We start from the raw sequence: 57671 nt of genomic DNA on the forward strand, positions 1-57671 counted from the left end.
TGCCGTAGGTGCCAACCGGCATGAAGATCGGCGTTTCGACCACGCCGTGATTCAGCGTGAGACGGCCGCGGCGCGCCTGGCCGTCGGTGGTGAGCAATTCGAACTTGAGCCCGTTCTCGGGCGGGGTGGCGTGACCTTCGGTCATCGATGAGACTCCGCTGCAACCGGAGAACAGTCCGGCGCAAAAGTGTGGTTGAGGAATTCAGTCTTGCCGCGTCAGCAGCATCGCGTCGCCGTAGCTGAAGAAGCGGTAGCGCTGCTCGATCGCGTGACGGTACGCGTCGCGGATCGTGTCCATTCCGGCAAAAGCCGAGACGAGCATCATCAGCGTCGACTTCGGCAGGTGGAAGTTGGTCACGAGCCGGTCGACCACGCGGAAGGCGTAGCCCGGCGTGATGAAGATATCCGTTTCGGCCTGGGTGGCCGCGAGCGGGCGGCCGGCCTCGGCGGCGTCGCGGGCGGCGGCTTCGAGCGCGCGCATGGACGTCGTGCCGACCGCGATCACGCGGTTGCCGCGCGCCTTGACGGCGGCGATCCGGTCCACGAGCGTCTGCGGCAGGTCGTACCACTCGCTGTGCATCGTGTGCTCGGCGATATTTTCCACGCGCACCGGCTGAAACGTGCCCGCGCCGACGTGCAGCGTGAGCGTCGCGCGCTCGACGCCGCGTGCGTCCAGCTCGGCGAACAGCGCTTCGTCGAAGTGCAGGCCCGCGGTCGGCGCGGCCACGGCGCCCGGATTGGCCGCGTAGACGGTCTGGTAGCGGGTTTCGTCGTAGGCGTCGGCGTCGTGCTCGATATACGGCGGCAGCGGCAGACGGCCGTATTGCTCGATGAGCGTCAGGCAATCGGCGGGGAAATGCAGCGTGTAGAACGGCTCGACACGCTCGCCCACGGTGACGTCGAACGCGTCCGCCAGACGGATCGTGCCGCCTTCCGGCGGGCTCTTGCTGGCGCGGATCTGCGCCAGCGCGGTGGTTGCGCCCGTCAGCCGTTCCACCAGCACCTCGACGCGGCCGCCGCTGGCCTTCTGGCCGAAGAAGCGCGCCTTGAGCACTTTGGTATCGTTGAAGACGAGCAGGTCGCCGGCGTCGAGCAGGGCCGGCAGTTCGGCGAAACGGCGGTCGGTGAAACGGGCGGGCGCGGCGTGGTTGTCCACCTCGAGCAGACGGCTCGCACTGCGCTCGGTGAGCGCGCTCTGCGCGATCAGCTCGGGCGGCAGATTAAAATCGAAATCGGAAAGCGTGAACATGGGCGTGAAGAAAGGCACGAACGCGGCAAAAGCGCGCCGAACAAACCTCATATTGTACTTGCGAAGAGATTAGATGCCCTTGTCCGACCGCCGCGTCACCTCGACCGATCCGCTGTCCGTGGAGGACGGCGAGGCGCCGCACGCCGTCGCGCCGGCGCGCAAGCGGGCCAAGGCGGAGCCGAAGGCCAAGGCCGACGAGAAGCCGAAGACCGTCGTCAAGACCGCGGACAAGCTCGCCAAGCTCGGCCTGAAGTCCGACATCGACCTCGTGCTGCACCTGCCGATGCGCTACGAGGACGAAACCTCGCTCACGCCCGTCGGCGAACTGATTCCCGGCGACAACGCGCAGACCGAAGGCGTCGTGTTCGACAACGAGATCGCCTACCGTCCGCGCCGCCAGTTGCTCGTGAAAATCCACGACGACGCCGGCGACGAACTCACGCTGCGCTTCCTCAACTTCTACGGCTCGCAGGTCAAGCAGATGGCCATCGGCGTGCGTCTGCGGGTGCGTGGCGACGTGCGCGGCGGCTTCTTCGGCATGGAGATGGTGCATCCCACGGTGCGCCCGGTGGATGAAGACACGCCGCTGCCGCAGGCGCTGACGCCGGTGTATCCGTCGACGGCGGGCATCTCGCAGGGCTATTTGCGCAAGGCCATCGATTCCGCGCTCGGGCGCGTGTCGCTGCCGGAACTGCTGCCGGAGCCGATTGCGCGCGCGCATCTCGCGCCGCTCAACGTGCCCGGCCTGCTCGATGCCGTGAAGACGCTGCATCACCCGCGCGCGGATTCCGACGAGACCGCGCTGATCGACGGCACCCATCCCGCCTGGACCCGCATCAAGTTCGAGGAACTGCTCGCGCAGCAACTGTCGCTCAAGCGCGCGCACGAGGAACGCCGCCGCCGCTCCGCGCCCGCCATGCCGCGCCGCGCGCCCGCCGACGCAGCGTCGCTCGTCACGCGCCTGTTGCAGGCGCTGCCGTTTGCGCTGACCGGCGCGCAGCAGCGCGTGGTCGCGGAAATCGCCACGGAGCTGACCCTGCCGCATCCGATGCAGCGTCTCCTGCAGGGCGATGTCGGCAGCGGCAAGACGATCGTCGCGGCGCTCGCGGCGGCGCAGGCCATCGACGCCGGTTATCAGGCCGCGCTCATGGCGCCCACCGAAATCCTCGCGGAGCAGCACGCGCGCAAGCTGCGCGGCTGGCTGGAGCCACTCGGCGTGTCGGTCGCGTGGCTCGCTGGCAGTCTCAAGGCGAAGGACAAACGCGCGGCACTCGAAGCGGCGGCGCTCGGCACGGCGCAACTGGTGATCGGCACGCACGCGATCATCCAGGACGCGGTGGAATTCGCGCGGCTCGGGCTCGTGATCGTCGACGAACAGCATCGCTTCGGCGTGGCGCAGCGGCTCGCATTGCGCGCCAAGGCGCAGAACGCGGCCGACGGCGCGCGCGACTTCCAGCCGCACCAGCTGATGATGTCCGCCACGCCGATCCCGCGCACGCTCGCGATGACCTATTACGCGGACCTCGACGTCTCCACCATCGACGAACTGCCGCCCGGCCGCACGCCGATCCTGACCAGGATCGTGTCCGATAGCCGTCGCGACGAGATCATCGGCCGGGTGCGCGAAGCGGCGCTGACCGGACGGCAGGTGTACTGGGTCTGTCCGCTGATCGAGGAAAGCGAGACCTTGCAGTTGCAGACCGCCGTCGAAACCTTCGAGACGCTGGTGGCCGCGCTGCCGGAACTGCGCGTGGGACTTGTGCATGGCCGGCTCGCGCCCGCCGAGAAAGCGGCGGTGATGGACGCGTTCGCGCGCAATGAAGTGCAGTTGCTGGTCGCGACGACGGTGATCGAAGTGGGCGTCGACGTGCCGAATGCGTCGCTGATGGTGATCGAGCACGCGGAGCGCTTCGGGCTGGCGCAGTTGCATCAGCTGCGCGGGCGCGTCGGCCGGGGCAGCACCGCGTCCGTGTGCGTGCTGATGTACGCCAATCCGCTCTCGCAGACCGCCCGCGCGCGCCTCGCGACGATGCGCGAAACCACCGACGGCTTCGAGATCGCGCGGCGCGACCTTGAGATTCGCGGGCCGGGTGAGTTCCTCGGCGCGCGGCAGTCGGGCGAGGCGATGCTGCGTTTCGCGAGCCTGGAGAACGACGGCTGGCTGATCGAACCCGCCCGTGAGGCCGCCGACGCGATGCTCGCGACCTTCCCCGATGCCGTCACGCGCCATCTCGCCCGCTGGCTCGGCGTGCGCGAACAGTATCTGAAGGCGTGATTTTTAAGACATGAACGTGAACTCGCCGGCGCCATGTCGGTCCCTATTTAGCCGCATCTGAGCGGCGAACCAGCAAAGGTTGTCGAATCGGCGCCGGCAGGTGTATAACTCAAACCTATTGAATCAATGTCTTCCATTGGCCCCCAATGACGCTCACTGAACTGAAGTACATCGTCGCGGTCGCGCGCGAACGGCATTTTGGCCGCGCGGCAGAGGCGTGCTTCGTCAGCCAGCCGACGCTGTCGGTGGCAATCAAGAAGCTCGAAGACGAACTGAATGTGCAGATCTTCGAGCGCGGCACGAGCGAAGTCAGCGTGACGCCCATCGGCGAGCAGATCGTGACGCAGGCGCAGCGCGTGCTCGAACAGACGCTCGCCATCAAGGAAATCGCCAAGCAGGGCAAGGATCCGCTGGTCGGGCCGCTGCGCCTGGGCGTGATCTACACCATCGGGCCGTATCTGTTGCCGACGCTGGTCAAGCAGATGATCAAGGCGGTTCCGCAAATGCCGCTGATGCTCCAGGAAAACTACACGCTCAAGCTGATCGAGCTCCTGAAGCAGGGCGAAATCGATGTCGCGATCATGGCGCTGCCGTTCCCTGAGACCGGCCTCATGGTGCGCGCGCTGTACGACGAGCCGTTCGTGGTCGCCATGCCGTCGGGTCACGCGTGGGAAAACCGCGCGAAGATCGATGCCGACGATCTCAAGCAGGAAACCATGCTGCTGCTGGGCAGCGGCCATTGTTTCCGCGATCACGTGCTCGGCGTGTGTCCGGAGCTGATGCGCTTCTCGCAGAACGCCGACGGCATCCAGAAGACCTTCGAGGGATCCTCGCTGGAAACCATCCGCCATATGGTGGCGAGCGGCGTGGGCATCACGGTGCTGCCGCGCATGTCGGTGAGCGAGGTCAAGCCGCATGCGCCGGGCATCGACTCGGGGCTGCTGAGCTACGTACCCTTCGACGAACCCGTGCCCGACCGCCGCGTCGTGCTGGCCTGGCGCAAGAGCTTTACGCGGCTGCCGGCCATCGACGCCATTTCCGACGCCATCGCGGCGTGCGACCTGCCCGGCGTGAGGAAGCTCGACATGCCGGTGGCGGTCAACTAGGCCGCAGACGCCTGCTGCCTCTGACGCGCCGCGTTCCGAAAGGACGCGGCGCGTTGTCATTGGGGCGGCCGAACTGCGCCTATCAGATAGATAAAATTAATCAACTTATAAATATCGATAGCATTCGATAAGCTCCTTCCATCGGTCCCCAACAACGGTGGACGCCCGAACCGGAGGAAGTTGATGCCCCGCACATTCACCTTCAACGCGCGCTTCGAGTCCTGGCGCCGCGTTGCAGTCAGCGTACTCGCCGACTTCGCCCGCGCCGCTGCCTGAGTCAGAGCCCGGCCGACCGATCCCATTCGAACCACGATAAGGAACACCACGATGACGACCCAACGACTCACGACCGCCGCAGGCGCGCCCGTCGGCGACAACCAGAATGCGCAGACCGCCGGTCCGCGCGGTCCGGTGACGCTGCAGGACTTCTGGCTCGTCGAAAAGCTCGCGCACTTCGACCGCGAAGTGATTCCCGAGCGCCGCGTGCATGCGAAGGGTTCGGGCGCGTTCGGCACGTTCCGCGTGACGCACGACATCTCGCGCTATACGAAGGCGAAAGTGTTCTCGGATGTCGGCAAGGAAACGCCGGTCTTCATGCGCTTCTCGACGGTTGCCGGCGAACGCGGCGCGGCGGACGCCGAGCGCGACGTACGCGGCTTCTCGATCAAGTTCTATACCGAGGAAGGCAACTGGGACGTGGTCGGCAACAACACGCCGGTGTTCTTCATCCGCGATCCGCTCAAGTTCCCCGACTTCATCCATACGCAGAAGCGCGACCCGTACACCAACATGCGCAGCAACGTGGCCGCGTGGGACTTCTGGTCGCGTCATCCGGAGTCGCTGCATCAGGTGACGATCCTCATGAGCGACCGCGGCATTCCGAAGAACTATCGCCAGATGCATGGCTTCGGGTCGCACACGTTCTCCTTCATCAACGCGGACGGCGAGCGCTTCTACGTCAAGTTCCACTTCAAGTCGCAGCAGCCGATCGAGAACTACACTGACGCGCAAGCCGCGGCCGTGATCGCGCAGGATCGCGAGAGCGCGCAGCGCGATCTGGTGCAGAGCATCGATGAAGGCCGTTTCCCGCGCTGGAATTTCCGCATCCAGGTGATGACGGAAAAGCAGGCGGCCGAATCGCGCATGAATCCGTTCGACATCACCAAGGTGTGGCCGCACAAGGACTATCCGCTGATCGATGTCGGCACGCTCGAGCTGAACCGCAACGCGCAGAACTACTTCGCGGACGTGGAGCAGGCGGCCTTCACGCCGGCCAATGTGGTGCCGGGGATCGGCTTCTCGCCTGACCGGCTGTTGCAGGGGCGTCTGTTTTCGTACGGCGATGCGCAGCGTTATCGCCTCGGCATCAATCATCATCAGGTGCCGGTGAATGCGCCGCGCGCGCCGGTTGGCCAGTCGTTTCATCGCGATGGCGCGATGCGCACCGACGGCAACCTCGGCGGCCGCGTGAACTACGAGCCGAACCGCTATGGCGAATTCGCGCAGGATGTCGCGGCGAACGAGCCGCCGCTCGCGGGCGGCACGGTGTACCGCTACGACCATCGGCAGGACGATGACTACTACAGCCAGCCGGCGGCGCTGTTCGCCCTCTTCGATGACGCGCAGCGCGAACGCTTCTTCGGCAACATCGCGCGGCACATTCATGGCGTGCCGAACGATATCGTCACGCGCCAGATCGAGCATTTCCGCCGTATCGATCCGGCATACGCGGAGGGTGTCGTCGCCGCGCTGGCGCAACTCGGTCAGACCCTCGATGTGACGGACGAAGCCGCCGTCTGACAGCGGTAGTTAGCAATACCGGGAGAACTCATCATGTCTCAAGCGTTGAACCACATCGCCCAGGCGGTCGATCACATCGAAGCCGTCAGCGTGAACGCCTCGCGCGGCGTGCGTGTCGCGCTGGCGTTCGGGATGGTCGCGGCGGCGTATGGCGTCGTCGTGGCAAGCGGGATTGCCGCAGCATGAGAAGGCGGGAAGCGCATCACGCGTCATGAAGCGCTCCCCATTTCTACGCTAAACTGTCGAGCGCTCGCGACGCCGGGTAATCAGGCCGATGCCCGGAGTCCGCACCGTTCGAACCACGCTCTCACGGAGTCATCATGGCGAAGAAAGGCACTGCACCTGCCGTCAACATCGGCATCAGCGACAAGGACCGCAAGAAGATTGCCGACGGCCTGTCCCGTCTGCTGGCCGATACCTACACGCTGTACCTGAAAACCCATAACTTCCACTGGAACGTCACGGGTCCGATGTTCAACACGCTGCACCTGATGTTCGAAACGCAATACAACGAACTCGCGCTGGCCGTCGATTCGATCGCGGAACGCATCCGTGCGCTGGGCGTGCATGCGCCGGGCAGCTACAAGGACTTCGCGAAGCTGTCGTCGATTCCGGAAGCGGATGGCGTGCCGGCGGCGGAAGAGATGATCCGCCAGCTGGTGGAAGGCCAGGAAGCGGTGGTGCGCACGGCGCGCGAGATCTTCCCGGCAACGGAAGCCGCCAACGACGAGCCGACCGCCGACCTGCTCACGCAACGCATGCAGACGCACGAAAAGACCGCGTGGATGCTGCGCGCGATGCTCGCCTGAGCGTCGAAGCACGCTTCGACATCACGCAAACCCCGCTCTCGTGCGGGGTTTGTGCTTTTGGAGGGGTTCGAACGCGCTGCTCTAAAATAGCCGCATCGCGCTTGCCGTATCTCCTGTCCCGACTTCCGCCATGTTCGCCCGACTTCCGCTCTTCATGCGCCTCGTGCGCCTCGACAAGCCCATCGGCAGCCTGCTGCTGCTGTGGCCGACGCTCAACGCGCTGTGGATCGCATCGGACGGCAAGCCGCAGCCGATGCTCCTCGTCATCTTCATCGTCGGTACGATCCTGATGCGCTCGGCGGGCTGCGCAATCAACGACTATGCCGACCGCGACTTCGACCGCCACGTGAAGCGCACTGCCGAGCGTCCAATCACGTCGGGCAAGGTCAAGGCGTGGGAAGCGGTGGCGCTGGCGGCGGCGCTCGCGCTCGTCGCCTTCCTGCTAATCCTGCCGCTCAATACGCTCACCAAGGAACTGTCGGTGTTCGCGCTGTTCGTCGCGGGCAGCTATCCGTTCACCAAGCGGTTCTTCGCGATTCCGCAGGCATATCTCGGCATCGCGTTCGGCTTCGGCATTCCGATGGCCTTTGCCGCCGTGCAGAACACCGTGCCGATGCTCGCGTGGATCATGCTCGCCGCCAACGTGTTCTGGTCGGTGGCCTACGACACCGAATACGCGATGGTCGATCGCGACGACGACATCAAGATCGGCATCCGCACCTCCGCGCTCACCTTCGGCCGCTTCGATGTGGCCGCGGTCATGCTGTGCTATGCGGCCACGCTGGCGATCCATGTGGGCATCGGCGTGGCGCTCGGCTTCGGCTGGCTCTACTGGCTCGGCTGGCTGGCGGCGGCGGCCTGCGCCGTCTATCACTACGGCCTGATCCGCAACCGCGAGCGCATGGCGTGCTTCGCGGCGTTCAAGCACAACAACTGGCTCGGCGGGATGTTGTTCGCGGGCATCGCGCTGCATTACGCGATGACGTAAATGAAAAACGGCAGCCTCGGCTGCCGTTGTCACATCGGGCGGATTGAAGCGTGCAGCCTCAGGCCGCGCCCAGTTCGTCGCCCATTTCCTTCGCACGCGCCTCGGCGGCCAGCGCGCCGCGCACGATCGCTTCCTTCACGCCCTGCGCGTCGAACGACGCGAGCGCCGCCGCCGTCGTGCCGCCCTTCGAGGTCACGCGTTCGCGCAGCACGCTTGCCGATTCCCCTGATTGCGCCGCCAGTTGCGCCGCGCCCGTGAAGGTGGCGACGGCGAGCGTGCGGCCTTGTTCATCGTCGAGGCCGAGGCGGCGCGCTGCTTCCTGCATCGCTTCGATGAAATAGAACACGTAGGCCGGGCCGCTGCCCGAGATCGCGGTGACGGCGTCGAGCTGCGCTTCGTCGTCGAACCAGACCGCCGTGCCGACCGCTTCGAGCACTTGTGAGGCCAGCGCCTTCGCGGCCTCGCTCACGCCCGGCAGCGCGGCCAGACCCGTGACGCCCATGCCGATCAGCGCGGGCGTGTTCGGCATCGTGCGCACGATCTGCGTGTAGCCGTTGAGCCAGCGCGACAGGTCCGTCGCCCGGATGCCTGCGGCGATGCTGATGACGGTTTGCTTCGACAGATGCGGCGCGAGCGCTTCACCCACGCTCTTGAGGACTTGCGGCTTCACGGCGAGCACGATGGCGTCGAAGCCGGCGAGCTGCCCGTCGATGGCGGCGCCGGTCGCCACGCCAAACTGCTTCGCGGTGCGCGCGCGGGCTTCGTCGTTGATGTCGATGGCAAAGATGTCGGCGGGCGCCGTGCCGCGCTTGATCAGTCCGCCGATGAGCGCCGCGGCCATGTTGCCGCCGCCGATGAATGCGATTTTCATGATGAGGAAAGAGTCAGTGAGGGGTGGTGCGCCTGCCGAAGATCGCGGTGCCGATGCGCACCATGGTCGCGCCTTCGAGCACGGCGGCTTCGAGATCGGCGGACATGCCCATCGAGAGCGTGTCGAGCGCGAGGCCGTCGGCGCGCAAGGCGGCCATCAGTTCGCGCAAACGCGCGAGCGGCCGGCGTTGCGCGTCGAGTGTTGCGGCGGCTTCGGGAATCGCCATCAGGCCACGCAGCCGCAGGCCGGGCAGCGCGGCGACCGCATGCGCGAGCGCGGCGGCCTCGTGCGGCTCGACACCGCTCTTCGAGGCTTCGCCGCTGACGTTCACCTGGATGCAGACATTGAGCGCGGCCGTGCCTTCGGGACGTTGCGCGGAGAGGCGCTCGGCAATCTTCAGACGGTCGACGGAATGCACCCAGTCGAACTGCTCGGCGACCACCCGCGTCTTGTTCGATTGCAGCGGCCCGATGAAATGCCATTCGATGTCGCGGCGCAGATCCGCGAGTTCCGCGATCTTGCCGATGCCTTCCTGCACGTAGTTCTCGCCGAAGGCGCGCTGGCCGGCTTCGAAGGCGGCGCGCACGTCGGCGGCAGGGAAGGTCTTGGTGACGGCGAGCAGCGCGACCGACGAGGCATCGCGCGCTGCGTCATGCGCGGCCTGGGCGATGCGCTGCCGGACTTCTTCGAGATGTTGAGCGATGGACATGCTTGAAAACGGCCTTGAGAGGGCTTGACGAGCGACGCGTCATTATACGAACGGCTCATCCGTAGATCAGATGCTCCACCAGCTGGATCCAGTGCGTGACGGGCGTGGACGTGCCGCTCTGCAGATGCGCGATGCAGCCGACATTCGCCGACACGATCAGCTGCGGCTCGAGCTTTTCGAGCCGGTCGAGCTTCTGGTTGCGCAGCGTATAGGAGAGCTTCGGCTGCAGCACCGAGTAGGTCCCCGCCGATCCGCAGCACAGATGAGCGTCGGCGGGCAGGCGCACGTCGAGCCCGAGCGAGGTCAGCAATTGCTCGACATGCCCGCGGATCTGCTGGCCATGCTGCAACGTGCAAGGCGGATGAAACGCCACCGTATGCACGCTGCGCCGCCGCGCCAGCGCGACGAGTTCTTCCTCGTAGATCGGCAGGATCTCGGCCAGGTCGCGCGTCATGTCGACGATGCGCCGCGCCTTCTCCGCGTACTTCGGATCGTGGCGCAGCAGGTGCGCATATTCCTTCACCGTCGCGCCGCAACCGGAGGCGTTCATGATGATCGCCTCGACGCCGTCTTCCACGTACGGCCACCACGCGTCGATGTTGTTGCGCACGTCGTCGAGCGCGTCGTCGTTGTAGCCCAGATGCAGGCGAATCGCGCCGCAGCAGCCCGCATTGGGCGCGGTCACGATCTCGATGCCCAGTGCATCGAACACGCGCGCCGTGGCCGTGTTCACGTTCGGCATCATCGCGGGCTGCACGCAGCCGGACAGCATCAGCATCTTGCGTTCGTGCTTGCGCGTGGGCGCGGCGAGCGGCCGCTCGGGCACCGGAATCTTCGCGCGCAGCGAGCGCGGCAGCAGCCCGCGGAACTGCTGGCCCAGCTTCATGGCCGGCGTGAACAGCGTGCTGTTGGGCAGGAAGCTCGCGAGCAGGCGCCGTTGCAAGCGCTGCCGAACGGGCCGCTCGACTTTCTCCTCCACCACCTTGCGGCCAATCTCGACCAGCCGCCCGTACTGCACGCCCGACGGGCACGTGCTTTCGCAGTTGCGGCACGTGAGGCAGCGGTCCAGATGCAGTTGCGTGCTGCGCGTGACCGGCGCGCCTTCGAACATCTGCTTCATCAGATAGATGCGCCCGCGCGGTCCGTCGAGTTCGTCGCCGAGCACTTGATAGGTCGGACAGGTCGCCGTGCAGAAGCCGCAATGCACGCACTTGCGCAGGATGGCGTCGGCTTCGTCGCCGTCAGCGGTGCCGCGGATGAATTCGGCGAGATTGGTTTGCATCGTTCAGTTCCGGTTCGGCCAGCGATGCGTCTAGAAATCGGGATACAGACGCGCGCGATTGAAGATGCGCGCCGGATCGAAAGCCGCCTTCAGCCCGCGATGAATCTTCATCAGCGGCGCGGGCAGCGGCGTGAACACACCCGCGTTGCGGTCATAAGCGGAGCCCGCCCGAAAGATCGTGGCATGGCCGCCGGCCTGCTTGGCGCTGATGCGCACGGTTTGCGGATCGGTGTCGGTGATCCACCAGCGCTGCGCGCCGCCCCATTCCATCAGCTGCGCGCCCGGCAGGTGCAGCGGCTCCGCGATCGACGGCAACGCGAGCCGCCACAGCGCCGAACGCGGCTCGATCACCGCGAAGAACGGATCCGTCTGCTCGCGCATGCCGATCCAGAAGCGGTCCGCTTCGACCGCGTCGACCACTTCGCCGCCGAGCGCGGTGCGGGCGGTCTTCACGGCCGCTTCCGCGCCGGCGAGACGCAGCGCGAGCGTGCCGTCGCGCCATGCGCTGCCGCAGATCGGCAGCGCATGGCCGCCCCATTCGTTGAGCTTGCGCACGCCGTCGGTGGCGTGCATGTCGAACTTGAGCGTGGCTTCGGCAACGGGGCGCGGCAATACCTTGATGGAGAGTTCGAGGATCAGGCCGAGCGTGCCGAGCGAACCGGCGAGAAGCCGCGCGACGTCGTAGCCCGCGACGTTCTTGACCACCTGACCGCCGAAGCGCAGTGCCTGGCCGTGGCCGTTCATCACGACGGCGCCCAGCACGAAGTCGCGCGGTGCGCCGGTCCAGGCGCGGCGCGGGCCGGCAAGTCCCGCGGCGATGCAGCCGCCGAGCGTTGCATTGCGGCCGAAGTGGGGGGGTTCGAACGGCAGCATCTGGCCGTGTTCGCGCAGCGCCGTTTCGATCTCGACGAGCGGCGTCCCGGCGCGCGCGGTGATGACGAGTTCAGCCGGATCGTAGGCGATGATGCCGCGATACGCGCGCGAGTCGAGGATCTCTCCCTGGAGCGTCTGGCCGTACCAGTCCTTCGTGCCGCCGCCGCGGATGCGCAGCGGCGTGCCATTGGCGGTGGCCCGGGCGATCCGTTCCGACCAGCCGGCGACGATGTCGTCCTGTTCCATGAGTGTTCCGTCTGAGCGTCGATGTCGTGATTCGACTTGTCTGATTCAGTGTGCTGACTTCTGACGGCTGTCCGGTCGATTGTACCGGCCGCTTAACGCCGCCGCACTCGGAGAAACATGGATAGCGGAACGCGCGCCGCACACGCGGCGCGCGGGAGAGTGGATGCCGGCGCTTCAGAAGCGCTCGAGTTCGGGATGCGGCAGCAGGCCGCCGCGCACGTGCATCTTGCCGTACTCGGCGCAGCGCGTGCGCGTCGGGATGCCCTTGTCGGGATTGAGCAGGCCGGGCGGGTCGAAGGCGCGCTTCACGGCGAAGAAGGCGTCGCGCTCTTCGGGCGAAAACTGCACGCACATCGAATTGATCTTCTCGATGCCCACGCCATGTTCGCCCGTCACCGTGCCGCCCAGCTCGACGCAGCATTCGAGAATGTCGGAGCCGAAGGCCTCGGCGCGATGCCATTCGTCGAGGTCGTTGCCGTTGAAGAGAATCAGCGGATGCATGTTGCCGTCGCCGGCGTGGAACACGTTGATGCAGCGCAGCGCGTACTTCTTCTCCATCTCCTCGATGCGTCTCAGCAAGGGCCCGATGGAGCGGCGCGGCACGGTGCCGTCCATGCAGTAGTAGTCGGGCGAGATGCGGCCCGCGGCCGGGAACGCGTTCTTGCGGCCCGACCAGAACTTGAGCCGTTCGGCTTCGGAGCGCGAGATCTGGATGCGCGAGGCGCCGTGTTCGCGCAGCACGGCCGTCATGCGCACGATTTCCTCGGCGACTTCGTCGTGCGTGCCGTCGGACTCGCACAGCAGGATGGCGGCGGCGTCGAGGTCGTAGCCCGCGTTGACGAACTGCTCGACGGCGCGCGTCGCGGGTTTGTCCATCATTTCAAGGCCGGCCGGGATGATGCCGGCGGCGATGATCGCCGCGACCGCATCGCCGCCTTTCACGACATCATCGAAGCTGGCCATGATGACCTGCGCGGTCTGCGGCTTCGGAATCAGCTTGACCGTGATCTCGGTAACGATCGCGAACATGCCTTCGCTGCCGATCAGCACCGCGAGCAGATCGAGGCCCGGCGCGTCCGGCCCGAGCGAGCCGAACTCGACGACATCGCCGTCCATGGTCACGGCGCGCACGCGCAGCACGTTATGCACGGTCAGGCCGTATTTCAGGCAATGCACGCCGCCGGAATTCTCGGACACGTTGCCGCCGATGGTGCAGGCGATCTGCGACGACGGATCCGGCGCGTAGTAGAGCCCGTAAGGCGCGGCGGCTTCGGAGATGGCGAGATTGCGCACGCCCGGCTGGACCGTGGCGGTGCGCGCATACGGATCCACTTCGACGATCTTGCGAAAGCGCGCCAGCGACAGCACGATGCCGTGGCGGATCGGCATGGCGCCGCCGGAGAGGCCGGTGCCCGCGCCGCGCGGCACGATCGGAATGGCGAGGCGGTTGCAGATCTGCACTACGCGCTGCACCTGCGCTTCGGTTTCTGGCAGCGCGACGGCGAGCGGCAGGCGCCGGTAGGCGGCGAGGCCGTCGCATTCGTACGCGGCGGTGTCCTCGTCGCGGAACAGCAGGCAATGCGTGGGGAGCACGGCCATCAGCGCCTGCACCACTTCACGCTGACGCGCGGCGAGTTGGTCTTCGGTGAGCTCGGGCGCGTCTTCGTGCGGCAGATCCGGCGCCACGTGCCCGGGCTTGAGCTCGTCGGGGGCGTTCATGTCTCCTCCTTGTGATGCCTGCGCTGTGAGTGCGCTTTCGTGAGCGCCGTTTGGCGTGCGCTCAGGTCATCCGTGCATCTTGCGCGACTTCGTCAGCCTTCGAAAGTGAAGATTTTCCCCGGATTCATCAGGTTTTTGGGATCGAGCGCCTGTTTGATCGCACGCATCACGCCGATGGCTTCCGCGCCGTGTTCCTCCAGCATGAAGCCCATCTTGTGCAGCCCGACGCCGTGCTCGCCGGTGCAGGTGCCGCCCATCTTCAGCGCGCGGCCGACGATCCGGTGGTTGATGCGTTCGGCTTCCTCCAGTTCTTCGGGCTTGTCCGGGTCGAGCAGCATCGCGACGTGGAAGTTGCCGTCGCCGACGTGGCCGACGATCGGGCACGGCAAGGTCGAGGCGATCAGGTCCTGTTCGGTTTCGTCGACGCATTCGGCGAGACGGGAGATGGGCACGCAGACGTCGGTGGTGACGGCGCGGCAGCCCGGCTTGAGTTGCAGCATCGCGAAGTAGGCGCTGTGGCGGGCGTTCCAGAGCCGGCTGCGGTCCTCGGGGCGCGTTGCCCATTCGAAGTCTTCGCCGCCATGTTCCGCGACGATGTCCTGCACGGTGCGCGCCTGTTCCTGCACGCCGGATTCGGTGCCGTGGAACTCGAAGAACAGCATCGGGGCTTCGCGCAAGGTCAGGTTCGAGTGACGGTTGATGGCGCGCACGGCGAGCGTGTCGACGAATTCGACGCGGGCAATCGGCACGCCCATCTGGATGGTCTCGATGACGGCGCGCACGGCATTGCCGATCGACGGAAACGCGCACACGGCGGCCGAGATGGCTTCGGGCTGCGGATAGAGCCGCACGGTGATTTCGGTGATCACGCCGAGCGTGCCTTCGGAGCCGACGAAAAGTCGCGTGAGGTCGTATCCAGCAGACGATTTGCGGGCGCGCGTGCCGGTCTTGACGACGCGGCCGTCCGCGGTGACGACCGTGAGGCCGAGGACGTTCTCGCGCATCGTGCCGTAGCGGACGGCGTTGGTGCCGGAGGCGCGCGTCGCGGTCATGCCGCCGATGCTGGCGTCCGCGCCGGGATCGATCGGAAAGAACAGGCCGGTGTCGCGCAATGCTTCGTTCAACTGCTTGCGCGAGATGCCGGGCTGGACCGTGACGGTGAGGTCTTCGGCGTTGATGGAGACGACCTGGTTCATCTCGGACAGGTCGATGCTGACGCCGCCCTGGACCGCGAGCAAATGGCCTTCGAGCGACGAGCCGTTGCCGTAGGGGATGACCGGCACGTCGTGCTGCGCGCAGAGTTTGACGATGGACTGAACTTCCTCGGTGCTGCGCGCGAAGACGACGGCGTCGGGGAGTTGCGGATCGAACGGCGATTCGTCGCGGCCGTGATGTTCGCGCACGGCCTGGGCGATGGAGACGCGTTCGGCGAATTGCTGTTGCAGGGCGTCGAGCAGCGCGGCGGGGAAGGGGCGCTTCTGGAAGACGTGGGGTTCGTTGGGATGGTTCACGGGCGGGGTCTCCGGGCGGCGTGCGTTGTCGTGCGGTAGGTTCGGTGTGTCTCCGGCGCGCTGGGTACGGACGTTGCGTTTTTCGCTTTTTTCGCTCGACGGTCCGATGCGGCCGGCAGGGCTCTGCGCGGATGGCCGTGCTATTCGGTGCGGCCATGCGCCCTGTTTGTTTCATTTTACGCTTTTGGGGCGCGGCTCGACGGGGCGGGCTGGAGGTCCGGGAGCGCGCCCTTGCGTGCCTATAATGGGCCGGCAGGTTTTCGGGGCTTCAGGAGCAGATGATGGGAAATCGTTTGAGCAAGATCGCGACGCGCACCGGTGACGACGGCACCACGGGTCTGGGCGATGGCCGCCGTGTGTCGAAGGACGATGCGCGCATTGCGGCGATCGGCGACATCGACGAACTGAATTCGACGCTCGGCGTTCTGCTGTGCGAGCCGATGCCCACCGACGTGCGCGATGCGCTGACGCGGATCCAGAACGATTTGTTCGATCTTGGAGGCGAGCTGTCCATTCCGGGGCACGCGATGATCGAGGAGGCGCATCTGGCGCAACTCGATGGGTGGCTCGCCGAGTACAACGCCACGCTGCCGCCGTTGAAGGAATTCATTTTGCCGGGCGGGTCGCGGGCGGCGGCGGTGGCGCATGTCGCGCGGACCGTGTGCCGGCGGGCGGAACGGGCGATCGTCGCGTTGGGGCGGGTGGAAAGCGCGGGGGTGAATGACGCGCCGAGACGGTATGTGAACCGGTTGTCGGATTTGTTGTTCGTGCTGGCGAGGGTGATGAATCGGGTGGATGGTGGGACGGATGTGTTGTGGAAGAGGGAGCACAATCCACGCGACTAGCCCGTCGCCGCCTTAATCCAGACTGTCTGGACGCTGAATTTGGCGGTTCCTCCGGCCAAATGCGACCTATATTGAAAGCTTCGTAGGGTTCGGCGGGGGAGGCGACATGGGTTCCAAAAAGGGGAATGCCGTGCAGCCGCCGCGCTCGGCGTCACTTTGGGGTCGCGTCTGGACCTGGCTCGGCCTGCCGGGCAATCAGAAGACCCTGCGCTTTCTCGGCGCCGGAGTTGCCGCAGCGATTGCGCTGCTTGCCAGCGCGGGGTTCATCGGGCGCAACGATCATGCGTCGGGCCGCAACGACGCTCCTGCGGCCGCTGCTCCCGCAGCGCCCGTTCAGCACACTTCATCCGAAAGTCAGGCGGCGCCGAGTCAGAACGCGATGGCGGGAAGCGGCGGCGTTGCGGCCAATGTTCTGGGAACGGGCAATCAGGTCACGATAGGCGGCACACGGCCATGAAGCCGATCGGGTCATGGCTCGCGGTGGGCTGCCTCGGATTGTTCGCAGGACTTGCGGAAGACGCCCGGGCCGCGGAAGAGCAGACTTCGCCCGGGCAGGTCGCCCGTGCGGGGCCCGGGGGCGTGGCCCTGAACATTCTCGGCGACCGCAACATCGTCACCATCAATCCCGCCGATCCGCAAGTGAGAGTGATCGTCGCGCGCCTGGTGACATCCAGTGCGCAGACCAGGAAACGGCAGCGCGGCCAGGACGAAGCCATCGCCGAACTCGGACGGCAGGTCGACGACGTCCGGCAGGCCGTCGCCGCTGTGGTCGCGGCCGCGCGTCAACCGGCCGCCGACAAGGCCAGTCGCGATGCGGCCGATCTGCTCGCCATCGGCGATACCGGACCGGCTCAGGCGTTGCTGCGCCAGCAGGAGTTTGCCGCGTTGAAGGCGGCGGAGCTCGACGGCGCCAACAGCGCGGCGCAGCGGGAGCGCGCGGCGACACTGGCTATCGATCAGGGCGCGCTGGCGTCGCTGTCGGACACCCAGACGGCGATCGCGGCCTACGAGCGCGCGGTGCGCTACGAACCCGACAATCCGTGGAATCTGTTCAGGCTCGGCGATCTGCTGATGATCTCCGGCCATACCCAGGAGGCGCTGGCCACGTTCGAGAAGGCGCGAACACTCGCCGGACAGCAGCGTGCGTTGAGGGGCCGTCCAGGCGGCTACGAACATGCGATGGCGGCGAGCTTGCTGCGCTCCGGCGATGCGCTCGTCGTACTTGGAAAGCCCGATGCAGCGCTTGTCCGTTATCGGGAAGGACTGGATGTTTCGAGTCCGTATGCCGATGCCGGCGCCGACATGACCGGGATGTTGCGCGCCCGCGCGGCGCTGTATCAACGCGTGGGTGACCTGTACGTTCTGAGACGGGAATGGGCCAAGGCGCTGCGTGAATATCAGAATTCGGTCGAAGTCAGGGAGCGGCTGCTCAAAGGCCGGCCGACGGATGCGGTCATCGCACTCGGTTTGTCGTCGACCTGGCAAAAGATTGGCGACGCGTACGTTCAGCAACTCAACCATGAAAAAGCGCTGACGGCATTCGAGCAGGCGCGGCGGGTCGCACTTCCTCCGTCCGACGCCGACAGGCCACTCTGGAGCAGCAACGAAGCCAAGATTCTGCAGCGGATGGGCAACGCTCAGATTGGGCAAAGAAAGCGTGTCGAGGCGCAGGAAAACTATGCTCAGGCGTTGACGATTCGCCGGGCGCTCGTCGCGCAGGACCCGAAGAATCTCGAATGGAAGGACGACCTCGCGTACACCTGCATGCGCATGGGCAATCTCCAGTTCGGCAACCGGGAGTTCAAGAGTGCACTATCGAGTTATCAGGAGGCGCTCGCCATCTCGCTTGAACTCGTCAAGCAGGATGAATCGAATCTCGAATGGAAACGCGCAGCCGCGCTCAGTCAGAGAAAAGTAGGATTCGCACACGAAGCGAACGGTAACAGCGCACTCGCACAGGGGTCGTTGACCGATTCGATGCACGGCTCAGAGGCACTGCTTCGAAGCGATCCGACCAATGCCGAATGGCGCACCGACCTCGCCATCACACTTTTGCGGCTCGGTACGATCACCGGGCAGACGGCGGAGCAGCGGGCGGTCTGGCTGCGCCGGAGCCAGGACATCTTCGAGGGATTGCGCTCGAAGGGCGAACTCGCGGGCGAGGACGAGCAGTATGCCGCTGCGGCTGCGCGCGAGCTCGACCAGGTCCGCGATAAACGCTAAACCCTCCGCCCTTAATTCCCCCCACCCCGAGCCACCCGACGCAGCTTGACCGATTCCGCCAGCCCCTCAAGCACCCCAACACTCTCGTCCCACCCGATGCACGCATCGGTGACGCTCTGCCCGTAAGTCAGCTCGCACCCTTCCTTCAGATCCTGCCGCCCGGCGACCAGATGCGATTCCACCATCACGCCGACGATCCGTTCATCGCCCGCTGCCAGCTGACGCCCGATGTCCGCGCACACCGGAATCTGGTTCTCATGCTTCTTCGAGCTGTTCGCGTGGCTCGCATCGACCATCAGACGCGCCGCCAGACCGGCCTTGCCGATGTCGCTGCAGGCGGCATCGACGCTCGCCGCGTCGTAGTTTGGCGTCTTGCCGCCGCGCAGGATGATGTGGCAGTCCTCGTTGCCGGCGGTGGAGACGATCGCCGAATGACCGCCCTTCGTCACCGACAGGAAATGGTGCGGCTGCGACGCCGCCTTGATTGCATCGACGGCGATCTTCACATTGCCGTCCGTGCCGTTCTTGAAGCCCACCGGGCAGGACAGCCCCGAAGCCAGCTCGCGATGCACTTGCGATTCCGTGGTCCGCGCGCCGATCGCGCCCCAGGAAATCAGGTCCGCGATGTACTGCGGGCTGATCATGTCGAGGTATTCCGTGCCGGCGGGCAGCCCGAGCTCGTTGATGTGCATCAGCAGCTCGCGCGCGGCGCGCAGGCCGTCGTTGATCTTGAAGCTGTTGTCCATGTACGGGTCGTTGATGAGCCCCTTCCAGCCCACCGTCGTGCGCGGTTTCTCAAAATACACGCGCATGACGATTTCCAGTTCGCCCGCGAAGCGCTTGCGCTGCTCGATGAGGCGTCCGGCGTACTCGATCGCCGCCTTCGGATCATGAATGGAGCACGGCCCGATGATGACGATCAACCGGTCATCCATGCCGTGGAGAATGCGGTGCATCGACTGCCGCGCGTTGTAGATGAGTTCGGAAACCGGTTCGGCGCAGGGGAATTCGCGGATCAGATGCGCGGGCGGGGTCAGCTCTTTCAATTCACGGATGCGGACGTCATCGGTATTGTGCGGGGGCATTTCGTTTCTCCAACAGGACAGTTCCAGCGCTATTCGGCAAGGCGGCAAGGCGAAAAAAAAACCGCCAGACTCGCTGGCGGTTTTTCGGGAATTTGGTTTGTTCAACCGGTACTCACCCCTCTCCATCCGCCAGCGGCTTGAGATGCCAAAAGAAATAAAAATAAAACTTGGCGGACATGGCGGAATCAGGACGGGCGAAAGTGTGGTGTCTGCGTTTATAACCTCTGAGACGCGAAGCTGGCAAGCCTGAATGCGGAAGAACGCGGAAAATCCGCATCATTATCAGTCGGAGCGCATGTTTCGAGCTTGACCTAAGCGGAATTCCCGCACGTTCTTCGCAAAATCAGACGGTGCCGCCGACGGTCATCTTCTCGATGCGCAGCGTCGGCTGGCCGACGCCCACCGGCACGCTCTGGCCTTCCTTGCCGCACACGCCGACGCCGCTGTCGAGCGACATGTCGTTGCCGATCATCGTCACGTACTTGAGCGATTCCGGGCCGCTGCCGATCAGCGTCGCGCCCTTCACCGGATACGTGACCTTGCCGTTCTCGATCATGTACGCCTCGGAGGCCGAGAACACGAACTTGCCGTTGGTGATGTCGACCTGGCCGCCGCCGAAATTCACCGCGTACAGCCCGTTCTTCACGGACCCGATGATCTCCTGCGGATCCTTGTCGCCGTTGAGCATGTAGGTGTTGGTCATGCGCGGCATCGGCAGCGCGGCGTAGGATTCGCGGCGCGCGTTGCCGGTCACGGGCATCTTCATCAGGCGCGCGTTGAGCGAGTCCTGAATGTAGCCCTTGAGGATGCCGTCCTCGATCAGCGTCGTGCACTGGGTCGGATTGCCTTCGTCGTCGATGTTGAGCGAGCCGCGCCGGTTCGGCAGCGTGCCGTCGTCGACCACGGTGACGCCCTTCGCCGCAACCTGTTCGCCGATCCGTCCCGCAAACGCCGACGAGCCCTTGCGGTTGAAGTCGCCTTCCAGGCCATGGCCGATCGCCTCGTGCAGCAGTACGCCCGGCCAGCCCGGTCCGAGCACGACGGTCATCGCGCCGGCCGGAGCGGGGCGCGCTTCCAGGTTCACGAGCGCGGCATGCACGGCGTCATCGACGTATTTTTGCAGCACGGCGTCCGTGAAATAGCCGTAGTCGAAGCGTCCGCCGCCGCCGCCCGTGCCGATCTCGCGGCGGCCGTTCTGTTCGGCGATCACCGTCACCGAGACACGCACCAGCGGGCGCACGTCGGCGGCGAGCGCGCCGTCGCTGCGCGCGACCAGCACGACATCGTATTCCCCGGCCATGCCCGCCATCACCTGCGTGATGCGCGGGTCCTTGCTGCGCGCCATCTGCTCGACGCGCTCCAGCAGCTTGACCTTGGCATGCGCCTCGAGCGAGTGCAGCGGATCGGCGGGCAGGTACAGATCGCGGCCGGAGACGCCCGTCAGCGCGCTGGCCGACTTGATCTTGTGCTTGCCGCCGCCGGCTTTCGCGATCGCGCGGGTCGCGATGGCCGCCTGGCGGATGGAGTCGGCCGAGAGATCGTCGGAGTAGGCGAAGGCGGTGCGTTCACCGGAGACGGCGCGCACGCCGACGCCCTGATCGATGCTGAAACTGCCGGATTTGACAATGCCTTCCTCCAGGCTCCACGCTTCGCTGCGCGTGGACTGGAAATAGAGGTCGGCGTAATCGATGCGATGCTCGAAGATTTCCGCGAGCGTGCGGGTGATCAGCCCTTCGTCGAGGCCGTACGGCGTGAGCAAAACGTCTTTTGCCGTGACCAGGTTGCGAATGCCGGGTTCGATGATGTTCATGCGGTGCCTGTTCGGTGCCTGTTGCGTCGGTCGCGACGCGTTCGGTGATAATTCAGACGAATCCAAGACTATTCTAAGGTCTGATTCCGTCAATTCATGTGCGGGGAGAAACCCGCATCTTCAAGTCTTCTACGCGAGCACGCGGTGCCGGTACGCCGGCAGACTCTGCCGCACGGCAGCGATGCGCTGCGCGTCGATGCCGCCAAGCACGACGCCGGGTCCTTCATCCTTCACGTCGACGATCTCGCCCCACGGGTCGATCAGCATGCTGTGACCCCAGGTGCGGCGGCCGTTCTCGTGCGTGCCGCCTTGCGCCGCGGCCAGCACGTAGCATTGATTTTCGACGGCGCGCGCCTTCAGCAGCGTTTCCCAGTGTGCCTTGCCGGTGGTCCAGGTGAAGGCCGAGGGCACGACCATCAGCGCGCAGTCGCCGAGTTCCCGGTACAGCTCCGGAAAACGCAGGTCGTAGCACACCGACAAGCCGACGCGTCCGAACGGCGCCTCGAACGTGCGCACCTCGCTGCCGGGACAGATGGTGCGCGCTTCGTCGAACGATTCCTCGCCCTTCTCGAAATTGAACAGATGAATCTTGTCATAGCGCGCGACCTGCTTGCCGTGCGGATCGAAGACGAGTGTCGTGTTGAGCACGCGTTCCGTTTCCGGCGATTGCAGCGGCAACGTCCCGCCGATGATCCACACGCGATGCTCGCGCGCCGAGTCGGCCAGAAACTGCTGGATGGGACCGCTGCCGGGTTGCTCGCGGATGGCGAGCTTGTCCGTGTCCTTGAAGCCCATGAAGCAGAAGTACTCGGGCAGCAGAACCAGTTGCGCGCCACGGCGGGCGGCTTCTGCGATGAGTTGTCCGGCGGCGGCCAGATTGCGCTCGCGGTCCGGCGTGCTGACCATCTGCAGCGCGGCGACCTGGAACGGGGCCGCGCCTTCGCTCGATGTTTCGCTCATGTCCTTGGGTGCGCTGAAGGAGAAAAAGGGACGAGTTGAAAGGACGAATCAAGCGCCGCCGTGAAAGGCGCACGTCCGTATTTTTACTGGACGGCGCCCGGCGCGACGGCGGCCGCGGGTGTTTCGATCTTACCCTGATCGCCCTTGAGTCGCTGGACGACCGGTTTCGTCCAGGAACCGGTGATGGCGTAGTCGACGGCGAAGGCCTTGCGGATCGACGCCGACAGCGCGATGTCCGCCGCCAGCACGCCGAGGCCCAGCAGCGGGTTGATGACCGCGGCGGGAATCGCGGCGACGCCTGCGCCGACGGTGGGAATCACCTTCACGTGCAGGTCTTGCGTCTGCTTCGGCAGATCGACCAGACCTTGCATCTGCACGCGCGCGGGCGACGTGACCATCAGGAAGTCGTCCGTGCGGCCGATGCCGTCGGCGATGCGCGCGTTGCCCGTGATCTTCTCGAACGGCAGCCCCTTGCCGACGACGTCCTCGAAATGCAGCGTCAGCAGGTTCGCGAGGCTGCGCAGGCTGAAGATGCCGAGCCACTTCGCCGCGCCCGGCGCGCGCAGGATCTGGCCGTGATGCAGATCCACGGCGAGCTTGCCTTCGAGCGTATTCGGATCGGGCGTGGTCGGGCCGCCGTTCCAGGCCGCCTCGCCGGACACCGTGCCGTTGCCCGCGTTCACCACATGCGGCGCGCCGAAGCGGTCGATCAGCTGGCCGCCGTTCCTGACGTCGAGACGGAAGTCGAGCGATGTGCGGCGCGCGAGGCCGTCGTCGGTGTCGTAGGGCAGGGTGTCGGGCGGCACGGCCTGTGCGGTCGGTGTCATGGCGCCCGGCAGCGTGCGCCAGGTCGCGCGTGCGGTGAGGGTGGCGTCCGGGTTGTCGAGCTCGAGCTTGTCGAGCGTCCAGATCGGTTCGTCGGCCACGACTTCGTTGTGCGCATCCACTTCGAGCCGCCCGAGGCTGTGCCCGCGGAACACCAGTTCGTTGACGATGAGATCGATCGTCGGCATGTTGCGCGGCGGCTTGCGGATCACCCGGCCGACGAGATCGTTCTCGGTCTTCTCCGGAATCACGACCTTGGCGAAGCGCGCCTGCAAGGTGCCGGGGCTCGCTTTTGTCGCGCCAGGCGTCCAGGCAAGATAACCCGACACCTGGTTCGACGCGACGTTCGCCTGCCACTTGCGATCCGTCTCGCTCGCGCCGATCACGACGTTTTCCCATTTCCGGTCGAGCAGCCTGAGCGTCGTGAAATGGATGGCGGCACGCGTCGGAATGAACTGCCGCACGTTCTCGCTCAAGGGTGGACGCGGCGCGTCGGGTTCCGCACTGGCGGCGGCGGCGCTTGCCGGCGTCGCCGCGCTGATTTCGGCAAAGGTCTTGCGCCAGGCGTCGGCGTCGAGTTCGTCGAGCTCCACGACGGCGCTCACGCCCTCGGCCGGCAGATCGGCAGGCTTGTTCACGGCGATCGCGCCGCGCGCAACCTTCAGCTGTGCGCGCATGTTCATCGGTTCGGCGGCGTTCTGCGGATCGATCTTCACCTGTGCGCGGCCGATCTGCTGCAGCACGTAGTGCGCGTGCACCGGCCCGAGGGTGAGTTCCGCGTCGTGCAGGTCGGACGGACCGCCGGGCGCAGGCTCGAAACTGAACGAGAACGGCATCGGCGTGCCTTGCGCCTTGCCGAACGGCGCCGGCAGATCGATCGAGAGGCCCGCGAGATCCGAACTCGCCTGCACGTTCGGCAGCGCGTTCTTCGTGCCGCGCACGTGCATTTCGTAGGGCGCGCTGCCGTTGATGCGCTTCATGAACTGCACCACCTGCGGGCTGATGTGGGTGTTCAGCCGTTGCGCCGCGTCCGCGCCGAGACGGCCGTTCACGTCGATCGCATAACTGCCGTCCGGCTGCACGCCGCCTTTCGCGCGCACGTCGCCGCCGAGCAGTTGCGCGGTCAGTCCATTGAGCGTGACGGTCTTCGCGCCGAAGTCGGCACGCCCGCGCAGATGCGTGAGCGACGGCAGTTTGCCGTAGGCCACTTCGTTGTCGGCGAAGGTAAGCGAGCCCTTGTAGTCGGTCTTGAGCGGCGGCTGCGGCGCGGGCGGACGGTAGCGCGGAATGCCGAGCGTCAGGTCGAGCACGGCGTCGCCCTTTGCGGCGATATTGCGCGTGCGGTGCTTCGCCATCAGGCCGAGCGAGCTGTCGTCCACGTACTGGAGCATGTCGGCGAGCGGGCCGCGCGCTTTCCCGTCGATCCACAATTTGGTCTCGCGATTGCCGGTGTCGTCGATACGTCCGACCACCTTCGACACCTTCACCCCACGGTAATGGCCGCGATCGATGTCGAAGCCAAGCCTGTTCTGCGCGAGCGTGAAGGTGCCGTCGATGCCCTCGAACGCCGGCCAGAAGTTCGGCAAGCCGTTGGCCATCGTGCGCGGCGGGAACGGAGTGGGATCGAACTTGCCGCCGGTGAAGGGCGCGTTGATGCGGAACACGCCGTCGTTCGGAAACTTGGCATACGGGAAGCGCGTGAGGTCGCCATGTATTTCGATCGTGCCGTTCTTCGCGGTGCCCGCCTGCAGCGCGTGGCCGAGATACACGCGCACGCGCTCGTTGAGGCTGGTCGGCAGATAGCGCACCAGCCGCGTGACCTTCAGGTGCGCGACCTTCGCCTTCAGATCGAGGTTGCCGCGCCCGTGTCCCTGGTTCCAGTAGTCGGCGGTGGCTTCGGCTTCGGCGTCGGCGTTGCGGATGCGCAGCGTATCGACATGAATCTTGAAGGCGCGGCGCTGCTCGCCGGGCGCGATGGCGTCGGCGACGCTCCAGTTCGCCTTGCCCTGCAGCGTGTCGAAGGTGAGGCGCGGGTCGTCGAAGGCGCCGGGAATGATGATCGCCGCGTTCTTCGTGTCGAGGGTGATGCGGCCTTCCTTCTCGTTGGCGTCGACCGTGCCCCACAGGTTCTCGACACCCGGAATGCCCGCGCGCGGATGGTTGTTCACGGTGAGACCGGGGGGCGGTTCCTGGGCCTGCACGCTGAGTCCCTGGAGATCGCCCTTGAAGGCGTAGTGCAGCAGCGGGGCGTCGCCCTTCTTGTGCTGCTGGGCCGCTTCCTCTTCGGTTTTGGGCGCGGTCCGTTCCGTGTAGATCGTGTAGTTCGACACCTGGCCGCGCGGATTGAAGCGCACCAGCTCGTTGAGGACCTTCGCCGGCACGGGCAGCGCGCGCACGAATTCCGCGAGGATGCCGATGTCGACGGTATCGCCCGTCAGCCGCAACAGCTGTCCCTTGCCGACGCTCGGCGGCCGGAAGGTGGCCGTGAGCAGACGCGACACCAGCAGGCGCGACACCGGCGTGTTGTCGTCGAGCGGCAACTGGCCGAGTTCGGCGTGCAGGTTGCGCAGTTCGAGCGTGTAGGCGGTGTCGTCCTTGGCGACCGTCCAGCCGAAACGCGCGATCGGCAGGTCGAGGCGCGGCTGTGTCGGGTGCACCCGCAGGCTGATGTTCGAGCCGGTCAGTTCGCCGGTCGCGTTCTGCAACTGACCGCCCGCGAAGTTGAGCCAGATTTCGTTGTTGACCTGGCCGTCGAACATCTGGAAGGGCAGTTTCACGTAGCGCGCGAGCATCGGCAGATCGACCGGCCCGGTGGACGCGTACAGCCGGCCAGTCCAGTTCGCGGGCGCGCCCATCGCGGAGAACGGCTGATGGCGGAAGTCGGCGCGCAGGTCGAGCGGCCCGTGCAGCACGTCGCCGTCGGCGGGCGCCTGGAGCGCGGCGCGATGGCGCGTGCCCTGGTTGAGGATCACGACTTGCAGGCGCTTGAACGCGATCTCGGGCGCCGCGCGCTGCGCATCGCGCCAGCGCAGCGTGCCGTCGCGCAGAAGAATGCGGTCCTGGCCGAGCAGCCAGGTCGTGAACGCGTTCGAGCCGGTACGGTGCGTGGGAAGCGGCACCCCAGCGACGCTCAGCGCGCCGTCCGGGTTGCGCGCGATGATCACGTCCGGTCCGTCGACGATCAGGTCCGCGAGCTTGGGCCGCAGCCGCACCAGCGAACTCCACGCGATGCTCGCGCTGGCGTGCGGCACGGCGAGTCCGGGCGAACCGTCGGCGGCGTCGATGCGCAGGTTGTCGATATCGAGTGTCGGCGAGAGCCCTGACCAGCGCGCGGAAATGCGCCCGATATGCAGCTGCGCGTGGATCTTCGACGAGACCATCTGCTCGATGCGCGGGCGGAACGAATCGACCTGCGGCAGCACGATGTATCGCAAGCCGATATAGAGCGCCGCCACCGCGAAATAGAGGACCGCCGCGATGACCAGAACGATTCTGAAGACGCGCGAAAGCACGCGCTCGGCGTTGCCGCTGGGCTGGGCTTGTCCAACTTCGTTCGGGTCGACGGATCGTCTGCTGTCGGACATGCTGCGGCTAATCGGCGATATGGTAGTTTTGCGTGTTTGACGCTGAAATGTAACACGGGCATGGTGTTGACCGCCGCCGTCCGTGCGCTCGTGAAAGCGCGCAGAGCCGCGCCCGGCAAGACTCGGACGGCAGTGTGCGGGGTCCGTGACATTTCAGAAAGTTAAGAGCAGAAGCAATGAGCGAACCCAACCTTTCATGACCGACGCCACTCTCCTCAGTTCCGACTATTCCAACTATGCAGCGCGCGCCTATGCTGCGCGTCCCGAACTGGCGTCCAGCGTGGCGGAGTGGAAGCAGGCGCCCGTCACGCGGCAATGGATCGAAGCACGGCTCGATGCGCATTGCGCGCCCGGCGCCGCACACGGCACGCTCGATGAAGCCGCGCTCAAGACCGCGCTGCGGCGCGTGCGGACAGAAGTGTTCTGCACGGTGATGGAACGCGATCTCGCGGGCGCGGCGAATGTCGCCGAAGTCACCGGCGCCATGACCGATCTCGCCGAAGTGACGGTGCAGCGCGCGCTCGCCGTGCTCTCGGCGGATCTCGAAGCGCTGTTCGGCGAGCCGCGCGGACCAGAGGGCGAGCGGCTGACGCTCGGCGTGGTCGGCATGGGCAAGCTCGGCGGGCGCGAACTGAATGCGTCGTCGGACATCGATCTGATCTTCGTCTACGAGGAAGACGGCGAGACCGCCGGCGGCACGCGCGCGGCGCTCACTACCCAGGAATTCTTCACACGGCTCGGCCGGCGGCTGATCGGCGCGCTCGCGGAAATCACCGCGGACGGCTATGTGTTCCGCGTGGACATGCGGCTGCGTCCCAACGGCGACTCCGGACCGCTCGTGTGCAGCCTCGGCATGCTCGAGGAATATTTCTACGTGCAGGGCCGCGAATGGGAACGCTATGCGTGGATCAAGGGGCGGCTCGTCTCGGAGACGCAGAGCGAATCGGGACAGCGCCTCGTCAGGCAGCTCGAAGCCATCGCGACGCCGTTCATCTATCGCCGCTATCTCGACTACGGCGTGATCGCGGCGATCCGCGCGCTGCATCAGCAGATCCGTCAGGAAGCGCGGCGCCGCGCCTCGATGCGTCCCGACAAGGCCGACGACATCAAGCTCGGGCGTGGCGGCATTCGCGAGATCGAGTTCAGTGCGCAGGTGTTCCAGTTGATTCGCGGCGGGCAGGCAGCGGATTTCCGCATTCGTCCGACGCTGGCCGTGCTCGAACGCGCCGAGGCGCACGGCCTGCTTGCGCCGGCCGTGTGTGAGGCGCTGTCGGATGCGTATCTGTTTCTGCGCACGGTCGAGCATCGGCTGCAGTATCGCAACGATGCGCAGACGCACGCGATGCCCGTCGACGATGACGAACGCGCGCGCCTCGCGGCTTCGCTCGGCTTTGCGGACTACGCGGCGTTGATGGACAAGCTCGACGCGCATCGCGAGTTCGTCGAACAGCAGTTCGACGCGATCTTCGCCGACAAGGTGAGCGGCGAGGGCGGCTGCGGCGTGTCGGACGATTCGGCGGCGTCTTGGATCTGGAGCAGCGCGCTCGCCGACGATTCCGCGCAGGAAGAACTGGGTGCGCGGCTCGTCGAACTTGGCTTCGCGGATCCGGCGCCCGTGCTGTCGCGCCTGACCGCCGTATGGAATTCGACGCGCTACGCCAGCCTGCCGCCGCAGAGCCGCGAGCGTTTCGACATCGTCGCGCAGCGGGCGCTCGAAGCCGTGCAGTCGATCGATGCAACCCGTCGCGCCGATACCATCGCGCGCCTGTTCGACCTGCTCGAAGGCATCGGGCGGCGCGGCGCCTATCTGGCGCTGCTGACCGAGTATCCGGCGGCGCTGGAGCGCGTGCTGTCGGTGCTGTCGGGCTCGCGCTGGGCGGCGGGCTATCTGATCCGCCATCCGCAACTGCTCGATGAACTGCTCGACGACGAGGCCATCGCGAGCCCGTTCGACTGGACGCAGTTCAAGCGCTCGCTGACGGCCCGGCTGCAGGCCGCCGAGGACGCCGAGCATCAGATGGATCTGCTGCGCCACGCGCATCAGGCCGAAGTGTTCCGGATCCTGCTGATCGACCTCGCGGGGCGTCTGACGGTGGAGCACGTGAGCGACCGTCTGTCCGAGCTTGCCGACGCCGTGCTCGACGTCACCGTGCAGACCGTCTGGCAGCAGTTCCCGAAGCGGCATCGCGAGACGCCGCTGTTCTCGGTCATCGCCTACGGCAAGCTCGGCGGCAAGGAACTGGGCTATGCGTCGGACCTGGATCTCATCTTCCTGTATGACGATCCGCATGACGCCGCGTCCGAGATCTACGCGATGTTCACGCGCCGCCTGATCACCTGGCTCACGTCGGCGACCGGCGCGGGCACGCTGTTCGATGTCGATCTGCGGCTGCGTCCGAACGGCGAATCCGGGCTGCTCGTGACCGATCTGGACACCTTCCGCCGCTATCAGATCCGCGAGGGCGACGCCGCCAACACGGCGTGGGTATGGGAGCATCAGGCGCTGTCGCGCGCGCGTTTCAGCGCGGGCGATGCGGGCATCGGCGCGCAGTTCGAGGCGATCCGTGCGGACGTGATGGTGACGGAGCGCGATGCGGCGGCGCTGGCGCGCGAGATTGCGTCGATGCGTCAGCGCGTCGCCGACGGACATCCGAACCGAAGCGCACTGTTCGACCTGAAGCACGATCGCGGCGGCATGGTGGATATCGAGTTCGTCGTGCAGTACTGGGTGTTGCTGCATGCGCGCGAGCATCGCGAGTTCGTGCGCAACGCGGGGAACATCTCGCTGCTCAGGATTGCCGCGCAGAGCGGCCTGATTTCAGCCGATGAAGCGGACACGATCGGCGCCATCTACCGGCACTATCGCAAGCTGCAGCACCGGATGCGGCTCGACGGCATGGAAAAGGCGCGCGTGGCGCCGGACGAAGTGCAGGGCGAGCGCGAGGCGGTGACGGCGTTATGGAAGCGGGTGTTTGCCGTGGCTTCCTGAGTCAAGGTTCTGAAGGCGCGGCTCCGGAGCCGCGCCGTTCGCTCAGGCTGCGAGCATTTCCTTGGCGTGCTTGCGGGTGGTCGCGGTGATCTCCAGGCCGCCGAGCATGCGCGCCACTTCCTCGATGCGCTTCGGCTTGTCCAGCGGCGTGACCGTGCTGACAGTGCCGCCGGCGTCGTCGGAGGCCTTGGCCACCTGGAAATGCTGGTCGCCGCGTGCCGCGACTTGCGGCAAATGCGTGACGCACAGCACCTGACGATGCTGTCCGAGCTGATGCAGCAGACGCCCGACCACTTCCGCCACGCCGCCGCCGATGCCGGTGTCCACTTCGTCGAAGATCAGCGTGGGCGTCGGGCTCGCCGTGCTGGCGATGACGGCCAGCGCGAGGCTGATACGCGCCAGTTCGCCGCCGGACGCGACCTTTGCGAGCGGCCTGAGCGCGACGCCCGCATGACCCGCGACGCGAAACTCGATCTGCTCCAGACCGTTGGCGCCGCCTTCCGCGAGCGGAACAAGCGTGACGTCGAAGCTGCCGCCTGCCATCGACAGTTCCTGCATGCCTTCGGTGACCGCCTTCGACAGGTTCTTCGCCGCCTTTCCGCGCGCCTTCGACAAGCCCTTCGCCTGTTCGAGATAGACGCCGCGTGCCTTTTCGGCAGCGGCGGCGAGCGCGTCGAGATCGCCTGCGGCGTCGAGTTCGGCCAGCTGGCGGCGGCGTGCCTCGTGCTCTTCAGGCAGGTTCTCCGGCTGAAGACGGAACTTGCGTGCGGTGGAGTGCAGCTGATCCATGCGCCGGTCCACTTGCGCCAGCCGCTCGGGATCGAGTTCGAGTCGCTGCGCGTAGTGCGACAGGGAATACGCCGCTTCCTGCAACTGGATCTCGGCCGGTTCGAGCGACGCGAGCACGTCGTTCAATGCCGGATCGATATCCGCGAGGCCGCGCAGCTTCGACGTGATGGCGCCGAGCTGCGAGATCATCGCCTCGTCGGACTCGGACAGCGCGCCGAGCGCGCCCTGCACGCCGTCGATGAGACTCGCAGAATGCGACAGCCGATGCTGCTCCGCGCTCACTTCCTCCCATTCGCCCGGCTGCGGCGCGAGCTTGTCGAATTCACTCAACTGCCATGCGAGGCGTTCGCGTTCCAGTTGCAGCTCGCGATCGCGGCTCTGCGCGCTTTCCAGCGCCTGCTGGGCGTCGCGCCAGGCGCGCCACGCGCGATTCACCGCGCCGGCGGTGTCCAGCAACTGCGCGTGGGTGTCGAAGAGTTCGCGCTGCGCGTCGGGACGCATCAGCAATTGATGCGCGTGCTGGCCATGGATATCGACCAGCATCTCGCCCACTTCGCGCAGCTGCGCGAGCGTCGCCGGCGTGCCGTTGATGAACGCGCGCGAGCGGCCGTTCGAGTCGATCACCCGTCGCAACATCACGGTGTCGGCGCCTGCTTCGCCAAGCGCGTGCTCCTCCAGCCAGGCCAAGACCAGCGCATGCGTGGAGAATTCGGCGGTGATGTCGGCGCGCGGCTGGCCGGTGCGCACGACGCCCGCGTCGCCGCGCGCGCCGAGCGTGAGCGCGAGGGCGTCGATCAGGATGGATTTGCCGGCGCCGGTTTCGCCCGAAAAGACCGTGAAGCCGGAGTCGAACTCGATGTCGAGCGCGGCGACGATGACGAAGTCTCGAATGGAGAGGTGTCGGAGCATGGATGCTTCGCGGAAGAGGGTCTGGCGAATCGGATCAGAGAGTGGAGGTGTCCTGCGACGGATGCTCGTTCCAGTGCAGCTTCTTGCGCAGCGTCGCGTAGGTGCTGTAGCCGACCGGATGCAGCACCGGCACCGTATGCTTCGAGCGGCGGACCTCGATGGCGTCGTTGAGCTCGACGGCGGTGAAGGACTGCATGTCGAAATTCACGTTCACGTCCCGGCCGCCGATGATCTGGATGGTGACCTTGGAGTCGTCGGGCAGCACGATCGGACGATTCGACAGCGAGTGCGGCGCGATCGGCACGAGCACGAAGCCTTGCAGCTGCGGATGCAGGATCGGCCCCGCCGACGACAGCGCGTAGGCGGTCGAGCCGGTGGGCGTGGCGACGATCAGGCCGTCCGAACGCTGGTTGTACATGAAGTGCCCGTCCACCGAGACGCGCAATTCGGCCATGCCGGAGAAGCCGCTGCGATTCACCACGACGTCATTGAAGGCGAGCGCGTGATAGATGGGTTTCTCGTTGCGTACGATGCGCGCTTCGAGCAGGGTGCGTTCCTCGCGCTCGAACTGCCCGGCCAGCATTTGCGGGATGATCTCGCTCATTTCCTTGAGCGGAATGTCCGTGATGAAGCCGAGGCGTCCGTGATTCACGCCGATGAGCGGCGTCCTGTACGGCGCGAGCTGCCGGCCGATGCCAAGCATGGTGCCGTCGCCGCCGAGCACGATGGCGACGTCCGCGCGGGCGCCCATCTCGGCGATGGAGAGCGCCGGGAATTCCGTCACGCCGACCTCCTTCGCGGTGCCCGCCTCGAACACGACCTCGAAGCCTTGCTGCGCGAGGACATCGGCGAGCGCTCGCAGCGGCGGCTCGATGCCTGGCGTATTGGGGCGCCCGACGAGGGCGACCGTCTTGAATTGACCGATTTCCATGCCGGCATTACACCATAGTCAGTGAGCGAAAAGAACCGTGGGTCCCGCGCCGCAAGCGCTCGCACACGTCGGGGCGAAACGCGCGCCGGCATGCCCATTGTTTCTCGCTAGAATGGAGCGGACGTTGAACGCGATGCGGCGCGCTGCAACGCGAGGCAACGTGACGCAGCGTGAGAATCGTGGAACGCCAGACCCACCCCAACTCTACCCATGAGCCGCGGCGCGCCGCCACCTGCCCCATTGAGCTAAAATCCGGCCATGCTAGACCCACGTGCACAAACCCTCCTCAAGACGCTGATCGAGCGCTACATCGCCGAAGGTCAGCCGGTCGGTTCGCGCACGTTATCACGGCACTCCGGCCTGGAGCTGAGCCCCGCAACAATCCGCAATGTGATGTCCGACCTCGAGGACCTGGGCCTCGTGGCGAGTCCGCATACCTCGGCGGGACGCATTCCGACACCGCGCGGCTACCGCCTGTTCGTCGACACGATGCTGACTGTGGAAGCGCCGCAAGACGAAGCGATGACAACCGCGGTGAAGACCCGCTTGCAGGGCGAGGAACCGCAGAAGATCGTCGCGGCCGCGGCGAGCGTGCTGTCCAGCCTGTCTTCGTTCGCGGGTGTCGTACTGACGCCGCGCCGCAGCCACATGTTCAAGCAGATCGAGTTCATGCGGCTGTCGGACAAACGCATTCTGCTCATCATCGTCACGCCTGAGGGCGACGTGCAGAATCGCATGATGGCGACCCAGCGCGATTACTCGCCGTCCCAGCTCACGGAAGCCTCCAACTACATCAACGCGCATTTCGCGGGCCTGTCCTTCGACGAGGTGCGCCGCCGCCTGCGCGAGGAAATCGACCAGCTGCGCGGCGACATGACCACGCTGATGCAGGCCGCCGTGGTGGCGACCACCACCGAGACGGACCCGATGGACACCGTGCTCATTTCCGGCGAGCGCAACCTGCTGGAAGTGGCCGACCTCTCCTCCGACATGGCGCGGCTGCGCAAGCTCTTCGACCTGTTCGACCAGAAGACCTCGCTGCTGCAACTGCTCGATGTGTCCAGCCACGCGCAGGGCGTGCAGATCTTCATTGGCGGCGAGTCGAACCTGGTGCCCATCGAGGAAATGAGCGTGGTTACCGCGCCGTACGAAGTGAACGGGAAGATCGTGGGCACGCTCGGCGTGATTGGCCCGACGCGCATGGCCTACAACCGTGTGATTCCGATCGTGGATATCACCGCGCGGCTGCTCTCGATGTCGCTCAGTCATCAGTGACGTCCTCGTTGCGCTCATCTTGACGGGTGTCGACGGGCGGCGCTACTCGGCCATTCGGCCGATGATGCGGCCGAAAGCGCGCCGCTATAATGGTCCTCACCTTTCAGCCACCGCCTCCGGCCCGCCTGCCCTATGCGTTTCGACCTCGAGTTGCCCTCGCAGCCCAGCGCTTCTCATCGCGTCGCGGTGCTGCTGATCAATCTCGGCACGCCGGACGCGCCCACGCCGCGGGCCGTGCGCAAGTATCTGGCGCAGTTCCTGTCGGACCCGCGCGTGGTGGAGATTCCGTCGCTGGTCTGGCAATTCATCCTGCGGCTATTGATCCTGCCGCTGCGCGGGCGCGCCTCGGCCCGCAAATATGCGCAGGTGTGGATGCCGGAAGGTTCGCCACTGCGGGTGCATACCGAGAAGCAGGTGGAAGGATTGCGGCGGCTGTTCGCGGCGAACGACTATCGCGTGATCGTGGACTATGCCATGCGCTACGGCACACCCGGCATCGGCGCCATGCTGAATCAGCTCAAGCTCGAAGGCGCGGAGCGCATCCTGCTGCTGCCCATGTATCCGCAGTATTCGTCCTCCACCACGGCCACCGCCTTCGACGACGCCTTTACCGCCCTGAAGCGCGTGCGCAATCAGCCCGAGATCCGCACGGTGCGCCATTACGCGGATCATCCCGCGTATATCGCCGCGCTCGCCGAGCAGGTGCGCGACTACTGGCGGCATCACGGCGCGCCGGATTTCGCGGCCGGCGACAAACTGGTGCTGAGCTTCCACGGCGTGCCCAAGCGCACCATGGATCTCGGCGATCCGTATCACGACCAGTGCCAGCAGACCGGCTCGCTGCTCACCGCCGCGCTTGGGCTCACGCCGGTCGAGTGCCGCGTGACCTTCCAGTCGCGCTTCGGCCGCGCGGAGTGGCTGCAGCCCTACACCGCGCCCACGCTCGCGGAACTGGGCGCGGGCGGCGTGACGCGCGTCGACGTGTTTTGCCCCGGTTTCACGGCGGATTGTCTGGAGACCATCGAGGAAATCGGCATCGAGGTGCGCGACGAGTTCCTGAAGGCCGGCGGCAAGCACTTTCACCGGATTCCCTGCCTGAACGCGTCGCCTGCGTGGATCAAGGGCATCGGCGAAATCGCGGCGCAGCATCTGCAAGGGTGGCCCGTGCAGGCGCCGCAGCCGCTCAGCGCGGTCGCGTGAATCCGGCTTCAACCAGCATGCAGCGATGAACTACAAGATTTCGACGGATCGCGGCGGGCGCCTGCGCATCGACAAATGGCTGTGGGCGGCGCGCTTCTTCAAGACGCGTTCGCTCGCGAGCGACGCGGTGGAGAAGGGCCGCGTGAAGATCGGCGGCGCGGGCGTGAAGCCTTCGAAGGAAGTGCGCGTGGGCGATCTCGTCGAGATCGATATCGAGCGCATTGTCTGGCGGGTCGAGGTGCTGGGCGTGTGCGACGTGCGCGGGCCGGCCAGCGTGGCGCAGACGCTCTATGCCGAGACGGAGGACGGACGCGCGCAACGCATGGCCGAAGCCGAACGGCGCCGGACCTTCCGCGAGCCGGCCGCGCAGCTGCAGGGCAGGCCGACGAAGCGCGACCGGCGCGTCATCGACAAACTTTCTGGTTCGGATTGAAGTAGCGTTCCATGGTGGCGTGAACGCCGCCGTATTCGGTGGTGCGGTCGGTGACCGCGCCTGACATGCAGATGGTGGTGGTGCCCGCGACGAGTACCAGGGCGACCACCGCGATAGCAAAGGTCAGTTTCATGGTACCCCCGGTAATGGGTTTCCCCGGCCACGAGGCGCATGCAGGTGCATGCGGGCGCTACGGGGCAGGGTCAGGAAACGGGCAAAGGCTGAAGCGGGTTTGAAGCATTCGGAGGATTAGGGTTAACGTGCGTCCTGCGGGTGCTTCTCTGGAGTGTAGGAGACCGGGGGCTTTCCCTCAATCTCATTCTGCGCGGTGCGGCAAAACGCGCGTTACCGCTCGTTTCAGGCGTCAGCGCTTCGTCTGCACGCTGAAAATCGTCCGAAAAGTTCGCCGTCACGGCTTGAAAATGTCCGTGATGCCCCAACTTCCGCAGCTAGTGCGGAAAACAGCGCCAATGCCCTGTTTTCTCATCCGATTCAACTCACAGCAATACACATTCAGCGACATGGAAAACACGCAAGAGAATTCAGCGAGCCAGAACCCCACGCCCGCCGACGAAACCGCGCGCCAGGCCGCCGATGCCACTCCTGGCCAGGCCGCAGCCGAAACGGCGCAGTCCGCGCAGCCCAACGCAGCGTCTGCCGCGCCGGACGCGGCCGATGCCGCGCTCGCCGAGGCGCAGGCCACCATCGTCGCGCTGAAAGAAGACTTTCTGCGCGCGAAGGCAGAGACGGAAAACGTCCGCCGCCGCAGCCAGGAAGATGTGTCGAAGGCGCATAAATTCGCGATCGAAAGCTTCGCGGAGAACCTGCTCCCGGTGCTGGACAGCCTGGAAGCCGCGCTGGCCGACCAGTCGAGCGACCTCGCCAAGGTGCGCGAGGGCGTCGAACTGACGCTCAAGCAGCTCACGGGCGCCCTCGAAAAGGGCCGTGTCGTGGCGTTGAACCCAGTGGGCGAGAAGTTCGATCCGCATCGTCATCAGGCCATTTCGATGGTGCCCGCCGAGCAGGATGCCAACACGGTCGTTTCGGTGCTGCAGAAAGGCTACGTCATTGCCGACCGCGTGTTGCGTCCGGCGCTCGTGACTGTCGCAGCTCCGAAGTAAGGCGCTCGAGCGAACCAGCCGGTGCGTAGCCGGCCGCTTCGCAAAAAAACTATAGACCGCATCGGTTTCAGGGTCTTGAAATCGAAACTGGCGCACTTATCTTGCGTACAGGTATGAATTTTGGGTGTTCGGCCCGGTAAATCGGCGAATGAGTCGGCGGATCCGCCGGCATCGGGCGATCCAACTCGCCGCCGCAACGCCACTGCGATCAAAGCTAGGAGAGGATAAAAAATGGGCAAAATCATCGGTATCGACCTCGGCACCACGAATTCGTGCGTGGCGCTGATGGAAGGCAATCAGGTCAAGGTCATCGAGAACTCGGAAGGCGCGCGCACCACGCCGTCGATCATCGCGTATCTCGACGACAACGAAATTCTCGTCGGCGCGCCGGCGAAGCGTCAGTCGGTCACCAACCCGCGCAACACGCTGTACGCGGTCAAGCGCCTGATCGGACGCCGTTTCGAAGAGAAGGAAGTGCAGAAGGACATCAACCTGATGCCCTACAAGATTGTCAAGCACGACAACGGCGACGCATGGGTCGAGGCGCACGGCAAGAACCTCGCGCCGTCGCAGGTGTCCGCGGAAGTGCTGCGCAAGATGAAGAAGACCGCTGAAGACTACCTCGGCGAGCCGGTGACGGAAGCCGTCATCACGGTTCCGGCGTACTTCAACGACAGCCAGCGTCAGGCTACCAAGGACGCGGGCCGCATCGCCGGCCTGGAAGTCAAGCGCATCATCAACGAACCGACGGCAGCCGCGCTCGCCTTCGGTCTCGACAAGGCCGAAAAGGGCGACCGCAAGATCGCCGTGTTCGACCTGGGCGGCGGCACGTTCGACATCTCGATCATCGAAATCGCGGACGTGGATGGCGAGAAGCAGTTCGAAGTGCTCTCCACCAACGGCGACACGTTCCTCGGCGGTGAAGACTTCGACCAGCGCATCATCGACTACATCATCGGCGAGTTCAAGAAAGAGCAGGGCGTCGACCTCTCGAAGGACGTGCTCGCGCTGCAGCGCCTGAAGGAAGCGGCTGAAAAGGCCAAGATCGAACTGTCGTCCACGGCGCAGACCGACATCAATCTGCCGTACATCACGGCAGACGCGTCGGGTCCGAAGCACTTGAACCTCAAGTTCACCCGCGCGAAGCTCGAAGCGCTCGTCGAAGAGCTGATCGAGCGCACGATTGAACCGTGCCGCATCGCCATCAAGGATGCGGGCGTGAAGGTCGGCGAAATCGACGACGTGATCCTGGTCGGCGGCATGACGCGCATGCCGAAGGTGCAGGAAAAGGTGAAGGAGTTCTTCGGCAAGGATCCGCGCCGTGACGTGAACCCGGATGAAGCCGTGGCGGTTGGCGCTGCGATTCAAGGCCAGGTGCTGTCGGGCGACCGCAAGGACGTGCTGCTGCTCGACGTCACGCCGCTTTCGCTGGGCATCGAAACGCTCGGCGGCGTCATGACGAAGATGATCAACAAGAACACCACGATCCCGACGAAGCACGCGCAAGTGTATTCGACGGCGGATGACAACCAGGGCGCCGTGACCATCAAGGTGTTCCAGGGCGAGCGTGAAATGGCCGCGGGCAACAAGCTGCTCGGCGAATTCAATCTTGAAGGCATCCCGCCGGCGCCGCGCGGCACGCCGCAGATCGAAGTGACCTTCGACATCGACGCAAACGGCATCTTGCACGTCGGTGCGAAGGACAAGGCAACCGGCAAGGAAAACAAGATCACCATCAAGGCGAACTCGGGCTTGACGGACGCCGAAATCGACAAGATGGTGAAGGACGCCGAAGCCAACGCCGACGAAGACCGCAAGCTGCGTGAACTTGCCGACGTTCGCAACCAGGGCGACGCGCTGGTCCACAGCACGAAGAAGGCCGTTGCCGAATACGGCGACAAGGTGGACGCGTCGGAGAAGGAAAAGATCGAAGCCGCGTTGAAGGACCTTGAAGATGCGCTGAAGGACAGCGCAAGCGACAAGGCCGCGCTCGAGGCGAAGGTCGAGGCGCTGGCTACGGCATCGCAGAAGCTCGGCGAAAAGATGTACGCCGACATGCAGGCGCAGCAAGGCGCCGCAGGTGCGGCAGCGGGAGCGGCGGGTGCAGCGGGCGCGTCGGCGGAGGCTGGCGCGAGCCAGCAGCACGATGACGTCGTCGACGCCGACTTCAAGGAAGTCAAGAAGGACTAAGCCGCAAGGGCGCGTGGATGGCAACGTCCCGCGCCCGCGTCGGTTTGACCGGGACGCGGGACGCGTCTGACGTGTAACGCGCCTGGCGGGCCTTGCGGCTCCCCGGGCACGTTGTTTTTTCAGCGTGTCATGCTCGAGGCCTCATTCGGCGCGTTCGGGCACGGCGCGAAAGTTTCAAAGCGCGGGCCTGGCGGTCCGGGCATCTGACAGGAACTGCCGCTTCAGCGCGGCGGCATTGAACCGATATGGCGAAACGGGATTACTACGAGGTTCTGGGCGTCGCGAAAAACGCGAGCGACGACGAGATCAAGAAGGCATATCGCAAGCTCGCGATGAAGTATCACCCTGACCGCAATCCGGACAACAAGAAGTCGGAAGAGAGTTTCAAGGAGGTCAAAGAGGCCTACGAAATGCTCTCCGACCAGCAGAAGCGCGCCGCCTATGACCAGTACGGCCATGCGGGCGTGGACCCGAACATGGCGGGCGCGGGTGCGCAAGGTTTCGGCGGTTTCGCGGACGCCTTCGGCGACATCTTCGGCGACATCTTCGGTCAGGCCGCGGGCGGCGGCGCAGGCGGCGCCCGTGGGCGCGGCGGACCACAGGTGTATCGCGGCGCGGACTTGCGCTACAGCATGGAAATCACGCTGGAACAGGCGGCGCACGGCTACGACACGCAGATCCGCGTGCCGAGCTGGGCGAACTGCAACGTCTGCCACGGCTCGGGCGCGAAGCCGGGCACCAAGCCCGAAACCTGCCCGACCTGTCATGGCCAGGGCCAGGTGCGCATGTCGCAAGGCTTTTTCAGCATCCAGCAGACGTGCCCGAAGTGCCACGGCACCGGCACGTACGTTCCCGAGCCGTGCACGAACTGTCACGGCCAGGGCAAGGTGAAGGAAACCAAGACGCTGGAAGTGAAGATTCCGGCGGGCATCGACGACGGCATGCGCATCCGTTCGGCGGGCAACGGCGAGCCGGGCATCAACGGCGGGCCGAGCGGCGACCTGTATGTGGAAATCCATATCAAGCAGCACTCGGTGTTCGAGCGCGACGGCGACGACCTCCATTGCCAGATGCCCATTCCGTTCACCACGGCGGCATTGGGCGGCGAGATCGAAGTGCCGACGCTTGCGGGACGCGCCAGCTTCACGGTGCCGGAAGGCACGCAGTCGGGCAAGACGTTCCGTCTGCGCGGCAAGGGCATCAAGGGTTTGCGTTCGAGCATCGCGGGCGATCTCTACGTGCACGTGCAGGTGGAAACGCCGGTCAAGCTCACCGACCAGCAGCGCGATCTGCTGCGGCAGTTCGAGAAGTCGCTGGTGGAAGGCGGCGCGCGGCATAGTCCGCAAAGCAAGAGCTGGTTCGACCGCGTGAAGAGCTTCTTTGACTGATGCGATCGACGGACGCGCGAGCACTGTCATGAAGACTGAGGAGCGCAGCGCGGTATTCGCGCTGCTCGATGATCACGACTCGACCGCCCAACGGCGGTCGAGCCGTTTATACACGAATCTGGCGCACGAACGCACGTGTGTGGACCCGGATGCGCTTGACACGGTGTGCGGCGAAATCGAACGGGATCTGCAAGCGGGACTGCATGCGGTGGTCGTTGCGGATTACGAGTTCGGTCGCGATCTGCAATTGAAATGCAGCGAGCGCCGCGAAGGTGGCGGAGATCACGCCTTGCGGGTGTTGATGTTCCGCGCCTGCCAGCCTCTTTCGCGCGATGAAGCGAGCGCGTGGCTCGCGTCGCAGGACACCGGGAGCGCGCAGCCTTCGGTGGCGGGTGTCGCGGACATCGAGCCGAGCGTCACGCGCGCCGAGTTCGATACCGCCGTCGCCGCCGTGCAGCAGGCGTTGCGGGAAGGCGAGTCCTACCAGATCAACTACACGTTTCGCCTGAATTTCGACGTGTTCGGCTCGCCGCTCGCGCTATACCGGCGTCTGCGGGAGCGCCAGGCCGTGCACTACGGCGCGTTGATCGCGCTGCCGGACGGCAGATCGGTGCTGTCGTGTTCGCCGGAATTGTTCTTCGAGAAACAGGGTGACCAGCTGCGCACGCGGCCGATGAAAGGCACCGCGCCGCGCGACACCCCTCCGGAAGCGCTCAGCAGCGACCCGAAGAACCGTGCCGAAAACGTGATGATCGTCGACTTGCTGCGCAACGACATGTCGCGCGTCGCGGTCACGGGTTCGGTGCACGTGCCGGCGCTGTTTTCCGTCGAGCCCTACGGGGCCCTGTGGCAGATGACCTCGACCATCGAGGCCTGCGCGATCCCCGGCACGACCTTCGCCGACCTGATACGTGCGCTGTTCCCGTGCGGCTCGATCACCGGCGCGCCGAAGTATCGGACGATGCAGTTGATCGACGAGATCGAGACGTCGCCGCGCGGCCTCTACACCGGCGCGATCGGCTGGCTCGATGCGAACGGCGACTGCCGTCTGTCGGTCGCGATCCGTACGCTCGTCGTCGATGCCGCGCAGCGGCGCGGCCAACTGGGCATCGGCGCGGGCATCGTGCTCGACAGCGTCGCCGCCGACGAACACCGGGAGTGTTTGTTGAAAGCCCACTTCCTGACCGGCGCCGATCCGGGTTTCGAACTCTTCGAAACCACGTATGCGACGCGCGCCGAAGGCATACGCCACTACGCCCGGCACATCGCGCGCTTGAAACGCAGTGCGGCCAGCCTGGGCTTCCCGTTCGATCAGGCCGCGCTGACCGCGCACGTCGCGCAGTACTGCGCCGGCTTCGATGAGGACACGCCGTATCGCTTGCGGATCGCACTCGACAAGAGCGGGCAGTTCGCGCTTACGAGCGCGCCGCTCGGCAGTCTTCCTGAACCCGGCGTCGCCGTGCTGCTCGCGTCGGAGCGTGGCTTTGCGCCGCGCGCATCGGCTGATCCGCTGTTGCGCCACAAGACCACGCACCGGGCCGACTACGACCGCGCGTGGAAGGCCGCCGAAGCGGAAGGTGCGTTCGACATGCTGTTCTGCAACGAACGCGGCGAGCTGACCGAAGGCGGCCGGACCAGCGTATTCGCGCGTTTCGATGGCGAGTGGTGGACGCCGCCCATCCATGCGGGCGTACTGCCGGGCGTGATGCGCGCGGTGTTGATGGAAGAACTTGGCGCGGCTGAACGCACGCTGAAGCCGGCGGACCTGGACCGCGCCGAAGCCTTGCTCGTAAGTAACGCGCTGCGCGGCGCGTTAGAGGCGACGCTGAAACACTGACGCCGCCCCGTCACACCAGGGAGATCACCACTCGGCCACGCTGCCATCCGCATGACGCCACACCGGGTTGCGCCAGCGATGGCCAACCTTCGCCATCTCGCGCACCTTCTCCTCGTTCACTTCGATCCCGAGGCCCGGTCCCTGCGGAATCGACACCATGCCGTCTTCATACTTGAAGACTTCAGGATTCTTGATGTAGTCGAGCAGGTCGTTGCCCTTGTTGTAGTGAATGCCGAGGCTCTGTTCCTGGATGAACGCGTTGTAGCTGACGGCGTCGATCTGCAGACAGGTCGCAAGCGCGATCGGCCCGAGCGGACAATGAAGCGCGAGCGCGACATCGTAGGCTTCGGCCATGGTCGCGATCTTGCGGCATTCGCTGAGACCGCCCGCGTGCGACGCGTCCGGCTGGATGATGTCCACGTAACCGCCGGCCAGGATGTGCTTGAAGTCCCAGCGCGAATAGAGCCGCTCGCCGAGCGCGATCGGCGTGCTGGTCTGGCTGACGATGTCGCGCAGCGCCTCAACGTTCTCCGACAGCACCGGCTCCTCGATGAACATCAGCTTGTACGGGTCGAGTTCCTTCGCGAGCACCTTGGCCATCGGCTTGTGCACGCGGCCGTGGAAGTCCACGCCGATGCCCACGTTCGGACCCACCGCCTCACGCACCGCGCGCACGTTGTCGATCACGCCCTGCACCTTGTCGAAGGTGTCGATGATCTGCAACTCTTCCGAGCCGTTCATCTTCACGGCCTTGAAGCCGCGTTCGACCACGGCGCGCGCGTTGTTCGCGACATCGCTCGGACGGTCGCCGCCGATCCACGAATACACCTTGATCCGGTCACGCACCTGGCCGCCAAGCAGCGCATGCACCGGCACGCCGTGAAACTTGCCCAGGATGTCCCACAGCGCCTGATCGACGCCCGCGATCGCGCTCATGCCGATCGGCCCGCCGCGATAGAAGCCCGAGCGGTACATCACCTGCCACAGGTCTTCGATATGACGCGGATCCTTGCCGACCAGGTAGTCCGACAGTTCGTCGACGGCGGCGGCCACCGTATGCGCGCGGCCTTCGACGACGGGTTCACCCCAGCCGGTGATGCCTTCGTCGGTTTCGATCTTGAGGAAGCACCAGCGCGGCGGAACGATGAAGGTCTCGAGTTTCGTGATTTTCATAGAGCGTCTCCAGAGGGATTCCGCATGGTAGCAAAAAGCGCGTCAGTGAGCATATTAATAGTATTATTCAGAGGCAGTGCAAATCTGTTGGCACATCAGACAAATACCGGATAATCCTGCCAGAACTCAATCGGAGGCCATCATTCACCGAGATCTGCATGGCCGCGTCGCCCATGAACTGGGGTTGGCGATTCTGCGCGGCGATATCGCGCCCGGGGCAGCCTTGCCGCGCGAGGCGGAATTGATGGAGCGCTTCGACGTCAGCCGTACCGTGCTGCGCGAGGCCTTGCGCACGCTGACATCGAAAGGGCTGGTCGAGTCGCGGCCCAAGGTCGGCACGCGCGTGCGCGCAAGACATGCTTGGAACCTGCTCGATACGGACATGCTCGACTGGTATTCGCGCGTGGCGCCGCCGCTCCAGTTCGCCCTCAAGCTGCAGGAAATGCGCGAGATGATCGAGCCGTACGCGGCCGCGCTCGCCGCCGACAATCACGACAGCGACACCCTCGCGTGTCTCGCGCGGGCGCACCAGGCCATGGCCGACGCGCAGAACGTGGACGAATGGGTCCGTGCCGACCTCGAGTTTCACCTGTGCGTGCTGGCGGCATGCAGCAACGAGTTGCTGATTCCGCTGGGTGCGCTGATCGAGCGGACTCTCGAAGGTCAGCTGCGGCTCAATGCGAAACGGGCTGACGTGTACAACGCGTCGCTCGCGGAACATACCGCTGTGTTCGATGCCATCGTCGCCCGCGATGCCGCCGCCGCCCGCCGCGCGATGGCGGATCTGCTCGGCATGACGCGCGGGCGGATCGAGGCCTGAGGCGCGCTCAGAAGGTGTTGAGCGGAAGCTTGAGATAGGTCGTGCCGTTGCCCGAAGGATCGGGGAATCGGCCAGCGCGAATGTTGACCTGAATCGCGGGAATGAAGAGCGTCGGCATGCCGAGCGTCGCGTCGCGGGCCTCGCGCATGGCGATGAACTCCGCCTCGCTCTTGCCGCCGCCCACATGAATGTTGCGTTCGCGCTGCTCGCGCACGGTCGCCTGCCAATGGGCGGCGCGTGATTCGGGCGGATAGTCGTGGCAGACGAATAGCGGCGTGTCGGGCGGCAGCGCCAGCAGGCGTCCGATCGAGCCATACAGCGTGCGCGCGTCGCCGCCCGGAAAGTCGCAGCGCGCCGTGCCGGCGTCCGGCATGAAAAGCGTATCGCCGACGAACACCGCATCGCCGATCCGGTACGCCATGTCGGCGGGCGTGTGGCCAGGCACGAAGAGCGCATCGGCGGCCAGCTCGCCGATGGCAAAGCGCTCGCCGTCGCTGAAGAGATGGTCGAACTGGGAGCCGTCGAGCCGGAAGGCCGGCTCGAGATCGAAGATCTTCCTGAACACGTGCTGCACGGTCCGGATCGACTCGCCGATGCCGATCTTTCCGCCGAGCCGCCGCTTCAGATACGGCGCCGCCGACAGATGATCCGCGTGCGCATGGGTTTCGAGAATCCACTCGACGGCAAGCCGCTGCGCGCGCACGAATGCGATGACGGCATCGGCCGAGCGCGTCGAGGTGCGGGCGGCCTTCGGATCGTAGTCGAGCACGGAATCGATGATCGCCGCCGCGGAACCGGGCCGCTCGAACACCACATAGGTCAAGGTGCCTGTGGCGTCGTCGTGGAAGGGGTGAATGATCGGTTGCACGATGATGCTCCCTGTTCCCTTGCCTGCCGTCTCATTGCCCGCATGTATACGGTTCTGCCGATGCTGGACAGACCCACTGGGCGGGTTTGCCGGGATCGGGATAAAGTGTAACCCTTTGCGCCGGCGCCGCTCATCGCGTCACGTGTCGCGTCACTCCTAGCGCAAGCAGAAGCTTCTTCGAGAAACCAAATGCCGCACGTCCCGACCTCGCTTGCAACGTCGTGGGGCGCGTGGGCCGTCTTCGTCAGCGTCCTCGCGACGCAACTCGGCGTGCCGGTCCCCGCCGCGCCGATGCTCATCCTGGCTGGCACGCTCGTCGCCTCCGGCGCGGCGTCGTTCTGGCAAATGCTGCTGGCCGCGGTGCTCGCGGTGCTGATCGCCGATTCCCTGTGGTTCGCCGCCGGCCGTCTGTATGGCCGGCGCTTCCTCAACTCGCTCGTGCGCTTCTCCCTGTCGATCGACTCGACGCTGCGCACCGCGCGCCGCTGGTTCGAGCGCTTCGGCGTGCCGCTGCTCGCGCTGTCGAAGTTCGTGCCGGGGCTCGGGCTCGTGTCCGCGCCGCTGCTCGGCACCACGCAGATCGAGATCCGGGTGTTCGTGCTGTGGGATCTGATCGGCGCGACTGCGTGGGCGAGTTTCTGGATGCTCGGCGGCGCGGCGCTGCAGGAGCAGATTGGCCGGCTCATTGTGCTGGTGCGCGCCAACGGCACGACGGTCATCGACATCCTGGCGATGCTCGCGCTCGGCTTTCTGCTGTATCGCTGGATCCGGCGCGTGCAGTTCCGTCAGTGGCTCGAGAAGTATCACATCACGCCCGGCCAGCTCGACGAGATGATGCGCTCCGCGATGCCGCCCGTGATCTACGACGCACGTCCGCCGGAAGTGCGCCGCAAGGAACCGTACCGGATCGCCGGGGCCGTCGCGCTGGACCTGGATTCACCGGATCGCATCGGTCAGCTCTATGCCGAGCACGAGGTGGTGGTGTACTGCGTGTGTCCGAACGAGGCGACGGCGAAGATCATCGCCCGGCAGTTGCGCGACAAGGGCTTCCGGCATGTGCGGCCCTTGAAGGGCGGGCTGGACGCGTGGGAGAAACACGGCTATCCGGTCGAGCCGATCCCGGCCGAGCATCTGCACCTGCCCGCCGATCGCGACGATATCGATCACGACATGGTGACGATCCGCGCGACCGCGCCGGAGTGAACCTGCGCTTCGTCAGGTACGCCGCCGCGGCGGCCGGTTCACCAGCGCGATGCCGGCGAGCACCATCGCGGCGGCGGTCATGAACCGCACGCTGACATGCTCGCCCAGCAGCAGCACGGCGAAGCCGACGCCGAAGATCGGCGTGAGAAAAGAGAACACGGACAAGCGCGACGCCAGATAGCGTGTCAGCAGCCAGAACCATGTCAGATAGCTGATGAACGAGACGATCACCGCCTGGTACGCGAGACTCGCGAGGGCGAGCGGCGACACCTCATTCACCTGCGTCTGTCCCGCGCTCACCGCCAGCCCAAGCAACAGCACCGCCGACACCGCCAGCTGATAGAACAGCGTCTTGCTCGCGCTCGCATGCGACAGCGAGGACGCGCGAATCAGCACGGTCGTCGCGGCCCACAGGATGCCGCCGAGCACGCCGAGCGCATCGCCCGCGACGCCTTGCATGACGGACTCGCCCTGCGGATGACCGTGCAGGAAGCCGTCCGCGAACGCGAGCGCGATGCCGCAAAACGCCAGGACGATGCCGCTCCACTGCGCGCGCGCAAGCTTTTCGCCCGCAACGAACCAGTGCAGGCCGAGCGCGGTGAAGCACGGCGCGGTGTACAGGAACACGGCCATGCGCGTGGCATTGGTGAGGCTCAGGCCGAAGAAGATGCAGACGAACTCGCCGCCGAACAACAGCCCGGCGAGCAGGCCGGCGGTCAGGGTGTCATCTCGCGTGAACAGCGGCACCCCGCGCGTGCGGGTCCAGATCCACAACAGCAGGGTGCCGATCAGCGAACGGATGCCGGCCTGCAACAGCGGTGGAATCGACGCGTTCGCTTCCTTGATCGCGACTTGCTGGAAACCCCACGCGCCGCACAGCGCGATCATCGTGATGACGGCGGTGGCGTCCAGCGGGCGACGCGCGGTGAAGGAAGGGGTGCTCATCGGCGGGTTCGTTGACGGTGGTGCATACGGCCGGCGCGAAACGCGCATCGGTCATGCACTGATTTGGAGCGTCGATTGTGCCAGCGAACGGGCCAGACAACGGAAAGGCCGGGACGTGCCCGTGGAGATTGGGCGCGGAAGGGGCGCCGCAGCGAACGTGCGGCGCGTGGGGTCATGCCTGCATCAGGAATGCTTTTCGATCAGTTCGACCTTGTAGCCGTCCGGATCTTCGACGAACGCAATCACGGTCGTGCCGCCCTTCACGGGACCGGCTTCGCGCGTGACCTTGCCGCCTGCCTGACGGATGCGTTCGCAGGCATCGGCGGCGCTGTCGACTTCGAGCGCGATATGGCCATACGCCGTGCCCATGTCGTACTTCTCGGTGCCCCAGTTGTAGGTCAGTTCGAGCACGCTGTGTTCGCTTTCGGGACCGTAGCCGACGAAGGCGAGCGTGTACTTGTACTCGGTGTTTTCGCTTTGACGCAGCACGTGCATGCCGAGAATGCGCGTGTAGAAATCGATCGAACGCTGCAGGTCGCCGACGCGCAGCATCGTGTGAAGGAGTCGCATGATGGGGTTCCTGTTGTGGGGGAGATGCCCGCGCGGCGCGATGGTAGCGATTGTGTCCGGGCGGGGCCCGGTGCGCCTGCGGCGGGGATGCGGATGAAATTGTACCGTCGGCGCCGCGGCCGTGCCGGAGCTCTCAGAGCGCCGGCAGCAGGTCCGGCGGATGATGCTTGAGCGTATGCCGCGCCTCGCGGAACTCCGGGAAGATCGATTCGACCGTCTGCCAGAAACGCGGGCTATGGTTCATCTCGCGCAGATGCGCGAGTTCGTGCGCGACCACGTAGTCGATGATCGACAGCGGAAAATGGATCAGCCGCCAGTTGAGGCGGATCTTGCCGTCGCTCGAACAACTGCCCCAGCGCGTCGCCGCCGAGGACAGCGCATACGCGCGATACTCGACGCCGAGCTTCGCCGCATACACCACGAGCCGTTCCCCGAAGATGCGCTTCGCTTCCGATTGCAGCCAGCCCTGCACGCGGTCCTTGATCTGCTGCGCATCCGCGTTCGCGGGCAGCGGCAGCGAGAGCAGGCTCGTCGCGTCATCGAAGGACAAGGACGCGGCCGCGCCGAGCGCCACGCGAATGGTCTTGCCGAGATAGGGAAACTGCGCGCCGTCCTTCCATTCGATACGCGGCAACGCGCGCTGCTCGACCCGCGTCTGCCATTCGGTGAGCTTGTTGACGATCCAGGTCTGCTTGTCGAGGATCGCAGTTTCGATATCGGCGATCGTCACCCAGCGCGGCGCCGTGATGGCGAGACCGGTGCCGTCGATGCAGAAGCCGATCGTGCGGCGCGACGAGCGCTTCAGCCGGTAATCGAGCGTGCCTGCCTTCAGCGTGATGCGGCGCAGCCGCACGCCTTCGGGCAGCGGTGCGGGCGGTGCGGTGGGCGTGAGGACGGGCGCGGGTTCGGCATGCGGAATGTCGCCGCGCAGCGGCGCGGGACCGCCTGCGGGCGGCGCGCCGGAATAGGCAGGCGCATGCTCGAACGGCAGATCGAGTTGCAGGGTATCGAGCGCGACGGCGGGACGCTGCCGCGATGGGGGCTTCTGCATCGGTTCGGCTTTGCGCTCGCGGCGCAGGAATGACGAGAAGAACGAATATGGCACGCCGCGGCTCGACTTGATGCCCGGCCGCTCAGCGGCCCGCGCCCGCGGCGCCGGCTCGACCCGGCGGTGCGTACGGCGCGGTGTAGGCGTGCGGATCGATGCGGCGCATTTCAGTTTCGATCCAGCTTTCGACACGCACGTTGACTTCTTCGGGCGTGAGACCGGCGGTGTCGATCGGCTTGCCAATCGACACCGTGACTATACCCGGATATTTGATGAACGAATGGCGCGGCCAGACCCGCCCGGCGTTATGCGCGATCGGCACGACCGGTGCGCCCGTCGCGACCGCGAAGCGCGCGCCGCCGGTCTTGTACTTGCCCTGGCTGCCCGTGCGTATGCGCGTGCCTTCGGGAAACATGATGACCCACGCGCCTTCGTCCATGCGCGCGCGGCCCTGGCGCGTCACGGACGTGAACGCATCGCGGCCCTGCTTGCGGTCGATATGCACCATCTTCAACAGGCCCAGCGCCCAGCCGAAGAACGGCACGTAGAGCAGTTCGCGCTTGAAGACGTAGCAGAGCGGACGCGGCATCAGCGCGGGGAACGCGAGCGTCTCCCACGCGGACTGATGCTTCGAGAGCAGCACGGCCGGACCGGCCGGCAGATTCTCCATGCCTTCGATCGTATAGCGGATCCCGATCAGATGACGCAGCACGACGATGGTCGACTTGCACCATCCGGCGGCCATCCAGTAGCGGCGGTCGGCGCGCATGAACGGAAACGCGATGAAGCAGGCGGTCGCGTACGGCACCGTGTACACGATGAAATAGATCAACAGCAACAACGAACGGATGAAGCGCATGGAGTCTCTGCAATACGAACGGCGGGTCAGTCGTGATGCCGTGCAATCAGGTCGAGCGCGAACGCGCGCAGGTCCTTGTGAACGACGGTGCCTTCCGGCAGGTTGCCTTCCTTGAGGGTTTTTTCGCCCTTGCCGGTCAGCACGAGATGCACGGGAAAGCCGAGTGTCTCGCCGGCCTGGAGATCACGCAGCGAGTCGCCGACGAGCGGCGTGTCTTCCGGATCGATCTCGAACCGGTCGATGATCTGCTGCAGCATGCCGGGCTTCGGCTTGCGGCAGTCGCATTGATCTTCGGCGGTATGCGGGCAGAAGAACACGGCATCGATCCGGCCACCCACGGCGGCGGCCGCGCGGTTCATCTTCTGATGCATCGCGTTGAGCGCGGCCATGTCGAACAGGCCACGTCCGATGCCCGACTGATTGGACGCGATGGCCACGCGATACCCCGCCTGGTTCAGCCGCGCGATGGCTTCAAGACTGCCGGGAATGGCGACCCATTCGTCCGGCGACTTGATGTACGCGTCGGAATCGACGTTGATGACGCCGTCGCGATCCAGCACCACCAGTTTCTTGTTCACGCCCATGGTGCGTCCTTTTACTCTCTTCAGGCCGCGAGCTTGGAGATGTCCGCGACGCAGTTCATCTGCTGATGCAGCGCATGGAGCAACGCCAGACGGTTGTTGCGCAAGGCCGGATCTTCCGCGTTCACCATGACGTCGTTGAAGAAGGTGTCCACCGCTTCGCGCAGCGCGGCGAGCGCCGTCAGCGCTTCGGTGTAGTTGCGCGCGGCGAGCGTGCTCTGAACGCGCGGCGTCACCTGCTCGATTTGCGCGTCCAGATTCTTTTCCGCCGCTTCGATCAGCAGCGCCGGGTTCACCGCGCCGGGCGCGCCCTGTTCCGACTTCTTCAGGATGTTCGAGATGCGTTTGTTGGCCGCGGCAAGCGCTGCGGCTTCCGGCAGCGCGGCGAACTCGCGTACGGCGTCGAGGCGCGCGACGATGTCGTCGAGACGCGTCGGGTTCAGGCTCAGCACCGCTTCGATGTCGTTGGCTTCGAAACCGCGTTCGCGCAGCAGGCCGCGCAGCCGGTCGAGGAAGAACGCGTACACCGCTTCCTGCGAATCCGCGACGTGCGGCACGTTCGCGAACTGGCGCTGCGCGGCGGCGACGAGCTCGCGCAGGTCGACGGGCAGCTTCTTCTCGAGCAGGATGCGCAGCACGCCCAGCGCGTGACGGCGCAACGCGAACGGATCCTTCTCGCCGGTCGGCGCGAGGCCGATGCCCCAGATGCCGACGATCGTCTCCAGCTTGTCCGCGAGCGCGACCGCGGCGCCGACGCCGGTGGACGGCGTATCGTCGCCGGAGAAGCGCGGCTGATAGTGCTCGGAGCACGCGAGCGCGACTTCTTCCGGCTCGCCGTCGTGGCGCGCGTAGTACGTGCCCATCGTGCCCTGCAGTTCGGGGAACTCGCCGACCATGTCGGTCAGCAGGTCGGCCTTCGCAAGTCGCGCGGCACGGCGCGTCAGTGCGGCATCGACGCCGACCATCGGCGCGATCTCGCCGGCCAGCGATTCGAGGCGCTCGACGCGTTGCAAGGTGGAACCGAGCTTGTTGTGATAGACGACGTTCGCCAGCAGCGGCACGCGGTCTTCGAGACGCTTCTTCTTGTCCTGCGTGAAGAAGAACTTCGCGTCGGCGAGACGCGGACGCACGACGCGCTCGTTCCCTTCGACGATCTCACCCGGCGTCTTCGTATCGATGTTCGACACGATCAGGAAGCGCGAGCGCAGGCGGCCGTTCTGGTCGGTGAGCGCGAAGTATTTCTGGTTCGTCTGCATCGTGAGGATCAGGCATTCCTGCGGCACCTGCAGGAACTCCTCATCGAAGCGGCATTCGTAGACCACCGGCCATTCGACCAGCGCGTTCACTTCGTCGAGCAGCGCTTCGGGCATCACGACGCGGTCTTCACCCGCGAACGCCTGCAACTGCGTGCGGATGGATTCGCGGCGGTCGTCGAAGTTCGCGACCACGCGGCTCTTCGTGCGCAGTGTCTCGGCGTAGTCGTCGGCGTGCGTGATGGCAACCAGGCCTTCCGACATGAAGCGATGTCCGAGGGTCGTGTCGCCGGCATCGATGCCGAGCGCGCTGACCGCCACCACCTCGCGGCCGTGCAGCGCGATCAGGCGCTGCACCGGACGCACGAACTGCACGCTGGTGCCGTCCGGGCGCTGGTAGGTCATGAGTTTCGGAATCGGCAGCTTGCCGAGGGTTTCGTCGAGCGCGGCCTGCAGGCCTTCGCTCAGGGTCGCGCCCGGCGCGGCATAACGCAGGAAAAAGGCTTCGGCCTTGCCGTCCTGCGCGCGTTCGAGATCGGCGAGCGGGAAGTCGGGAAAGCCGAGCGCCGCGAGCTTCTTCGCGAGCGGCGGCGTGGGATTGCCTTCCTTGTCGAGCGCCACCGTCACCGGCAGCACTTTCTCGCGCACCTGCTTTTCCGGCGCGACATCGCGCACGTTGCGGATCAGCACCGCGAGACGGCGCGGCGTCGCGTATTTCTCGAACTCAGGCGTGCCGTCGATCAGATCGCGCGCAGCGAGACGCTCCACGATGCCATCGGCGAAAGCAGTACCGAGACGCGCGAGCGCTTTCGGCGGAAGTTCCTCGGTCAGCAATTCGACGAGCAGGGAAGCGTGATTGGATTGCGTCATTGTTCTGTCGAGCCTCGTCAAACCTGTTCGTTGTTGCTGCGTTCGCCCGGCGGCGTGCTTTCGGGCTTGAGCGGCGGCGTCCAGGCGGGACGCTGCGCTTCCTGTTCGTCGGTGACGAGGTCGCGGTCGCCCTTCACCGGATTGCCGAGCATCGGGAAGCCGAGCGCCTCGCGCGACTCGTAGTAAGCCTGGGCGACGAGACGCGACAGCGCGCGAATCCGGCCAATGTACGCCGCGCGTTCCGTCACGGAGATCGCGCCGCGCGCGTCGAGCAGATTGAAGGTGTGGCCGGCCTTCAGCACGAGTTCATACGCCGGCAGCGCAAGCTTCGCCGCGATCATCTTCTTCGCTTCTTCCTCGTAGCTCTTGAAGAAGGTGAAGAGCAGATCGACGTTCGCGTGCTCGAAGTTATAGGTGGACTGTTCGACTTCGTTCTGGTGATACACGTCGCCGTAAGTCAGGCGGCGCAGCACCTTGCCGCTCGGGCCGTCTTCTTCCCACTCGGTCCAGACCAGGTCGTACACGTTCTCGACCTTCTGCAGATACATCGCGAGACGTTCGAGACCATAGGTGATCTCGCCCAGCACCGGCTTGCAGTCGATGCCGCCCGCCTGCTGGAAATAGGTGAACTGCGTCACTTCCATGCCGTTCAGCCACACTTCCCAGCCGAGGCCCCACGCGCCGAGCGTCGGGTTCTCCCAGTCATCCTCGACGAAGCGCACGTCGTTCTGCTTCAGGTCGAAGCCGAGCGCTTCGAGCGAGCCGAGGTACAGGTCGAGGATGTCTTCCGGCGCCGGCTTGAGCACCACCTGATACTGGTAGTAGTGCTGCAGGCGATTGGGGTTCTCGCCATAGCGGCCGTCCTTCGGGCGGCGCGAGGGCTGGACATAGGCCGCGCGCCATGGTTCGGGACCGATCGCGCGCAGGAACGTGTGGACGTGCGAGGTGCCCGCGCCGACTTCCATGTCGATCGGCTGGAGCAGCGCGCAACCCTTCTCGTTCCAGTAGGACTGCAGCGTCAGAATGATTTGCTGGAAAGTGAGCATGATTGCCTTGTGCGGGGCGCGGCCATCGTCGTGAAGACGCGATTCAGTGAACCGGCCGAAGCGCTAAAACATTGAATTTTATCCGAACGGGGAACGGGTGCGGCTTTTTGGCCGGCCCGTGTCCCGGGGAAGCAAGTGTGCCGGCCGCGCGATGCGGCCTTCGGGCGGGCGCGTTCGGGGGGGCGCTAAGGACGCCTGCGGCTCGGCGCGAACGCGAAGCCGAATGCGAGCAGGATCAGCGAGACGGCGATCACCGTCATGTTGCCGCTCGTCACGTAGGGCGTGCTGCCGGAGGTGCCCTGCACGGTCGCTTCGAGCACGCCGGTGGTGAAGACCGGGAGCTTCGACACGACATCGCCATTGGCCGCGATCGCCGCCGTCATGCCGGTGTTGGTGGCGCGCAGCATCGGCCGGCCGGTTTCGATCGAGCGCATGCGGGCAATCTGCAAATGCTGGTCGAGCGCGATGGTGTTGCCGAACCACGCGAGGTTCGTCGAGTTGACGAGAATGCCCGCGGGCGTTTCCTGCTCGCGGATCGTGCGCGCGATTTCCTCGCCGAAGATGTCCTCGTAGCAGATATCGACGGCGACCGGCTGGTTGTGCACGATGAACGCCTTCTGCGCGATCGGGCCGCGCGCGAGATCGCCGAGCGGGATGCCCATCAGGCGCACGAACCAGTGGAAGCCGTAGGGCACGAATTCGCCGAAGGGCACGAGGTGATGCTTGTCGTAGCGATAGACGCCGTTCACGCGCGGCGTGACGCCGAACAGGCTGTTGGTGTAGTCGGTCGCGCGGCCGTCGGGCAGGATCGTGACGCCGATCGCGCCGAACAGGATCGACGAGTTGGTGGTGTCGGCGAAGTTGCGGATGGCCACGGCGAAGTCCTGCGGGATCTGCACCGAGAGCACCGGCAGCGCGGTTTCCGGCGTGACGATCAGATCGGCGGGCTTCTCGGTGATGAGACGCTTGTAGAGCGCGAGCGATTCATCGACGCCGGCCTGCTCGAACTTCATTTCCTGCTTCACGTTGCCTTGCAGCAGGCGCACGGTGAGCGGCGCGTTGGCGGGCGTGGTCCATTGCACGAGCGACAGCAGCATGCCCGCCGCCAGCAGCGCGACGGCCACGGCCGCCGGGATCAGCGCACGCGCGCCCAGACCCATGCGGCGCCAGTGATGAATGGCCTGCACGGCGAGCGCGGCGAACAGCGCGAGCACCCATCCGACGCCATACACGCCGACGACCGAGCCGAAGCCCTTCAACGGACCATCGACCTGCGCATAGCCGCTCGCGAGCCACGGGAAGCCGGTGAACACGAGGCCGCGCAGCCATTCGCCCAGCGCCCAGGCGCTCGCAAAGGCGAACGCGCCGTGCCAGGTCGGCGCATGGCGGGGCGAGGCGTCGATGTCGCGCGCGGTGGCGGCGTCTTCATCGCCGAAGCGGGCGCGGCCCGCGACCAGCGACCAGACCACGCTCGACAGCGCCGGATACACGGCGAGATACAGCGAGAACAGCGCGACCGCCGCCGCGGCGAGCGGCGCGGCCATGCCGCCATAGACGTGCATGCTGACATAGAGCCACCACACGCCCGTGACGAAGTTGCCGAAGCCGAAGGCCCAGCCGGTCATGGCGGCGCTGCGCCAGCCGCGGGTGCGCGTGAGCCACGCGAAGAACAGCGCGAAGATGACGAGTTCGAGCCAGCCGCCGTGCGGCGTCGGCGCGAACGAGAGCGTGTTCGCCGCGCCGAGCACGGCGGCGGCGAGGTAATGCCAGAAGGGCAGGGCGCGCGGCGCTTCGGCGGCTGCCGGGGTCACGGATGCGGTGCGCTTGCGGAACAGGAGGCGGGACGATGAATCGGCCATTGATGACGGTCGAGATGAAACGGAGGCGGGGTCACGGATGAGGACAGGCGCGGCGTGGCGTACTGCGATGCCCCGCCGCCCGCGCGGCGATCGCGGCGATCAGTCGCGCAGTTCGTCTTCGTCGTCGCCCGCGTGATGATGCTGCTGCGTGAGATTCGGCACGCGCCGCACGAGCAGGACGTGAATCTGCCGCGCGTCGCCGCGCAGGATCTCGAAGGCGAAATCGTCGATGCGCACCTTTTCGCCACGATGCGGCACGCGTCCGAAACGATGCGTGACGAGACCGCCGATGGTGTCGACTTCGTCGTCGGAGAAATCGGAGCCGAAGGCCTCGTTGAACTGCTCGATGCCGGTGAGCGCGCGCACGCGATGGCGGCCGTCGGGCGTGGCGATGATGTTGCCGGCTTCCTCGTCGAAGTCGTATTCGTCCTCGATGTCGCCGACGATCTGCTCCAGCACGTCCTCGATGGTGATGAGGCCCGCGACGCCGCCGTACTCGTCGACGACAAGCGCGATGTGATTGCGGTTCACGCGGAAGTCGTGCAGCAGCACGTTGAGGCGTTTCGATTCCGGGATGAAGACGGCGGGGCGCAGCATGCCGCGCACGTCGAATTCCTCTTCGGCGTAATAGCGCAGCAGGTCTTTCGCGAGCAGCACGCCGATGACGTTGTCGCGATTGCCTTCGTAGACCGGATAGCGCGAGTGCGCTTTTTCGAGCACGAAGGGAATGAATTCGGCGGGCGTGTCCGCGATGTTGATGGCGTCCATCTGCGCACGCGGAATCATGATGTCGCGCGCGCAGAGATCGGAGACCTGGAAGACGCCCTCGATCATCGAGAGCGAATCGGCGTCGAGCAGGTTGCGCTCGTGCGCGTCCTGCAGCACTTCGAGAAGTTCGTCGCGCGACTCGGGTTCGTGCGAGATGAAATCGGTCAGGCGTTCGAGCAGCGAGCGCTTTTCCGGCGGTTTGTCGGAATGGCGTCGACTGGGATAGGGTTCGTTCATAGTGAAGCGCCCAGGCGTTCCCGGGCGCAATTTAGCGGAAAGTTAAGCATACACCAAGGTAAAACGCCGGCCGGGCGGCGCGGCGTGTGCAATGGAAACCATGCTAGCGGAAAAATATGCGACGAGTGTGTCCGGTGTCCGGCGCTGGCCGAATGGCACGCGAAAAGTGACCTTCATACGTAAAACCGTAAGCAACGCGGATGTCATCCGGCGCCCTGTTGCGAGCGGCAGCGTTTCAGCAAGGCTTCGAGCGCGCGGTCCGGCATGCCGCTTTCCCGCAGCGCCTCTACGGTCCGGCTCACGTAGTCGAGCGTCGTGCCGTAGCGCCCGCTGGCGCAGCCGAGCACGGTGCGCACCACGGGATCGGGAAGCTTGCCGGTGTAGGAGCTGGCCTCGCGCCGCATCACGAAGGCGAGAGCCTCGACGCGCCGTCCGTCGGCAAAGGTGCAGGGCAGCCACGCCGGCCGGTACGAGCCCATCGCCATTTCGCGGCGCCACAGGACTTCGAGGTGCTCGGCGGCGTCGCCGCCCGCGAGCCGGAACGCCATGCCGGAGCACGATCCACCGCGGTCGAGCGCGAGCACGAGGCCCGGCTGCTCCGGCGTGCCGCGGTTCACGCGCGACCACAGATACAGCCCGCGATGGTAGCCGTGCACGCGGGCGCGCACCGCTTCGAGCGTCGGCAGGCCGGGGTTCCAGATCAGCGAGCCATAGCCGAACAGCCACAGGTCGGAACGTCCGTCCCAGCCCGCGAGCGCCGCTTCGCGCGACGCGGCGAGTTGCGCATCGGTCCAGAGCGCGGAGTCTCCGAGCATGGGCGGATAGTTAGCGTCAGCGTCAGCGGCGACGACGGGCGTGGCAGGCGGGAACTGCGCGGGATCGGGTGTCTTGTCGTTCACGTTGCGTGAGAGGGCATCGGACCGGCTTCAGGTCAGCGGCACGTAAGGATCGGGAAAACCCAGAGACTGCATGATATCTGTCTCGATCGATTCCATCTCCTGCGCCTCGCTTTCGTCCTCGTGGTCGTAGCCCTGCGCATGCAGCGTGCCGTGGACGATCAGATGCGCGTAGTGCGAGGCGAGCGGCTTGCCCTGTTCGGCGGCCTCGCGCTCGACGACCGGACAGCACAGGATCAGATCGCCCGTCACCGGATCGTCTTCCGATTCCGCGTAGGCGAAGGTCAGCACGTTGGTGGCGTAGTCCTTTTGCCGGTACGTGCGATTGAGCTCGCGTCCTTCTTCTTCACCGACGAAGCGCACGGTGAGTTCGGCGTCCGCGAACAACGCGGCCTTGATCCAGCGCGCGACCGTCGCACGCGGCAGCACGGCCTTGTGCGACGGATACGCCTTGGCGGCGGGAAACTGCATCGACAGGGTGAGGCGCGGATTCATTCAGGCCGGTTCGCGTGTTGTGCCTGACGGGCCGCTTCGGCGAGCGCGGCGTCCTTCTGCGACTGCGCGTCGTACGCCTCGACGATGCGCGCGACCAGCGGATGCCGCACCACGTCCGCCGACGTGAAATGCGTGATGGCGATGCCGCGCACTTCCGAGAGCACATGCTGCGCCTCGATCAGCCCGCTCTTGTGGCCGCGCGGAAGATCGACCTGGGTGGTGTCGCCGGTGACGACCGCCTTCGAGCCGAAGCCGATCCGCGTCAGGAACATCTTCATCTGTTCGGGCGTGGTGTTCTGCGCCTCGTCGAGAATGATGAACGCGTGATTCAGCGTGCGGCCGCGCATG

Annotated in this window: 47 protein-coding genes (2 of these 47 running past the window's edge); 18 read left to right on the forward strand and 29 right to left on the reverse strand. The window is 65.7% G+C overall.

Going from position 1 to position 57671, the window contains the following annotated elements; translation table 11 throughout:
- Together tgt and queA are read right to left on the reverse strand one after the other, a co-directional pair.
- Positions 1-145, reverse strand: partial view of a tRNA guanosine(34) transglycosylase Tgt gene (gene tgt / locus QCE64_RS01700; RefSeq protein ID WP_310002495.1) — the start only. Its footprint begins 1019 nt before the window's first position; only the first 145 of its 1164 coding nucleotides appear in the window; the start codon lies at positions 143-145; its stop codon lies beyond the left edge, outside the window.
- 57 nt (positions 146-202) lie between these two features.
- Positions 203-1249 (reverse strand): tRNA preQ1(34) S-adenosylmethionine ribosyltransferase-isomerase QueA, encoded by a 1047-nt coding sequence (gene queA / locus QCE64_RS01705; RefSeq protein WP_310002497.1) that lies wholly within the window; start codon positions 1247-1249, stop codon positions 203-205.
- Positions 1250-1322: 73 nt separating this feature from the next.
- Here queA and recG point away from each other — a divergent pair, with 73 nt between their 5' ends.
- The 6 genes from recG to ubiA all read left to right on the forward strand — a co-directional run bounded on the left by recG (position 1323) and on the right by ubiA (position 8227).
- Positions 1323-3524 carry an ATP-dependent DNA helicase RecG gene (gene recG, locus QCE64_RS01710; RefSeq protein ID WP_310002498.1) on the forward strand — a complete coding sequence of 734 codons (2202 nt, stop codon included), beginning with the start codon at positions 1323-1325 and terminating at the stop codon, positions 3522-3524.
- Between the two features lie 146 nt (positions 3525-3670).
- A complete protein-coding gene (locus tag QCE64_RS01715) occupies positions 3671-4630 on the forward strand; it encodes a LysR substrate-binding domain-containing protein (protein WP_309913786.1) in 960 nt (319 codons plus the stop codon).
- A gap of 327 nt (positions 4631-4957) precedes the next feature.
- Positions 4958-6430, forward strand: a complete 1473-nt coding sequence (locus tag QCE64_RS01720; protein ID WP_310002499.1) for a catalase — start codon at positions 4958-4960, stop codon at positions 6428-6430.
- 33 nt (positions 6431-6463) lie between these two features.
- The gene (locus QCE64_RS01725) at positions 6464-6616 is read left to right on the forward strand and encodes a hypothetical protein (protein ID WP_309807245.1); all 153 of its coding nucleotides are present in this window, start codon (positions 6464-6466) and stop codon (positions 6614-6616) included.
- A gap of 134 nt (positions 6617-6750) precedes the next feature.
- Positions 6751-7239 (forward strand): Dps family protein, encoded by a 489-nt coding sequence (locus QCE64_RS01730; protein ID WP_309807246.1) that lies wholly within the window; start codon positions 6751-6753, stop codon positions 7237-7239.
- Between the two features lie 130 nt (positions 7240-7369).
- On the forward strand, positions 7370-8227 hold the full coding sequence (ubiA, locus tag QCE64_RS01735) for a 4-hydroxybenzoate octaprenyltransferase (protein ID WP_310002500.1): 858 nt from the start codon (positions 7370-7372) through the stop codon (positions 8225-8227).
- A 58-nt stretch (positions 8228-8285) separates the two neighbouring features.
- Here the strand turns inward: ubiA and proC are convergent, their stop codons facing one another.
- From proC to QCE64_RS01765, 6 genes are all read right to left on the reverse strand, one after another.
- On the reverse strand, positions 8286-9098 hold the full coding sequence (gene proC, locus QCE64_RS01740; RefSeq protein ID WP_309913794.1) for a pyrroline-5-carboxylate reductase: 813 nt from the start codon (positions 9096-9098) through the stop codon (positions 8286-8288).
- A gap of 13 nt (positions 9099-9111) precedes the next feature.
- Complete coding sequence (locus QCE64_RS01745; RefSeq protein WP_310002501.1) at positions 9112-9807, reverse strand: YggS family pyridoxal phosphate-dependent enzyme; 696 nt, start codon at positions 9805-9807, stop codon at positions 9112-9114.
- A gap of 55 nt (positions 9808-9862) precedes the next feature.
- Positions 9863-11089 carry a glycolate oxidase subunit GlcF gene (gene glcF / locus QCE64_RS01750; protein ID WP_309913800.1) on the reverse strand — a complete coding sequence of 409 codons (1227 nt, stop codon included), beginning with the start codon at positions 11087-11089 and terminating at the stop codon, positions 9863-9865.
- A 30-nt stretch (positions 11090-11119) separates the two neighbouring features.
- On the reverse strand, positions 11120-12208 hold the full coding sequence (gene glcE, locus QCE64_RS01755) for a glycolate oxidase subunit GlcE (protein ID WP_309913803.1): 1089 nt from the start codon (positions 12206-12208) through the stop codon (positions 11120-11122).
- A gap of 174 nt (positions 12209-12382) precedes the next feature.
- Positions 12383-13927, reverse strand: a complete 1545-nt coding sequence (locus QCE64_RS01760) for an FAD-linked oxidase C-terminal domain-containing protein (RefSeq protein WP_309913806.1) — start codon at positions 13925-13927, stop codon at positions 12383-12385.
- A gap of 92 nt (positions 13928-14019) precedes the next feature.
- Positions 14020-15438, reverse strand: coding sequence for an FAD-linked oxidase C-terminal domain-containing protein (locus QCE64_RS01765; RefSeq protein ID WP_309913809.1), 1419 nt, complete (start codon positions 15436-15438; stop codon positions 14020-14022).
- A 281-nt stretch (positions 15439-15719) separates the two neighbouring features.
- Here QCE64_RS01765 and QCE64_RS01770 point away from each other — a divergent pair, with 281 nt between their 5' ends.
- Both QCE64_RS01770 and QCE64_RS01775 read left to right on the forward strand, forming a co-directional pair.
- Positions 15720-16283, forward strand: a complete 564-nt coding sequence (locus QCE64_RS01770) for a cob(I)yrinic acid a,c-diamide adenosyltransferase (RefSeq protein WP_309913812.1) — start codon at positions 15720-15722, stop codon at positions 16281-16283.
- 156 nt (positions 16284-16439) lie between these two features.
- The gene (locus QCE64_RS01775) at positions 16440-18506 is read left to right on the forward strand and encodes a tetratricopeptide repeat protein (RefSeq protein WP_310002502.1); all 2067 of its coding nucleotides are present in this window, start codon (positions 16440-16442) and stop codon (positions 18504-18506) included.
- An 11-nt stretch (positions 18507-18517) separates the two neighbouring features.
- Here the strand turns inward: QCE64_RS01775 and aroG are convergent, their stop codons facing one another.
- From aroG to QCE64_RS01795, 4 genes are all read right to left on the reverse strand, one after another.
- The gene (gene aroG / locus QCE64_RS01780; RefSeq protein ID WP_309913821.1) at positions 18518-19591 is read right to left on the reverse strand and encodes a 3-deoxy-7-phosphoheptulonate synthase AroG; all 1074 of its coding nucleotides are present in this window, start codon (positions 19589-19591) and stop codon (positions 18518-18520) included.
- A 343-nt stretch (positions 19592-19934) separates the two neighbouring features.
- Positions 19935-21401 (reverse strand): metalloprotease TldD, encoded by a 1467-nt coding sequence (tldD, locus tag QCE64_RS01785; protein ID WP_309807256.1) that lies wholly within the window; start codon positions 21399-21401, stop codon positions 19935-19937.
- A gap of 129 nt (positions 21402-21530) precedes the next feature.
- A complete protein-coding gene (locus QCE64_RS01790; protein WP_309913825.1) occupies positions 21531-22361 on the reverse strand; it encodes a carbon-nitrogen hydrolase family protein in 831 nt (276 codons plus the stop codon).
- An 83-nt stretch (positions 22362-22444) separates the two neighbouring features.
- Positions 22445-26770: an AsmA-like C-terminal region-containing protein gene (locus QCE64_RS01795; RefSeq protein ID WP_310002503.1), complete on the reverse strand. Its 4326-nt coding sequence runs from the start codon at positions 26768-26770 to the stop codon at positions 22445-22447.
- A 145-nt stretch (positions 26771-26915) separates the two neighbouring features.
- Between QCE64_RS01795 and glnE the strand changes: the two genes are divergently transcribed.
- Entirely contained in the window at positions 26916-29759 is a 2844-nt protein-coding gene (gene glnE / locus QCE64_RS01800; RefSeq protein WP_309929166.1) for a bifunctional [glutamate--ammonia ligase]-adenylyl-L-tyrosine phosphorylase/[glutamate--ammonia-ligase] adenylyltransferase, read from the forward strand.
- Between the two features lie 42 nt (positions 29760-29801).
- Here glnE and recN read toward each other — a convergent pair whose 3' ends face one another.
- Positions 29802-31457: a DNA repair protein RecN gene (recN, locus tag QCE64_RS01805; RefSeq protein ID WP_309913834.1), complete on the reverse strand. Its 1656-nt coding sequence runs from the start codon at positions 31455-31457 to the stop codon at positions 29802-29804.
- Between the two features lie 34 nt (positions 31458-31491).
- A complete protein-coding gene (locus QCE64_RS01810; protein WP_309913836.1) occupies positions 31492-32388 on the reverse strand; it encodes an NAD kinase in 897 nt (298 codons plus the stop codon).
- Positions 32389-32646: 258 nt separating this feature from the next.
- On the opposite strand from QCE64_RS01810, the gene hrcA reads away from it, so the two are divergent.
- The 3 genes from hrcA to QCE64_RS01825 all read left to right on the forward strand — a co-directional run bounded on the left by hrcA (position 32647) and on the right by QCE64_RS01825 (position 35296).
- On the forward strand, positions 32647-33663 hold the full coding sequence (hrcA, locus tag QCE64_RS01815) for a heat-inducible transcriptional repressor HrcA (RefSeq protein WP_309807262.1): 1017 nt from the start codon (positions 32647-32649) through the stop codon (positions 33661-33663).
- Between the two features lie 132 nt (positions 33664-33795).
- A complete protein-coding gene (gene hemH / locus QCE64_RS01820; RefSeq protein ID WP_309913839.1) occupies positions 33796-34863 on the forward strand; it encodes a ferrochelatase in 1068 nt (355 codons plus the stop codon).
- A 25-nt stretch (positions 34864-34888) separates the two neighbouring features.
- Entirely contained in the window at positions 34889-35296 is a 408-nt protein-coding gene (locus tag QCE64_RS01825) for an RNA-binding S4 domain-containing protein (RefSeq protein WP_310002504.1), read from the forward strand.
- On the opposite strand, the gene QCE64_RS01830 is transcribed toward QCE64_RS01825, so the two are convergent.
- Positions 35268-35429: a hypothetical protein gene (locus QCE64_RS01830; RefSeq protein ID WP_309807266.1), complete on the reverse strand. Its 162-nt coding sequence runs from the start codon at positions 35427-35429 to the stop codon at positions 35268-35270. The genes QCE64_RS01825 and QCE64_RS01830 overlap by 29 nt on opposite strands.
- Before the next feature lie 388 nt (positions 35430-35817).
- Here QCE64_RS01830 and grpE point away from each other — a divergent pair, with 388 nt between their 5' ends.
- The 4 genes from grpE to pabB all read left to right on the forward strand — a co-directional run bounded on the left by grpE (position 35818) and on the right by pabB (position 41832).
- Positions 35818-36417, forward strand: a complete 600-nt coding sequence (gene grpE / locus QCE64_RS01835) for a nucleotide exchange factor GrpE (RefSeq protein WP_310002505.1) — start codon at positions 35818-35820, stop codon at positions 36415-36417.
- Between the two features lie 231 nt (positions 36418-36648).
- Complete coding sequence (gene dnaK / locus QCE64_RS01840) at positions 36649-38607, forward strand: molecular chaperone DnaK (protein WP_309929175.1); 1959 nt, start codon at positions 36649-36651, stop codon at positions 38605-38607.
- A gap of 245 nt (positions 38608-38852) precedes the next feature.
- Entirely contained in the window at positions 38853-39995 is a 1143-nt protein-coding gene (dnaJ, locus tag QCE64_RS01845; RefSeq protein ID WP_309807269.1) for a molecular chaperone DnaJ, read from the forward strand.
- 28 nt (positions 39996-40023) lie between these two features.
- The gene (gene pabB / locus QCE64_RS01850; protein WP_310002506.1) at positions 40024-41832 is read left to right on the forward strand and encodes an aminodeoxychorismate synthase component I; all 1809 of its coding nucleotides are present in this window, start codon (positions 40024-40026) and stop codon (positions 41830-41832) included.
- Positions 41833-41856: 24 nt separating this feature from the next.
- Here pabB and dgoD read toward each other — a convergent pair whose 3' ends face one another.
- Complete coding sequence (gene dgoD, locus QCE64_RS01855; RefSeq protein ID WP_309807271.1) at positions 41857-43005, reverse strand: galactonate dehydratase; 1149 nt, start codon at positions 43003-43005, stop codon at positions 41857-41859.
- 103 nt (positions 43006-43108) lie between these two features.
- Between dgoD and QCE64_RS01860 the strand changes: the two genes are divergently transcribed.
- Entirely contained in the window at positions 43109-43825 is a 717-nt protein-coding gene (locus QCE64_RS01860; RefSeq protein WP_404987346.1) for a FadR/GntR family transcriptional regulator, read from the forward strand.
- A 7-nt stretch (positions 43826-43832) separates the two neighbouring features.
- On the opposite strand, the gene QCE64_RS01865 is transcribed toward QCE64_RS01860, so the two are convergent.
- Positions 43833-44693: an MBL fold metallo-hydrolase gene (locus QCE64_RS01865; protein WP_310002507.1), complete on the reverse strand. Its 861-nt coding sequence runs from the start codon at positions 44691-44693 to the stop codon at positions 43833-43835.
- Positions 44694-44882: 189 nt separating this feature from the next.
- Between QCE64_RS01865 and QCE64_RS01870 the strand changes: the two genes are divergently transcribed.
- The gene (locus QCE64_RS01870; protein WP_309913854.1) at positions 44883-45896 is read left to right on the forward strand and encodes a DedA family protein/thiosulfate sulfurtransferase GlpE; all 1014 of its coding nucleotides are present in this window, start codon (positions 44883-44885) and stop codon (positions 45894-45896) included.
- A gap of 12 nt (positions 45897-45908) precedes the next feature.
- Here QCE64_RS01870 and QCE64_RS01875 read toward each other — a convergent pair whose 3' ends face one another.
- The 12 genes from QCE64_RS01875 to QCE64_RS01930 all read right to left on the reverse strand — a co-directional run.
- Complete coding sequence (locus QCE64_RS01875) at positions 45909-46841, reverse strand: DMT family transporter (protein ID WP_310002508.1); 933 nt, start codon at positions 46839-46841, stop codon at positions 45909-45911.
- Between the two features lie 183 nt (positions 46842-47024).
- Complete coding sequence (gloA, locus tag QCE64_RS01880) at positions 47025-47411, reverse strand: lactoylglutathione lyase (protein WP_309830565.1); 387 nt, start codon at positions 47409-47411, stop codon at positions 47025-47027.
- 133 nt (positions 47412-47544) lie between these two features.
- On the reverse strand, positions 47545-48462 hold the full coding sequence (locus QCE64_RS01885; RefSeq protein WP_309913860.1) for a SprT family zinc-dependent metalloprotease: 918 nt from the start codon (positions 48460-48462) through the stop codon (positions 47545-47547).
- Positions 48463-48544: 82 nt separating this feature from the next.
- Positions 48545-49318 carry a lysophospholipid acyltransferase family protein gene (locus QCE64_RS01890; protein WP_309807276.1) on the reverse strand — a complete coding sequence of 258 codons (774 nt, stop codon included), beginning with the start codon at positions 49316-49318 and terminating at the stop codon, positions 48545-48547.
- 26 nt (positions 49319-49344) lie between these two features.
- Positions 49345-49902 carry a D-glycero-beta-D-manno-heptose 1,7-bisphosphate 7-phosphatase gene (gene gmhB / locus QCE64_RS01895; RefSeq protein ID WP_309807277.1) on the reverse strand — a complete coding sequence of 186 codons (558 nt, stop codon included), beginning with the start codon at positions 49900-49902 and terminating at the stop codon, positions 49345-49347.
- Positions 49903-49922: 20 nt separating this feature from the next.
- Positions 49923-52022: a glycine--tRNA ligase subunit beta gene (gene glyS, locus QCE64_RS01900; RefSeq protein WP_310002509.1), complete on the reverse strand. Its 2100-nt coding sequence runs from the start codon at positions 52020-52022 to the stop codon at positions 49923-49925.
- 17 nt (positions 52023-52039) lie between these two features.
- On the reverse strand, positions 52040-53068 hold the full coding sequence (gene glyQ / locus QCE64_RS01905) for a glycine--tRNA ligase subunit alpha (RefSeq protein ID WP_310002510.1): 1029 nt from the start codon (positions 53066-53068) through the stop codon (positions 52040-52042).
- A gap of 185 nt (positions 53069-53253) precedes the next feature.
- Positions 53254-54927 carry an apolipoprotein N-acyltransferase gene (lnt, locus tag QCE64_RS01910; RefSeq protein WP_309913865.1) on the reverse strand — a complete coding sequence of 558 codons (1674 nt, stop codon included), beginning with the start codon at positions 54925-54927 and terminating at the stop codon, positions 53254-53256.
- A 99-nt stretch (positions 54928-55026) separates the two neighbouring features.
- Positions 55027-55932, reverse strand: coding sequence for a transporter associated domain-containing protein (locus tag QCE64_RS01915; protein ID WP_309913867.1), 906 nt, complete (start codon positions 55930-55932; stop codon positions 55027-55029).
- A gap of 203 nt (positions 55933-56135) precedes the next feature.
- On the reverse strand, positions 56136-56831 hold the full coding sequence (locus QCE64_RS01920; protein ID WP_309929187.1) for a gamma-glutamylcyclotransferase: 696 nt from the start codon (positions 56829-56831) through the stop codon (positions 56136-56138).
- Positions 56832-56858: 27 nt separating this feature from the next.
- Entirely contained in the window at positions 56859-57323 is a 465-nt protein-coding gene (ybeY, locus tag QCE64_RS01925; RefSeq protein ID WP_309913871.1) for an rRNA maturation RNase YbeY, read from the reverse strand.
- Positions 57320-57671, reverse strand: the 3' portion of a protein-coding gene (locus tag QCE64_RS01930; protein WP_309807284.1) for a PhoH family protein. The gene runs 764 nt beyond the window's last position; only the last 352 of its 1116 coding nucleotides appear in the window; its start codon lies beyond the right edge, outside the window; its stop codon occupies positions 57320-57322. The genes ybeY and QCE64_RS01930 overlap by 4 nt, the downstream gene beginning before the upstream one ends.

Source organism: Caballeronia sp. LZ043, from assembly GCF_031451075.1.
In the GTDB taxonomy this organism is placed as follows: domain Bacteria; phylum Pseudomonadota; class Gammaproteobacteria; order Burkholderiales; family Burkholderiaceae; genus Caballeronia.

Bases quoted from the DNA above. Each gene is read 5' to 3' on its own strand.
- hrcA (WP_309807262.1), top strand. From the start codon at position 32,647: ATGCTAGACCCACGTGCACAAACCCTCCTCAAGACGCTGATCGAGCGC.
- proC (WP_309913794.1), bottom strand. From the start codon at position 9,098: ATGAAAATCGCATTCATCGGCGGCGGCAACATGGCCGCGGCGCTCATC.
- QCE64_RS01790 (WP_309913825.1), bottom strand. From the start codon at position 22,361: ATGAGCGAAACATCGAGCGAAGGCGCGGCCCCGTTCCAGGTCGCCGCG.
- pabB (WP_310002506.1), top strand. From the start codon at position 40,024: ATGAAGACTGAGGAGCGCAGCGCGGTATTCGCGCTGCTCGATGATCAC.
- QCE64_RS01875 (WP_310002508.1), bottom strand. From the start codon at position 46,841: ATGAGCACCCCTTCCTTCACCGCGCGTCGCCCGCTGGACGCCACCGCC.
- QCE64_RS01810 (WP_309913836.1), bottom strand. From the start codon at position 32,388: ATGGAAATCGGTCAATTCAAGACGGTCGCCCTCGTCGGGCGCCCCAAT.
- QCE64_RS01870 (WP_309913854.1), top strand. From the start codon at position 44,883: ATGCCGCACGTCCCGACCTCGCTTGCAACGTCGTGGGGCGCGTGGGCC.
- QCE64_RS01725 (WP_309807245.1), top strand. From the start codon at position 6,464: ATGTCTCAAGCGTTGAACCACATCGCCCAGGCGGTCGATCACATCGAA.
- ybeY (WP_309913871.1), bottom strand. From the start codon at position 57,323: ATGAATCCGCGCCTCACCCTGTCGATGCAGTTTCCCGCCGCCAAGGCG.
- QCE64_RS01890 (WP_309807276.1), bottom strand. From the start codon at position 49,318: ATGCGCTTCATCCGTTCGTTGTTGCTGTTGATCTATTTCATCGTGTAC.
- QCE64_RS01915 (WP_309913867.1), bottom strand. From the start codon at position 55,932: ATGAACGAACCCTATCCCAGTCGACGCCATTCCGACAAACCGCCGGAA.
- glyS (WP_310002509.1), bottom strand. From the start codon at position 52,022: ATGACGCAATCCAATCACGCTTCCCTGCTCGTCGAATTGCTGACCGAG.
- glcE (WP_309913803.1), bottom strand. From the start codon at position 12,208: ATGGAACAGGACGACATCGTCGCCGGCTGGTCGGAACGGATCGCCCGG.
- glcF (WP_309913800.1), bottom strand. From the start codon at position 11,089: ATGCAAACCAATCTCGCCGAATTCATCCGCGGCACCGCTGACGGCGAC.
- QCE64_RS01760 (WP_309913806.1), bottom strand. From the start codon at position 13,927: ATGAACGCCCCCGACGAGCTCAAGCCCGGGCACGTGGCGCCGGATCTG.
- gmhB (WP_309807277.1), bottom strand. From the start codon at position 49,902: ATGGGCGTGAACAAGAAACTGGTGGTGCTGGATCGCGACGGCGTCATC.
- QCE64_RS01830 (WP_309807266.1), bottom strand. From the start codon at position 35,429: ATGAAACTGACCTTTGCTATCGCGGTGGTCGCCCTGGTACTCGTCGCG.
- QCE64_RS01715 (WP_309913786.1), top strand. From the start codon at position 3,671: ATGACGCTCACTGAACTGAAGTACATCGTCGCGGTCGCGCGCGAACGG.
- QCE64_RS01745 (WP_310002501.1), bottom strand. From the start codon at position 9,807: ATGTCCATCGCTCAACATCTCGAAGAAGTCCGGCAGCGCATCGCCCAG.
- glyQ (WP_310002510.1), bottom strand. From the start codon at position 53,068: ATGCTCACTTTCCAGCAAATCATTCTGACGCTGCAGTCCTACTGGAAC.
- QCE64_RS01720 (WP_310002499.1), top strand. From the start codon at position 4,958: ATGACGACCCAACGACTCACGACCGCCGCAGGCGCGCCCGTCGGCGAC.
- grpE (WP_310002505.1), top strand. From the start codon at position 35,818: ATGGAAAACACGCAAGAGAATTCAGCGAGCCAGAACCCCACGCCCGCC.
- recG (WP_310002498.1), top strand. From the start codon at position 1,323: ATGCCCTTGTCCGACCGCCGCGTCACCTCGACCGATCCGCTGTCCGTG.
- aroG (WP_309913821.1), bottom strand. From the start codon at position 19,591: ATGCCCCCGCACAATACCGATGACGTCCGCATCCGTGAATTGAAAGAG.
- tldD (WP_309807256.1), bottom strand. From the start codon at position 21,401: ATGAACATCATCGAACCCGGCATTCGCAACCTGGTCACGGCAAAAGAC.
- QCE64_RS01885 (WP_309913860.1), bottom strand. From the start codon at position 48,462: ATGCAGAAGCCCCCATCGCGGCAGCGTCCCGCCGTCGCGCTCGATACC.
- QCE64_RS01730 (WP_309807246.1), top strand. From the start codon at position 6,751: ATGGCGAAGAAAGGCACTGCACCTGCCGTCAACATCGGCATCAGCGAC.
- QCE64_RS01825 (WP_310002504.1), top strand. From the start codon at position 34,889: ATGAACTACAAGATTTCGACGGATCGCGGCGGGCGCCTGCGCATCGAC.
- hemH (WP_309913839.1), top strand. From the start codon at position 33,796: ATGCGTTTCGACCTCGAGTTGCCCTCGCAGCCCAGCGCTTCTCATCGC.
- QCE64_RS01795 (WP_310002503.1), bottom strand. From the start codon at position 26,770: ATGTCCGACAGCAGACGATCCGTCGACCCGAACGAAGTTGGACAAGCC.
- dnaJ (WP_309807269.1), top strand. From the start codon at position 38,853: ATGGCGAAACGGGATTACTACGAGGTTCTGGGCGTCGCGAAAAACGCG.
- queA (WP_310002497.1), bottom strand. From the start codon at position 1,249: ATGTTCACGCTTTCCGATTTCGATTTTAATCTGCCGCCCGAGCTGATC.
- gloA (WP_309830565.1), bottom strand. From the start codon at position 47,411: ATGCGACTCCTTCACACGATGCTGCGCGTCGGCGACCTGCAGCGTTCG.
- dgoD (WP_309807271.1), bottom strand. From the start codon at position 43,005: ATGAAAATCACGAAACTCGAGACCTTCATCGTTCCGCCGCGCTGGTGC.
- dnaK (WP_309929175.1), top strand. From the start codon at position 36,649: ATGGGCAAAATCATCGGTATCGACCTCGGCACCACGAATTCGTGCGTG.
- recN (WP_309913834.1), bottom strand. From the start codon at position 31,457: ATGCTCCGACACCTCTCCATTCGAGACTTCGTCATCGTCGCCGCGCTC.
- ubiA (WP_310002500.1), top strand. From the start codon at position 7,370: ATGTTCGCCCGACTTCCGCTCTTCATGCGCCTCGTGCGCCTCGACAAG.
- QCE64_RS01770 (WP_309913812.1), top strand. From the start codon at position 15,720: ATGGGAAATCGTTTGAGCAAGATCGCGACGCGCACCGGTGACGACGGC.
- lnt (WP_309913865.1), bottom strand. From the start codon at position 54,927: ATGGCCGATTCATCGTCCCGCCTCCTGTTCCGCAAGCGCACCGCATCC.